Source organism: Reinekea blandensis MED297 (assembly GCF_000153185.1).
In the GTDB taxonomy this organism is placed as follows: Bacteria; Pseudomonadota; Gammaproteobacteria; order Pseudomonadales; family Natronospirillaceae; genus Reinekea; species Reinekea blandensis.
Genome location: NZ_CH724149.1, coordinates 257,672 through 315,342, shown reverse-complemented (window position 1 = coordinate 315,342; position 57,671 = coordinate 257,672). Strand labels below are relative to the sequence as shown.

44 protein-coding genes (2 of these 44 running past the window's edge) are annotated in these 57,671 nt (G+C 52.8%); 10 read left to right on the top strand and 34 right to left on the bottom strand.

Going from position 1 to position 57,671, the window contains the following annotated elements; all coding sequences use genetic code 11:
- The 4 genes from MED297_RS01515 to MED297_RS01500 all read left to right on the top strand — a co-directional run.
- Positions 1-320, top strand: partial view of a tandem-95 repeat protein gene (locus MED297_RS01515; protein ID WP_008041703.1) — the end only. It extends 4,570 nt beyond the left edge of the window; the window shows 320 of its 4,890 coding nt (coding positions 4,571-4,890); the start codon falls outside the window, past its left edge; it ends in the stop codon at positions 318-320.
- A 93-nt stretch (positions 321-413) separates the two neighbouring features.
- Positions 414-2,657, top strand: a complete 2,244-nt coding sequence (gene ptsP, locus MED297_RS01510; protein ID WP_008041701.1) for a phosphoenolpyruvate--protein phosphotransferase — start codon at positions 414-416, stop codon at positions 2,655-2,657.
- Positions 2,658-2,671: 14 nt separating this feature from the next.
- Complete coding sequence (locus MED297_RS01505; protein WP_008041700.1) at positions 2,672-3,469, top strand: hypothetical protein; 798 nt, start codon at positions 2,672-2,674, stop codon at positions 3,467-3,469.
- The gene (locus tag MED297_RS01500) at positions 3,466-4,320 is read left to right on the top strand and encodes a hypothetical protein (protein ID WP_008041698.1); all 855 of its coding nucleotides are present in this window, start codon (positions 3,466-3,468) and stop codon (positions 4,318-4,320) included. The genes MED297_RS01505 and MED297_RS01500 overlap by 4 nt, the downstream gene beginning before the upstream one ends.
- A gap of 204 nt (positions 4,321-4,524) precedes the next feature.
- On the opposite strand, the gene MED297_RS01495 is transcribed toward MED297_RS01500, so the two are convergent.
- The 8 genes from MED297_RS01495 to MED297_RS01460 all read right to left on the bottom strand — a co-directional run bounded on the left by MED297_RS01495 (position 4,525) and on the right by MED297_RS01460 (position 12,849).
- On the bottom strand, positions 4,525-5,547 hold the full coding sequence (locus MED297_RS01495) for a hypothetical protein (protein WP_154650808.1): 1,023 nt from the start codon (positions 5,545-5,547) through the stop codon (positions 4,525-4,527).
- Positions 5,548-5,723: 176 nt separating this feature from the next.
- A complete protein-coding gene (locus tag MED297_RS01490; protein ID WP_008041695.1) occupies positions 5,724-6,200 on the bottom strand; it encodes a phosphatidylglycerophosphatase A family protein in 477 nt (158 codons plus the stop codon).
- Positions 6,201-6,213: 13 nt separating this feature from the next.
- Positions 6,214-7,155, bottom strand: a complete 942-nt coding sequence (thiL, locus tag MED297_RS01485; protein WP_008041693.1) for a thiamine-phosphate kinase — start codon at positions 7,153-7,155, stop codon at positions 6,214-6,216.
- 101 nt (positions 7,156-7,256) lie between these two features.
- On the bottom strand, positions 7,257-8,813 hold the full coding sequence (locus MED297_RS01480) for a phosphoenolpyruvate carboxykinase (protein WP_008041691.1): 1,557 nt from the start codon (positions 8,811-8,813) through the stop codon (positions 7,257-7,259).
- Between the two features lie 593 nt (positions 8,814-9,406).
- Positions 9,407-10,684, bottom strand: a complete 1,278-nt coding sequence (locus tag MED297_RS01475) for a cyclic di-GMP phosphodiesterase (RefSeq protein ID WP_008041689.1) — start codon at positions 10,682-10,684, stop codon at positions 9,407-9,409.
- A gap of 78 nt (positions 10,685-10,762) precedes the next feature.
- Positions 10,763-10,969 (bottom strand): hypothetical protein, encoded by a 207-nt coding sequence (locus tag MED297_RS01470; RefSeq protein ID WP_008041687.1) that lies wholly within the window; start codon positions 10,967-10,969, stop codon positions 10,763-10,765.
- A gap of 153 nt (positions 10,970-11,122) precedes the next feature.
- Positions 11,123-11,839, bottom strand: coding sequence for a LytR/AlgR family response regulator transcription factor (locus tag MED297_RS01465; RefSeq protein WP_008041685.1), 717 nt, complete (start codon positions 11,837-11,839; stop codon positions 11,123-11,125).
- Positions 11,836-12,849 (bottom strand): sensor histidine kinase, encoded by a 1,014-nt coding sequence (locus tag MED297_RS01460; RefSeq protein ID WP_008041683.1) that lies wholly within the window; start codon positions 12,847-12,849, stop codon positions 11,836-11,838. The genes MED297_RS01465 and MED297_RS01460 overlap by 4 nt, the downstream gene beginning before the upstream one ends.
- 181 nt (positions 12,850-13,030) lie before the next feature.
- Here MED297_RS01460 and argH point away from each other — a divergent pair, with 181 nt between their 5' ends.
- A complete protein-coding gene (gene argH / locus MED297_RS01455; protein ID WP_008041682.1) occupies positions 13,031-14,425 on the top strand; it encodes an argininosuccinate lyase in 1,395 nt (464 codons plus the stop codon).
- Positions 14,426-14,617: 192 nt separating this feature from the next.
- A complete protein-coding gene (locus tag MED297_RS01450; RefSeq protein WP_008041680.1) occupies positions 14,618-15,511 on the top strand; it encodes a hypothetical protein in 894 nt (297 codons plus the stop codon).
- On the opposite strand, the gene MED297_RS01445 is transcribed toward MED297_RS01450, so the two are convergent.
- From MED297_RS01445 to hemC, 11 genes are all read right to left on the bottom strand, one after another.
- Complete coding sequence (locus MED297_RS01445) at positions 15,498-17,582, bottom strand: sensor domain-containing diguanylate cyclase (RefSeq protein WP_008041679.1); 2,085 nt, start codon at positions 17,580-17,582, stop codon at positions 15,498-15,500. The two genes, MED297_RS01450 and MED297_RS01445, sit on opposite strands and share 14 nt — an antisense overlap.
- 49 nt (positions 17,583-17,631) lie before the next feature.
- Positions 17,632-20,559 (bottom strand): GGDEF domain-containing phosphodiesterase, encoded by a 2,928-nt coding sequence (locus MED297_RS20945; RefSeq protein ID WP_008041677.1) that lies wholly within the window; start codon positions 20,557-20,559, stop codon positions 17,632-17,634.
- 231 nt (positions 20,560-20,790) lie between these two features.
- Positions 20,791-21,900, bottom strand: coding sequence for an ABC transporter ATP-binding protein (locus MED297_RS01435; protein WP_008041675.1), 1,110 nt, complete (start codon positions 21,898-21,900; stop codon positions 20,791-20,793).
- Positions 21,901-21,914: 14 nt separating this feature from the next.
- The gene (locus MED297_RS01430; protein WP_008041674.1) at positions 21,915-22,796 is read right to left on the bottom strand and encodes a carbohydrate ABC transporter permease; all 882 of its coding nucleotides are present in this window, start codon (positions 22,794-22,796) and stop codon (positions 21,915-21,917) included.
- The gene (locus MED297_RS01425; RefSeq protein WP_008041673.1) at positions 22,793-23,713 is read right to left on the bottom strand and encodes a carbohydrate ABC transporter permease; all 921 of its coding nucleotides are present in this window, start codon (positions 23,711-23,713) and stop codon (positions 22,793-22,795) included. Before MED297_RS01425 ends, MED297_RS01430 begins: the two co-directional genes overlap by 4 nt.
- A 223-nt stretch (positions 23,714-23,936) precedes the next feature.
- Complete coding sequence (locus MED297_RS01420) at positions 23,937-25,184, bottom strand: ABC transporter substrate-binding protein (RefSeq protein ID WP_008041672.1); 1,248 nt, start codon at positions 25,182-25,184, stop codon at positions 23,937-23,939.
- 379 nt (positions 25,185-25,563) lie between these two features.
- Positions 25,564-26,049: a GAF domain-containing protein gene (locus MED297_RS01415; RefSeq protein WP_008041671.1), complete on the bottom strand. Its 486-nt coding sequence runs from the start codon at positions 26,047-26,049 to the stop codon at positions 25,564-25,566.
- The gene (locus tag MED297_RS01410) at positions 26,042-27,220 is read right to left on the bottom strand and encodes a heme biosynthesis protein HemY (RefSeq protein WP_008041670.1); all 1,179 of its coding nucleotides are present in this window, start codon (positions 27,218-27,220) and stop codon (positions 26,042-26,044) included. Before MED297_RS01410 ends, MED297_RS01415 begins: the two co-directional genes overlap by 8 nt.
- On the bottom strand, positions 27,217-28,338 hold the full coding sequence (locus MED297_RS01405; RefSeq protein ID WP_008041668.1) for a uroporphyrinogen-III C-methyltransferase: 1,122 nt from the start codon (positions 28,336-28,338) through the stop codon (positions 27,217-27,219). The genes MED297_RS01410 and MED297_RS01405 overlap by 4 nt, the downstream gene beginning before the upstream one ends.
- A 20-nt stretch (positions 28,339-28,358) precedes the next feature.
- On the bottom strand, positions 28,359-29,099 hold the full coding sequence (locus MED297_RS01400) for a uroporphyrinogen-III synthase (RefSeq protein WP_008041666.1): 741 nt from the start codon (positions 29,097-29,099) through the stop codon (positions 28,359-28,361).
- Positions 29,099-30,040, bottom strand: a complete 942-nt coding sequence (hemC, locus tag MED297_RS01395; RefSeq protein WP_008041664.1) for a hydroxymethylbilane synthase — start codon at positions 30,038-30,040, stop codon at positions 29,099-29,101. The genes MED297_RS01400 and hemC overlap by 1 nt, the downstream gene beginning before the upstream one ends.
- A gap of 258 nt (positions 30,041-30,298) precedes the next feature.
- Between hemC and MED297_RS01390 the strand changes: the two genes are divergently transcribed.
- Entirely contained in the window at positions 30,299-31,558 is a 1,260-nt protein-coding gene (locus MED297_RS01390) for an ABC transporter substrate-binding protein (protein ID WP_008041661.1), read from the top strand.
- Between the two features lie 21 nt (positions 31,559-31,579).
- Here the strand turns inward: MED297_RS01390 and MED297_RS01385 are convergent, their stop codons facing one another.
- Positions 31,580-31,849, bottom strand: a complete 270-nt coding sequence (locus MED297_RS01385) for a late competence development ComFB family protein (protein ID WP_040556380.1) — start codon at positions 31,847-31,849, stop codon at positions 31,580-31,582.
- A 120-nt stretch (positions 31,850-31,969) separates the two neighbouring features.
- Positions 31,970-34,213, bottom strand: a complete 2,244-nt coding sequence (gene parC / locus MED297_RS01380; protein ID WP_008041657.1) for a DNA topoisomerase IV subunit A — start codon at positions 34,211-34,213, stop codon at positions 31,970-31,972.
- Between the two features lie 306 nt (positions 34,214-34,519).
- Here parC and MED297_RS01375 point away from each other — a divergent pair, with 306 nt between their 5' ends.
- Complete coding sequence (locus tag MED297_RS01375) at positions 34,520-36,856, top strand: penicillin acylase family protein (RefSeq protein ID WP_237613399.1); 2,337 nt, start codon at positions 34,520-34,522, stop codon at positions 36,854-36,856.
- 85 nt (positions 36,857-36,941) lie between these two features.
- Here MED297_RS01375 and hemE read toward each other — a convergent pair whose 3' ends face one another.
- Positions 36,942-38,006, bottom strand: a complete 1,065-nt coding sequence (gene hemE, locus MED297_RS01370) for a uroporphyrinogen decarboxylase (protein ID WP_008041653.1) — start codon at positions 38,004-38,006, stop codon at positions 36,942-36,944.
- Positions 38,007-38,131: 125 nt separating this feature from the next.
- Here hemE and MED297_RS01365 point away from each other — a divergent pair, with 125 nt between their 5' ends.
- Positions 38,132-38,719, top strand: a complete 588-nt coding sequence (locus MED297_RS01365; RefSeq protein WP_008041650.1) for an acyl carrier protein phosphodiesterase — start codon at positions 38,132-38,134, stop codon at positions 38,717-38,719.
- A 16-nt stretch (positions 38,720-38,735) separates the two neighbouring features.
- Here MED297_RS01365 and MED297_RS01360 read toward each other — a convergent pair whose 3' ends face one another.
- The 11 genes from MED297_RS01360 to MED297_RS01310 all read right to left on the bottom strand — a co-directional run bounded on the left by MED297_RS01360 (position 38,736) and on the right by MED297_RS01310 (position 54,317).
- On the bottom strand, positions 38,736-39,683 hold the full coding sequence (locus MED297_RS01360) for a TRM11 family SAM-dependent methyltransferase (RefSeq protein ID WP_008041649.1): 948 nt from the start codon (positions 39,681-39,683) through the stop codon (positions 38,736-38,738).
- A 390-nt stretch (positions 39,684-40,073) separates the two neighbouring features.
- Complete coding sequence (locus tag MED297_RS01355) at positions 40,074-41,492, bottom strand: FAD-dependent oxidoreductase (RefSeq protein ID WP_008041647.1); 1,419 nt, start codon at positions 41,490-41,492, stop codon at positions 40,074-40,076.
- Positions 41,493-41,510: 18 nt separating this feature from the next.
- Entirely contained in the window at positions 41,511-45,956 is a 4,446-nt protein-coding gene (gene gltB, locus MED297_RS01350; RefSeq protein ID WP_008041645.1) for a glutamate synthase large subunit, read from the bottom strand.
- Between the two features lie 229 nt (positions 45,957-46,185).
- A complete protein-coding gene (locus tag MED297_RS01345) occupies positions 46,186-47,601 on the bottom strand; it encodes an SPOR domain-containing protein (protein WP_040556379.1) in 1,416 nt (471 codons plus the stop codon).
- A gap of 128 nt (positions 47,602-47,729) precedes the next feature.
- Positions 47,730-48,812, bottom strand: a complete 1,083-nt coding sequence (gene aroB / locus MED297_RS01340) for a 3-dehydroquinate synthase (protein WP_008041641.1) — start codon at positions 48,810-48,812, stop codon at positions 47,730-47,732.
- Positions 48,813-49,331 (bottom strand): shikimate kinase AroK, encoded by a 519-nt coding sequence (aroK, locus tag MED297_RS01335; RefSeq protein WP_040556378.1) that lies wholly within the window; start codon positions 49,329-49,331, stop codon positions 48,813-48,815.
- On the bottom strand, positions 49,331-51,460 hold the full coding sequence (locus MED297_RS01330) for a type IV pilus secretin PilQ (protein ID WP_008041632.1): 2,130 nt from the start codon (positions 51,458-51,460) through the stop codon (positions 49,331-49,333). Before MED297_RS01330 ends, aroK begins: the two co-directional genes overlap by 1 nt.
- Positions 51,461-51,501: 41 nt before the next feature.
- Positions 51,502-52,050, bottom strand: coding sequence for a pilus assembly protein PilP (locus MED297_RS01325; RefSeq protein ID WP_008041630.1), 549 nt, complete (start codon positions 52,048-52,050; stop codon positions 51,502-51,504).
- Positions 52,050-52,685 carry a type IV pilus inner membrane component PilO gene (locus MED297_RS01320; RefSeq protein ID WP_008041628.1) on the bottom strand — a complete coding sequence of 212 codons (636 nt, stop codon included), beginning with the start codon at positions 52,683-52,685 and terminating at the stop codon, positions 52,050-52,052. Before MED297_RS01320 ends, MED297_RS01325 begins: the two co-directional genes overlap by 1 nt.
- Entirely contained in the window at positions 52,682-53,254 is a 573-nt protein-coding gene (locus MED297_RS01315; protein ID WP_008041627.1) for a PilN domain-containing protein, read from the bottom strand. Before MED297_RS01315 ends, MED297_RS01320 begins: the two co-directional genes overlap by 4 nt.
- Positions 53,241-54,317 (bottom strand): pilus assembly protein PilM, encoded by a 1,077-nt coding sequence (locus tag MED297_RS01310; protein WP_040556376.1) that lies wholly within the window; start codon positions 54,315-54,317, stop codon positions 53,241-53,243. The genes MED297_RS01315 and MED297_RS01310 overlap by 14 nt, the downstream gene beginning before the upstream one ends.
- 168 nt (positions 54,318-54,485) lie before the next feature.
- On the opposite strand from MED297_RS01310, the gene MED297_RS01305 reads away from it, so the two are divergent.
- A complete protein-coding gene (locus tag MED297_RS01305) occupies positions 54,486-57,017 on the top strand; it encodes a penicillin-binding protein 1A (RefSeq protein ID WP_008041623.1) in 2,532 nt (843 codons plus the stop codon).
- Positions 57,018-57,101: 84 nt separating this feature from the next.
- Here the strand turns inward: MED297_RS01305 and pnp are convergent, their stop codons facing one another.
- Positions 57,102-57,671: the 3' portion of a polyribonucleotide nucleotidyltransferase gene (gene pnp / locus MED297_RS01300; protein WP_008041621.1), read on the bottom strand. It continues 1,551 nt past the right edge of the window; the window shows 570 of its 2,121 coding nt (coding positions 1,552-2,121); the start codon falls outside the window, past its right edge; the stop codon is at positions 57,102-57,104.

Below are 57,671 nucleotides of genomic sequence, written 5' to 3'. Positions count from 1 at the left end.
GCGCCCTGGAAATCATGAGTCAGCGTCAGGGACAGCTAGCCGTTATTGATGTGATGGATACCGACGGCGCCGACACCATTTTAATGGTTGATGTTGACGGCAGCGGGGAAGCCGACGTCATCAGCGCTAACAATAACAGCAACAGCAGTCGTCTCGACTTTGCCGGTGACGTGCGCGACAGTGAAAGCGCCGTTGATGGCGGCAGCGACTCAACGCCACTGCCCGACGCCAAATCAAGCGGTGGTCGTGGTGGCGCGGGTCTGCCATGGCTGTTACTGCCACTGCTGTTGTTCGGCAAGCGCACCTTTAAACGCTCCTGATCCTAAAAGCGGTCAAATCCGCGCCAGTCTCACGACTGGCGCAATTCATCAAACAGAGTACAATCTGAGAGGAACTCCGACTGTATTCTGCCCATGCTCAGCCCGCTTATTGTTGCTAAGAAAATCCTCATCGACGCCGGCCAGGTCACCGATCAGCGAGCATTGGTATCTTTGATTGTGCGTCGCATCAGACAGGCATTGAAAGTCGACGTCTGCAGTCTCTACCTGATGAACGAACGGCAGCAACTGGTGCTTTCCGCAACCGAAGGGTTGTCGCAGGAGGCCATCGGCCGCATCCGTATGAATCTGGGTGAAGGTCTGGTCGGTACCATTGCCCAGCGCCAACACCTGCTGAACCTGACCCATGCCGACCAGTACCCGTCGTTCAAATACTTTGCCGAGTCCGGCGAGGAAATCTATCAGGGTTTCCTTGGCGTTCCGATGATTCACCATGGCGAAGTCCTCGGGGTTCTGGTGGTTCAGGTCACCGAGACCCGACGCTTCAGTGAAGAAGAAGAAGCCTTCCTGATTACCATGGGCGCGCACCTGGTCGCCAGCCAATCGATTCAACTCATGGAAACCACGCCGGACGGTCAGGACGATCAGGTTCGTCGTATGCGCGGGATCTCCGGGTCACCGGGCACCACCATTGCCCGCGCCTGGGTGGTTCGCGATGACATTCATCTGGAAGACATTGAAGAACGCGAAGGCTCGGGTCTTGAGTTCGAGCGCAAACGCATTAAAGATGCGGTCAATAACACCCTCGAAGAACTTGATGCTGACGAGTCCACACATGTGAACTCCGAGACACTGTCGTCACTACTGGAAGTGTATCGCCTATTGCTTGGCTCGCCGGAACTGCAGATGGCCATTGAAGCCGAGTTGGCACTGAACGTCAGCGCCAGCACGGCTCTGAAGCGGGCGATGCTCAATCAGATTGCCGTCTTCGATGCCATTGAAGACCCCTACTTAAAAGCCCGAGCCGATGACCTGCGAGTACTCGCGGTTCGGGTTTATCGTGCTTTGCAAAACCTCGAACCGGAAGTCATCGATACCGATGAGCCGGTTATCCTGGTCGGTGAAAACATCACGGTCGAACATTTCACCAAGCTCGATGCCCGCTTAATCGCCGGGGTCGTCAGCAATCAGGGCTCCAAGCTCTCGCACACTTCCGTGTTGGCAAACGCACTGGGCATTCCGGCGGTGGTCGGTTTAAAAGAAAGCCGCCTGAAAACCCTACACGGCAATGAACTGATTCTGGATGGACACCGCGGGCATGTCATCGCCAACCCGCCGGAGCAGATTCGTCAGGAGTTTGAACGACTCATCCGACAGGAAGCGGCCCGCCAGGCCGATTTGGCACACCTGAAAAACCTGCCAGCGGAAACCACCGACGGTGAACGCATCCGGCTGTTTTCCAACACCGGTCTGCTGGCCGATATCACACCAGGGCTGGATCGTGGCTCCGAAGGCGTCGGACTGTATCGCTCTGAAATTCCGTTTATGGTGCACAACACCTTCCCCACCGAAGAGGAACAGGTTCGGATTTACCGGGGCGTGCTGGAAGCCTATGCACCAAAGCCGGTGGTCATGCGCACACTCGATGTCGGCGGCGACAAAGCTCTGCCCTACTTCCCGATTCAGGAAGAAAACCCGTTTCTGGGCTGGCGCGGCATCCGCTTCACACTCGATTATCGCAACATACAACTGGATCAGATTCGCGCTATGCTGCTGGCCAACATCGGACACGACAATCTACAGATTATGGTGCCGATGCTCAGCCACGAAGACGAACTGCTGCGCGTCCACGCGTTGATCGACGAAGCCATCCGGCAACTGAAAGAAGAAGGCCACCCAGTGCACAAGCCACCGGTTGGCATCATGGCCGAAGTACCGGCGGTCATCTGGATGTTGCCGCGCCTGCGGGACAACATCGACTTTGTTTCCATCGGCTCTAACGACCTGACACAGTACTTACTGGCGGTCGATCGCAACAATCCTCGCGTTGCGCACCTGTACTCACATTTTCATCCGGCCGTGCTCAGTGCCATGCATGACATTGTGCGTGAATGCCGACGGCTGAACCTGACGGTCAGCGTTTGTGGCGAAATGGCAGCCGACCCCAAGGCCGTTCTGTTGCTGCTGGGCATGGGTGTGAAAACGCTCAGCATGAGTGCCTTTAAACTGCCTCAGGTAAAATGGTTAGTTCGACGAGTCAGTATTCCGCAATGCCGGCAGATCCTCGATGAAGCGCGCGACCTTGGCCGCGACGCCGACATTCAGGCCATGTTATCCCGGGAACTAAAAGAACTGGGCTACAACGGTCAGTTTGAGTAACGACGGAGTCTGTTATGTCGAAGCTGCTCCCCATCACATTGGCGGTTCTGGGGTTTGCATTCGGCATTATGGCGGCGAACTCGTTACTGGAACGGCTGGCCATCACCCACAATACTGAACGCGAGTTTCTGATCTCTCAGGTCTCGCAATCGTTGAAGCCTCAAAACGAAACCAGCAGGGCACTGCAACAGGCCATTTATCAGCAACGCATCGACAGCCTGGAAAGCCGCATTCAGGAAGTGGAGCAGAAAAACCGGGCCGTCGGACAATACGTGGCGCCTCTGGAAAGCGAACTACAAACCTACCGTGCAGCCTTTGCCGACAAAGCTCGCGCCAGTCAGGATGAACGTCTGCAGCTCTACATCGATCTGGTCAACAAATACCGCGATTATCATCAGGCCATGACAGCGCTTGATTCCTTCGTAACGCTCGAGCAGAGCGACAGCTTACTCAGCCTGCCTTCGGTACAGCTCGACCTGGTTTACGATGCCGGCGGTCAACTGGCAAACACGCACAACCAGTTCATCAATGAACCCCGGGATGCCTCCTTTGCGGCCCGCTATGAGTTACCACTGCGGCGTTTTCTGGCTCAGCAGGAACTGAATGTATCTCTGGCTGAGTGCCATCAGTCGTTGTGTGCGGTGCATCTTGGCCATGTCTGGTCGGAGCCCTTTTACGAGGGGTTTGATGTCCTTTGGGATCAGTTATCGCAACAACCCTGGATGGATCTGCAACGCGTTGGAAAGGCGCATCAGTATCGGGGCAAGGGTCATCAGGTTGAGGTCTGGTACCTGCAGGGAGCCACGCCATGATTCAGAAGTTGTTGATTAATTCGGCACTGTTCATTGCGCTGTTTGTGGCCGGCTTCCTGGGAAGTTTAGGCATCCATTGGAGCATTCGTCCCAGCCTCGAAACGACCGATCGCAGTACCGTTGCGAGCAGCGTCACCATCAACCCTGAGACCAACGAGAACGCGATTGAGGTTCCCACCTCCTTAAGTCCGAGGGTTTTGGAGCTGGAACAAAAGCTGGCGCAGGTGCAGACGGAATACCGTATTGACGAGGGGCACGCCCGTGCCTTGATTCAGGAACTGCAGACGTATCGGGATGAACGGGACCGGCTGTTTAACGACCTGGAAGCCCGCAAACAAAAAGTGATTGATAAAATTGAAGAGCTGGATGACAAAATTCAGACTCAGCTCGCACAACGGGATGAACAACTCAGCCAGGTACCAGACTACGAACTGGAAAACGAACTGCTTGGCTTACTCAGTTACCCGCACAGCCTGAACGATAACCCCACTCTCTACCAACACATGACGGCCGATGTGACCCGCCATCAGGAATTTATTGAGCGTCGCTTCTCACTGTTGCTGCAGACGGTCGATTATGCCTTTACCGATCAACTCTACGAACGCCTGACGCCGGTGACCGAACAGCTGACGGCGACGCACAACAACGATACCCGCCTGTTGGTCATCCATTGCAGCGACCGCTACTGCGAGATTCAGGTCTCACTGCAACAGATTGAACCCTATTTCGATTATTGGCAGCAGTGGTTAACAGCTCTACGGGATGTGAACGACACTAAGTTGATCGAGCATCAGGTCAGCGTCAGTGAAGGCGATCAACTGACCGGCGCAGTCATCATTAAACGTCTGTGACCTGGCCGCTATAGCATGAATTGGAAAGAAAGTATGGTTTGTTCGCTTCAACCAAGTAGCGGGTATTGGACTCATTGAAATCCGATTCTGGCTTGTGTTCGAAGCTGTCATTGATCCAAACCCAGAGAACAGAATAATTAACCAAGAGCTGAATTTAAAATTCTAAATGTAATCGCTGTTAATCCAACCTGCTTCCCCTTTCAACTAGTCAAACCACCAGTCTAGAAAAACAAGAGCTCTAGATGCGGACGATGGCGACAATCCTACGTAAGCATTGTCAGCATCCGAATCTTCCAATGTAATGGTGCCACCAGGAACAATCAAAAAGTCTTCGGGCATGAGCTCAGAATCATCAATACCGAGGTAATCGTCCAGATAGATATAGCTTTCAGAGAGAATGTAACCTTCGGTATCCATGAACCACACTCGCTGGGCATCGTCGTCGATTCTTATGGTTTCGGATTCTGTATTGGTCCATGTGACTTGCAGAGTTGGTATGTTTGAATTTCCATTGCCCGGGTTCAGCCATAGCATTTCAGCCGAAATAGACGGAGCAATGTCAAAAAGATATTTGACTTCGTCCAGTTCGATTTCCGGGATAACTGCGCTTGATATTCTGTTGAACTGGCTCTCTTGCACTAATGCCGCATCAGCTATAAAAACATGGGTTTCTCCAGCAGGTAAGCATCTTCGTCGAGTATCGTTGATTCCATTAATTAGTGCACCTGAGCGCCCATCATTCAAATTGGTAGTCGTATCGATAGCAATGCCATCTGAGTCTAGAAGCTCTATATTTTCGGCGTCGAAACAATAATCAGATGTGGAGTTGTTCGTAAAATTCAACGTCGCATAGAGATCAAACCCGCCCACGTTAATCCCGGACTTACGCAACGTTAGCCTAATCTCAGATTCGTACTCGAACTCAGGTGATCCTGGAATACTGTTGTCGACATCAAGGATTCTTATAGTTAACGGCACCGACTTTTTTAGAGACGTGGTTTCTTGAACGCCAATACAATCTGTCGGTTCAGCTTCGAAGACATAGACATTGCCAGTTGTAGATATTGCAGATGGATAGTTTTCAACGCAGGAGGTTAGGGTTGTCTCTCCAGCTCCTCCAGTTCCAGTGTCATTGTCTTCCGGAGGTGTCGATGTCGGCCCGCACGAAAGTAAGATCAAGTTCATGAGCGCTAGTGCTGCGAGATTTCTAGTTCGTGGGCGTAACATCTTCATCTCCTTGAATTGCCATCCTCACATCATCCTTGATCAATGGTTGATCAATTTGAATAGCAATCCGACTCTATCACACGAAAATCTCACAGACCAAAGCCCAACATAAGTCTATTCGTATTTGTGATTGCGATCACAGACCGGGCAGGTTAGGGTTCCGTAACCAGATAAGCCTACAGCAGAAACAGTATTAACTGCAGAATCGCCAGCGCAAACAGGCCGGCGATGACGTCGTCAATCATGATCCCTAAACCGCCATGAACGCGCTTATCCAACCAGCCGATCGGAAAGGGTTTGATGATGTCGAAAAACCGGAAGAGCAGGAAACCGACCACAATCAATGTCCAATGCACCGGCACAGCAATCATGGTTATCCAGAAACCGACAAACTCATCCCAGACAATGCCGCCGTGATCATGCACACCCATGTCTTTCGAAGCCTGTCCACACAAATACACGCCGAGCGCAAACGCCAGCACCAGCACGACCAGATAGGCCACTAACGGCAGCTGCGCTAACAGCAGATAAACCGGAATGGCGGCAACAGTACCAAAGGTTCCGGGGGCTTTCGGGGCCGCACCACTGCCAAAACCAAAGGCCAGGAAATGCACCCAATGGTTGTTCCAGCGGCGCTCAGAGGGTTGTGTCATGCTGTGTTCTCGTTCAGAAATGGGTAAAACTCTGCCAGGGCAACTGACGTTCAAGGCCGCTATCATACCAGCGAATGTCACCCTTGCCTGCCTGAACCTCGCCGATTTTTGTCACGCTTACCTGAGCTTGCGCGGCCAGCGCAACTATTTCACGCTCGGCGACCGGGTCGGCGGTAAACAACAACTGGTAATCATCGCCACCGGCGAGGGCCAGTTTTAAGCCCTCGTCCTCACGCTGTTTCAGGTCATTCTCCAGAGGTAAGCGATCGAGATGAATGGCCAGATCGCACTCACTGGCACGAGCCAGATGGGCTGCATCGCCTATCAAGCCATCCGACAAGTCGATGGCACTGTGAATACAGCCTTGTAACTGACTGGCAAACAACACCGGAGGCTGTGGGTTCCAATAAGCCTCGGACCACGACCTTGGCGCGTCCGCTTCCCGTTTCTCAAGAATGTAAGGCAAGGCGGCAGCGGACTGGCCCAATTGACCGGTCACCCAAATCTGATCGCCACTGCGAGCCCCGGAACGCAGTACCGGATGCGGACAGGTCCCATGCACACTGAGCGTTAACGTCAACGTTGCACCCGCTGTGGTGTCGCCACCGGCCAGCATGATGCCATAGGTTTCTGCCAATGCCCGCAGTCGCAGTGCAAATCGTGTCAACCAGTCTTCGCTGGTGGCAGGCGGTAACGTCAGAGCCAGCGTAAAAAATGCGGGGGTTGCTGTCATTGCGGCTAAATCGCTGACGGCTGGCAAAAACGCACGTTGAGCCACCTGCTCCGGCGATGCCCATTCAGGGAAGTGTCGGCCGGCGACGGCGGTATCCGCAGAAACCACCAGCGGCTGAGAGCCGGACCAAACCAGACAATCGTCACCGATGCTCTGCAACACATTGGGATGAGTAATGTCCCAACCCTGAAAACAGCGCTGGATAAGAGTGAATTCATTCATAGGCTGGATTGTGCGCGATGGGCCCCATGAATGAAAGCCGGACCGAAAAAGAAAAGCCCGCCAGTGGCGGGCTCTAAACAGTGCTTACGTTGAGGGGAGGATCAATCGTCAGCGCTGTGCAATTTAGGACCGGCTTTCACAATGCTGTCGTCCACATCGTATTTAGCGAAGTTAGCCGCAAACTCCCGAGCTAATTCCTGCGCCCGTTTGTGGAAGGCAGCTTGACTGGACCAGGTCAGTCGAGGATTCAATACTTTTGAATCGACGCCGTGTACTTCGACCGGTACATCCAGATTCAGTTCTTCAATGTGTTGCGTCGGCGTATGATGCAACGACCCATTGGTAATGGCTGTGATCACGGCACGCGTCGTCGGAATATCGAAACGCTGACCTTCACCGTACGGGCCACCGGTCCACCCGGTATTGACCATGTACACACTGGCTCCGCTCTCGGCGACACGCTGCATCAACAGTTCGGCATAGACACCCGCAGGCCGTGGGAAGAATGGCGCACCAAAACAGGTTGAGAACGTCGATTTAATACCACTGCCGGCCCCCATCTCAGTCGAGCCAACCAACGCGGTGTAACCACTGAGGAAGTAGTACGCCGCCGCCTCTTTAGACAGCTTGGCCACCGGAGGCAGCACGCCGTTAAGGTCGCAGGTTAAGAACACCACGGCATTCGGTTCACTGCCCTGATTACTGACCTGACGTTTTTCGATATGACTTAACGGATACGCCACACGACCATTCTGTGTCAGAGAGACATCGTGATAGTCTGGCACGCGGTTTTTATCCAGAACCACATTTTCCAGAACGGCACCAAAGTGAATGGCATCCCAGATCATCGGTTCGTTTTTGCGGGTTAAATCGATGGTTTTAGCGTAACAACCGCCTTCAAAATTAAACACAACGCCCGGTCCCCAACCGTGCTCATCATCGCCGATCAGGTAGCGATCAGGGTCGGCGGACAAAGTGGTTTTACCGGTGCCTGACAAGCCGAAAAACAAGGTGGTGTTGCCATCTTCGCCGACATTCGCCGAGCAGTGCATGGGCAGCACACCCTTTTCCGGAAGCAGGAAGTTCTGAACGGCGAACAGCGACTTTTTCATTTCGCCGGCATAGTAAAGGCCCGCCACCAGGACCTTACGCTGCTCAAAACTGACGACAACGACACCGTCGCTGTGTGTGCCGTCTCGATCGGGATCACACACAAAGCTCGGCACATTCAGAACTTCCCAAACCGGTTTATCCGGTGTGTTCCATTGTTCAGGAACAATAAACAAATTACGGGCAAACACCTGATGCCAGGCCAACTCTGTGGTCACCCGGGCCGGCAACATATGCTCTTCAGCTGAGCCGATTTCCAGGTGGCCAACAAACCGCTCCTTTTCTGCGACATACTGACTGACTCGGTCCCAGAGCGCGTTGAATTTTTCGACTGGAAATGGCTGGTTCACTTTACCCCAGTCGACCAGATGCGACATGGAGGGTTCGTCTACAATAAAACGGTCTTTCGGTGAGCGTCCCGTCCGGGTGCCGGTGGTCGCCACAAAAGCGCCATTGGCGGCAAACTCACCTTCTTCCCGGCGCACCGCCAACTCAAGCAGTTTGGCATTGGGCAGGTCAACGTGAACAAATTGTGTGGTGGCGTTCATGCTCGATCTCCTTGATTGGATAACAAATCGTCAGTCAGGTTGTGTTGGCGTGGCTGTGATTGTCCGTTGATTCAGTCTTATTTTTTAAAGGCCGTTCCGGCTCATATACCGGAAAGCATTAACTGGCAGTCTAATCAGTAACCGCATTAACTCAATCACCACATCGTCAACTTTTTACTGACAAACTTCCGACCTCACAATTTTCTCTGAAACTAAACTACAGAACGTCCTTTTAACGGATCCACAGCCCGCTTACGCTTTCAACCCGGACTATTTCTCCATTATACGCCGATAGGCAGCGCCGTCCGGGGGTCTTGTTTGACCCTTATCAAGAATATGACCGCTGTTAATTCCAAAAAAAGCTATCAGAAAAATTGGATATAAGATTTCCTGACAAGGCGTCCTGACGTCAAAATACAGGCCGATTTGTCAATTTTTTCAGGGCATTTTGCAAAATGAGATTGTAGTGATATTACGAACATATCGTCCGTTTCAAAGCTTTTCGGTAAGTTCACAACATCGCTATACAGAATACCGATAGTCACTATCCTGTAAGCTTATGTGCAAGATTATAAAGGTAGATTAGAGTCCGATTACCCGGAGGCAGACGGACTGATGAAGTAACCGAGACGATCTTCCAGACCCAGGTATTCCTGAACTTCCTGTGGATACTCGCCGGGCTTCAGCGCGTGCCGGATCGATAAGTCCTGATTATCCGTCAAATCGATCATCAGGGCCTGCTTGGCGGGAATGTCCGGATTATAGATCAGCACCCGGGGCGACAGCAGGGCTTCACTGCGAACCGAGATAACCACAGCAATGGAGTCATCGTTCATCTGCACAACGGTACCCGGCGGGTAGACGCCGAAATGACGAACAAACTGATGAATCAACTGGCTGTCGAGTTTGGTTTCAAAATCGGAAAACAGCTTCGCCATGGCGGCTTTCGGTGACAACGGCGTAAGCGGCACCGACGGGTTACACATGTTGTCGTAATGGTTGGCAATCTGCAGGATCCGGCACAGCGATGAAATGTCGTCAGCATCGCTGGTCGGGGGGTGCCCTGACCCATCCAGATACGCATGATGGTGGGCCACCATTTCCTGCACCTGATCGCTGACAATGTCCAGCCGGGTCAGCATTTTCAGGCCGTGACCGACGTGCGTCAGAACGACCTGTTTTTCCTGCTCTGACAGATGGGTTTTCTGCAACAACGGGGCCGGCAACATGATCTTGCCGATATCATGCAACATGCACCCCACACCAAGGTCGTGCAGTTGAGCTTCGGACAAGTTCAGCTGCTTACCAAGGGCCAGTGCCAATACCGTCACGTTCAGTGCATGATGTTGACTGGAGAACTCATCCGAACTGAGATTCACCATACTGATGACAATGTTTCCGGTCTCGGCCAACATGGCCGTGATGTCGGTAATCACTTCGTCGGCGTCCCGGATGGCATTTGCCGGAGCCAGTTTCAGATTACGGATCACATTGCCGATCCGCTTTTGAGTTTCCCGGTAAGCTTTGGTGGTGCGTCGATGCTCTTTCTTAAACCCTTCTGCTTCGGCCAAACTGTCTTTTTTCTGCTGCCACAGGGTGTTCAGGTCGGCATCGCTGTCAGGCACGTCATTGCCTTCGGGGACTAATGGCGGCGGGGATTTCAGAGTTTGTAAGGCGTCGGCCTGAGATTTTTTGGTGATAATGCGAACCCGGGACAACCCGAGCTCACGAATCTGCCGAACCTCACGGGTATTTTTAATGCGGAATCTGGGGAACAGGAAGGGGTGTTGAGACCAAGCCAGTTCCAGATCAACAAACAACCCCGGAACCAGACGTTCAATTTCAATGTAGAACGATTCTTTTTTCAACACTCATACCTGCGGTGCCTGATGCATGCATCAACTAAGATAGTGGGGTTCGGGTAACACGCAAGCGCGTGTCAGAAATGATCAGATTGGGCGCGAGCCGTATTTATTTTCCGGTTTCTTCGGAATATCGACTCGGCGACCTTTTTCAATCTTCTCGACAGAACCACCCTGCGCCAGAAAGGCTTCAACTTCGCTGGCCATCTGGGTGCGCAGTTCTTCATTGGTTTTCGGGGTTCTTGCCAGCTCGGCTGTGGTGATTGGTGCATCACTCTTCTTAGTCGATGTCATCTTTTTAACTCCCAATACGCTTATTATCGTGCCACTTTTGACACTTTAACAGTTCGACCACTGAGTTATAGACCAAAACGGGAAAAACGCCAGTAATTTGTCTGCCCGGAACGTCATCAAACCCGAGAGCGGCACTAAGTATCAACCGATGATTCAATCGAAAAGTGCGCGAACTTCCCGGGCATGTCGTCGGCTGACGGCAATGGGTTCCTCAACCCCCCGAACCCGAACCCAGTAACCCCCTTCGTGATCCCGGTAAAGCTTCTCAACGCGGGCCCGGGCAATCAGTGTGTTGCGGTGCACACGAACGAAACTGCTGGCAAAGCGTTGTTCAAGCGCTTTCAGGCTTTCATCCACCACCCGCTCACCATGCAGGCCGAACAGCATGACGTATTTTTGCTCGGCTCGGAAAAAATAGACGTCTGACAGCGGCCAGATCTCTTTTTCACGACCATGCTGTACGCTGAGGCTGTCCACCTGCTGCTGCGTGTCGAGCGCCTGGACCTGCGCCCGGTTCAAGCGGCGACAGGTATGTAGGGCATCGGTTAATGCCTGCCGCTGAATCGGTTTTAACAGGTAGGACTGAGCCCGCACCTGAAACGCCTCCATGGCGTGGTCATCGTAGGCTGTACAGAAGATGATGGCCGGAGGCTGTTCCTGCTGCTGCACGCGATCAGCCACAGAGAGGCCATTCAGACCGGGCATACGAATGTCCAGCAGTAACACATCGGCCCGAAAATCGTTGAGCTTACTCAACGCCTCTTCACCACTGCTGGCCGTTGCAATGTTTTCCACATCATCTATGTCCTGCAGAAACCTCACCAGTCGCTCACGAGCCAGAGGCTCATCATCGACCACCAATACTCTCATGTACCCTCCTGTACCGATGAGCGCGGCAGTACCACGGTCACCTTATATAGTCGATCGCTTTGTTCTACCTGGCAACGCGCCGCGTCCCCGTACAGCACACTGAGCCGATGCCGGACATTATCTAAACCCACGCCGTGTCCGGTGTGTCCCGGTCGGGTTGGATCTATCGGATTTTCCACCATCAGAGTGGTCACCCGGGGCGACTGCAACACCGATACCCGGATGCACCCACCAGACGGTTGCGGTGCAATACCGTGCACAATGGCATTTTCAACCAGAGGTTGCAGACACAGCACCGGCACCGCCGCTGACGGATCATCAAGCGATTCCTGCCAGTCTACGCTTAGGCGCTCCCCTAATCGCCACTGCTCCAGCTCGAGATAGCCCTTCACCAGATCAATTTCCTGCTGCAGAGCACAAAAGCTGGAGGTTTGGCGAAGATTGGCCCGGAACAGGGTCGACAGATTTTCAACGGCGTCTTCGGCGGCCTGCGGTCGCGTGGCGATCAACTCAGAAATGGTGTTCAGGCTGTTAAACAGGAAATGAGGCTTGATTCGAGCCTGCAAGGCGTCAAGCCGGGAACTGACTTCGGCCTGATTGTTCTCAATCACCTGCTGAAGTATCTGGAAGTAACGCAACACCATGGCCGCCAGTATCGAGACCGCCAGCCCGAGCCGGAAAAAATGGCCGACGCTAAAGGCCTGCGGGCGGACCAACCAATAGCCTAATCCAATCACGGTTAACCCGGTCACCAGTATGACCACAAAACATAGAAGCCAACCGGTGCGCAGACTGAAGCGGGACAACAGTGGGCGCAGCTGACACAGCGCGGCGGCGCTGAGCAGCACAATCCATTGAACGGTGATGCTGCGTAGTCCCAGCTGAGCCCAGCTGAACGGTAGCTCCGTCAGCGTCCAGACCAGAACACACAGTTCAGAGACCAGGATCAACAGCAGTAACGGAACCGTCTGGCAAAGATTGGGGATAACAAAGGCGTTTTTTGTACTCAATGGGCACGCACTGTCAAAATCTGGTTTCTTCAACTGTATTACAGTTACGTCAGTTGACCAATCATTTCAACCACCGGTCACAGAACGCTCGATACAGTGTTGCCGTATCTACAGGTGATGTTTACGGCCATTTCCCTATAATGAGCGCTGTTTTTAATCCAATAACTGTCAGGTGAGTCTTATGAGTCAAACCAATTCGGCCTGGGGTGGCCGATTTTCCGAAGCAACGGATGCCTTTGTGGCGGAATTCACAGCCTCCATCGGTTTTGATCAGCGACTCTACCGGCAGGACATTGAAGGGTCCATTGCCCACGCCACTATGTTGGCTGAGTGCGGTGTCCTGACCGACGAAGAAAAAAACGCCATTGTTCAGGGGCTGAACGAGGTCAAAGATGACATCGAACAAGGCCGCCAGCAATGGTCGGTCGCGCTGGAAGATGTGCACATGAACGTCGAAGCCGCACTGACCGCTAAGATCGGCAGTGTTGGCAAAAAACTGCACACAGGGCGCTCCCGTAATGACCAGATTGCCACCGATATCCGCCTGTATCTGCGCGATAACATTGACCATCTCAGTGCCGAGCTGACACGTTTGCAACTGGCCCTGATTGAACTGGCCAAAGGCGAAGCCGACACCATCATGCCCGGCTTCACGCATTTGCAAACGGCGCAGCCGGTGACCTTTGGGCATCACCTGCTGGCGTGGAACGAGATGCTGCAACGCGACTATGAACGTCTGCAGGACTGTCGCAAACGGGTCAACATTATGCCACTGGGGGCGGCTGCTTTGGCCGGCACCACCTATCCGATTAACCGGGCCCGCACCGCTGAGCTGCTGGGTTTTGATCGCCCCAGCACAAACTCGCTGGACTCGGTTTCGGATCGCGACTTTGGCATTGAGTTTACCCACGCCGGCGCGCTGATCATGATGCACCTGTCACGCATGTCGGAAGAACTGGTGCTCTGGGCGTCCGCTCAGTTTGACTTCATCGACCTGCCAGATCGTTTCTGCACCGGTTCGTCGATCATGCCGCAGAAGAAGAATCCGGACGTTCCGGAACTGGTACGCGGTAAATCCGGTCGGGTGTATGGCCATCTGATCAGTCTGTTAACGCTGATGAAGTCACAACCCCTCGCTTATAACAAAGACAACCAGGAAGACAAAGAGCCACTGTTTGACACCATCGATACGCTGGCGGGCAGCCTGCGCGCGTTTGCGGACATGGTGCCCCACATTCAGGCGAAGAAAGACTCCATGCGCGTTGCAGCAGCCAAAGGCTACTCCACGGCAACGGACCTGGCAGACTATCTGGTGAAGAAAGGCTTGCCGTTCCGCGATGCGCACGAAGTGGTCGGGGCGTCGGTAGCGTTTGGCATTGAACAGAAAAAGGATCTCGCTGAACTCAGTCTGACCGAACTGCAGAACTTCTCTGACCTGATCAGCGAGGATGTCTTTGATGTCCTGACGCTCGAAGGCTCCGTTGCAGCGCGCGATCATATTGGCGGTACCGCACCGTCACAGGTACGCAAAGCCTGCGAAACAGCGTTGACCCTGGTTAAGAGCCGAACGGCGTAAGTATTCGTTATTGTGCATCGCGTCCGTTGGCGTAAAATAGCGACGCATTTTGACAGACACCCGAGACGCCAGCCTTCACAGTCAGGGCTGGTGTCACATTGACTCAGGTGCGCACTGTCATCCAAACCCGTCGTTGATGCGTTCTGCCTGCGCCAACCGCCGCAAAACGCACTGTGAAGAGAAGCCCCATCCATGCGAAGCCTAAACCGATTTGTCCACCGACTCTGGATCGGAGATTTCAGTCAGGGACAGGCGTTCTGGGCCATTTTGATTCCAGCCCTGCTCCTGCTCAAGTTCAGCATTGCCATGCTGTCGCTGATGAACGTCATCGCCGATCCGGTTGTATCCACGCGCATCTGGCTACCCATAGGCTTGGTTTGTTTCATCATCCTGCTGCCACTGCTGTTCGCCGCGACACTGAAGTCCATTTGGATTGCTGCACAGCAGTTTAAAGGCGGATACCAAAGCCTGTTGTTAGCAGCCGCGTCCGCTGGGTTGATGTTTCTGGTGGTGTCCGATCTGTACGAACATCGTAGCGTCGTACAATCGATGTGGCAGATCGCCCTGAAGCAGGACGATTTTTCGCTTCAGCTGAAGACGACAGAAAACCGGTTACAACTCAGTGGCGCCCTGACCTACGACAGTACTCAACGCGTCCGCACGGTGCTCAATCAATCTCCACAGATCGACACGGTTGAACTCGACTTAAGCGGTGGTCACCTGCACGAAGCCCGTCAACTGTCCGCGTTGATAACCCAGCGGCAACTCAACACGGCAGTGCGAAACGAGTGCTCCGGTACCTGCATGTTGGTGTTGGTGGGCGGTCTGAAGCGAACTGCCTGGCCGGAATCGACCTTGCGTTTTCATCGGACGATAGGCTACGACAATGGCTATCGCAGTGAATGGACCATAGAGCGGGAGCGACGAGCCGATCAGCAACTGTATGCACGACGCGGTGTTTCTGAATCTTATTTATTCCCAATATTCTATCCGCAGAAAAACGATGCCTACCTGGAACCGGGCCTCGACGTTTTAAAGAATACCGGCGTACTGACACACCTGGCCGACGCAACTACTCCAGCGTAAATACGTTGGTCTCGTCAGACAACGCATGATCCGTGGCAATGGTAAGCATCGACAAAACTTCTTCCAGCGTTTCGCCGTGTTCCGGATAAGTCACAATGCCAATGGCCGGTTTAGCATCAACTGTCTGTTCGCGCGCACGCAGTGGCTGAACCGTCAGTTCCGATAGCTGGCGGGCGAAATCAATCAGCGATTCCCGGGTTTCCATCTGCCCCACCAGCAAAAGAAACTCATCGTTGCTCATTCGAATCAGTAAATCGTCCGGTCGCAATCGATTACGCAACCGTTGACCGAGAATCTTGACGACATCTTCATCAGAGCCATAGCCCAAACCCTTGTTAATGTCGGCAAGGTTGGCGATTCGGATCAACAGACAATGGAATGGCGCCTGAGATATCCAACGTTCAAAATGTGCCGGCAAACTTGTCCGATTGGGTAATCCGGTTAGTTCGTCGTGATCCACCATGTGCGCCATCAGTTGTCGGACATCATGCAGCTCCTGCTTGTGCCGACTGACCTGGCCACTCAGTTCAATGGTGCGCCGGAAATTGATTTGGTTGGCAAAGGCAATGCCGATGACCGGGGCAATATATTCAAGCAGACTGATGCATCGGTTGTCGAACGCCTGTGATTGACGAGACTGCAGCGTCAGCAGTCCAATCACCCGATTTTCACACTTCAATGGAACAAACGCGACCGAACGCGCGACGTTCGGTGCCTCCTCCATCAGGATTTCATCTTTAAAGACAAAATCGTTATCAAAGAGTATTCGCCCTTGTTGAATCGCTTTGACAGACCAGGCCCGAGTCTCTGACATCGACAACCGATTACTGGGAATGCGGCGTTCCCCGTCCAGCAGGCAGTCAAAAATCAGTTCTTCATCACGTAACTCACCGATACCAATGATCTCGGCACTGACCCATCCTTCCAATTGTTCGCGCAGACGCGTCAACAGACTGTGTTGATCGAGCGCGGCATTCACCGCCATCGCGATACGGTTAACGGCCTGTAACAAGGCATTACTCTGCGCGAGAATCTGATTGTTCTTTTTGTGCTGCGCCAGTTGCGAGCGCAGTTCATGAAACATGTCATCGGCGCGGTAACGTGCCCATTGTTGGTTGATCTCGGACTCCCGGATGGTGTTGGTCAACCTGGCGGCGGATTGGAAGTGCTCATTGGCCAGTTCATGGCTCAGATGCGCGACAAAAAAGTTAGCCAGGGCCAGGTGAATCTGTTGTTTAAGGCTGAGCGGTAAAGCCGTTTGCGTCAGCAGCTCCGTCAACCAGAAGATACCGCGTTGAGGGTAATCCGATTGCAGCAGATCGACCGCGGCCTCATAAGCCAGATAAAGAATTTGAATGTCACTTTTATTTGCATCTTGCCATAACCGGGTCAATTCTTTTTCACCCTGGCGTACCTTTTGGTATTTACAGACGTAACGGGCACTGTAGTAATCCAATGGCATTCGAAAACGGTCATTGTCCAGACTTAAAATCATTTCACGGCACAACTGCAGCTGTTCCCGGACGGCTCGTTGATCGCCGCGGAAGAACACCAACCGCAACAGCGCGAGTTGGTATTCAGCCAACTGTTGATCCGACACATCCAACCCTTCGCCCAGGGACAGAAGCTCCTGTTCAGCATCGGACCAATAGCCCAGATTCATCAGCGTCTGTGACAACTGCATGCGTACAACAGCGACCAGACTGTGTTCCTCTTCCAGCCGGTTTAGCCAGGTTAAGGCTTTTCGTAGTTGTTCCAGAGCCAACGAAAACTCGCCTTTACGCAGATAGACGGCGGACAGGCCATGAAAGCTTTCAGCAACGCGCTGAATGTCATCAACATCTTTAAACAGGGTGCTGGCTCGCTGATAACACTCGACGGCCGAATCAAAGGCAGACTGGCTGGCATGAGCGCGACCGGCAACCAGATTAGCCAGGGCCATGATGTTGACCCAGCCGTTTCGCCCGGCCCATAGAATGGCTTTTTCAGCCGTCAGGCGCGCCTGCGTTGGGTCCAGATGAGTCTGTTCTATTAGCCCGATAAGGTCTCGTTGCAACCGATCTTGGTTCATACTGTTTTCTGTGGTTCCTGTACTTATTTACTCAGAGTAGACAGCCTGATCAGCGATTTCGCTTCAGCCACTCTTCCACTTCATCCCCCGGGATGGGCTTGGAAAAATAATAGCCCTGGATCATATCGCACCCCAAGCGCATCATTTTTAACAAGGTCGCTTCATCTTCGACGCCTTCCGCAACGACCTGTAACCCCAGATTGTGGGCCATCTGCACGGTCGACTGAACGATGACTTCATTATGGCTGTCGCTGCTGATATCGGCGACAAACGAACGATCAATTTTCAGCGCACTGAGCGGCAAACGTTTCAGATACGACAACGACGAATAGCCGGTGCCAAAATCATCAATTTCCACTTTGACACCCAATGCACTTAACGAATGTATGATCTCAACGGCCCGGACCGGGTCGACCAGAAGCGTCGATTCGGTCAGCTCCATTACAACGGATTCACCTGGTAAGTTATAGGCTTCCAATAAAGCCTGAACCCGATTGGGAAAGTCGTGATCCAGCAGTACTCGCGGTGAAATATTCACAGCCACGTGCATCTGAGGCAGCAATCGTCGCCAGACAACCAGATATTCCAGGGTCGAGCGCAAGACAAAATCGGTGATTTTACGAATACCCTCCCCCACTTCCGCCAATGGAATAAACTCTGACGGCGACAGTTCACCAAACTCAGGGTGACTCCATCGAACCAGAGCTTCAAAACCCGCCACCTGTCCGGTACTGGTCTGCATGAGCGGTTGGTAAGCCACCGATAACTGGTGTTCGGCAATCGCCTGATCCAGACCAGATAACACCGCGATACGCATCGGCGTCGAGTTATCCAGTTGCGGATCAAATAAGACCACTGAACGATTGGTGTGTTTGGCAGCATACATGGCAACATCAGCACAACGCAGCAACTCATGGCCATCGTCACCATGCTGTGGGAACTGAGCCACGCCGATACTGGCTTCTACCTGAAACCGCAGGCCGTCGATGGTGTAGCTTTTGGCCAGCGCTTTATGGAGTTTCCCTGCCAACTCTGATGAGGTTTCGGTGTCGGTATCCGGCAAAAAGAGTGCAAACTCATCCCCACCCAGCCGGGAGAGATAATGCTCACGATCCCCCAACGTTGATGAGATACGGGGACCGATCTCACACAGTAACCGATCGCCAAACTGATGACCGAAGCTGTCATTAATTTCTTTAAACCGGTTCAGGTCAAAAAGCAGCAAACTGGCCCGCTCTTTAACCGGCAAAGCCACCTTAATCCAAGCATGCAGCTGACTGCGATTACCAAGCCCGGTGAGGGAATCGTACATGGCTTGCCGGCGCAGGTTTTCGCGTTGCACCAACCCCTGATGAGCCAACGTCAGTGAGTTTTGCGCAAACTCAAGCAGTTCCCGGTCGGGAAGACTCTTGCGAAAGGTTTGCACCAGTACCAGAAACCCATCTAACGCGGAACCGACCGGCCAGAATACCCGCAGCCGCCCTCGGTAGACGACCATTTCGGACTGCCGGCGTACCTGTTCAAGAAACTCGATCCAGTTGGGTTTGACTATGCGGGTTGCATCCGATGCCGGGCGTCGGTTCATGAGCACGTCTTCCAGCGTCAATCGATGCCACTCCCCTGACACCCATAAAACCCAATCGAGACACTGTAGATTAAAGGTCTGCCGTAACTGGTCTTCGGTTATGCGCATAAAACTGAACTCATCGGCGACGGTGTCGAGATCCCCCAACAGAGTCACCATGCGAGTCAGCTGTTGCTTTTGCTGTTGCAGTTGCAGGTTTTGCTCCCACTGAGCCTCGGCAATGCGCACCTGACGAATTTCCCGAAGCACTCGGATACCCAACAAACGAACCAGCTGCACCACCTGGTCAGAGTTCGACAGCGGTTTCACCGAGCCGAGTATCAGGCACGCCACAACCGATTCGCCATCGTGTTTTAGCGGCAAAACCGATTGATATGGCATCTGATCGTAGAGCGCCTGACTGGCATCGTCGTCGCGACCGAACAGGGAAGTCAGATTCCAGGCCGCCTCATCGAGGCGGTGACCGTGATTCAGTTGAATATGAAAATCCGGAAGCTGCGAGGCTCGACGATACAACGCCCAGCTTTCCCACCAGTCTCCACGGGTGTGGGCAATCAGCGCCAGCGAATCCACATCATCCAGCGCCTCCAGACGACGGCAAAAATGATGCAGAAACTCGCGACCGGACAACAGACTGAGATCGGCCGTCGTCGTTTGGATATCATGAAAGAGCTGATACTGGGTTTGACTGTCCATCTGATCCAGTTCCCGATGCCAGATGGTTGAGATGCATCGCCGTGGCGGGTCATCACTGATGTACAGAACCCTTTCCGTCACGGGGTAATAAACCCCATCTGCAGCTAACAGGCGATACTGCAATGTCATTTGCCGGGAGGTTGTCCGCGTCATGTCGTAGCTGGTCATCAGCATGCGTACATCGTCTGGATGAATGAAATCGATCATCACTTTGCGTGCACCGCGCCCTTCCAGTTCCGCCGGATCGACCCCCAGAAAATCCCCCAGAGCCGGGTTTGCTTGAATCAAGACCCAGCGACCGTCCAATTCGGCCGCTTCATATTGAATGATTGGTGAAAACCGGAAAATCTGAGCACTGACCAGCTGCTGCTGGAACACCACCAGCTGAGCTATTCTTGCAGCGAGCCCTTCCGGTAACTCAACGATATCCTCCAAAGGAGATTGTGTATAGAGGACGATTTCAGTCTGACCATCAGGCCCAGGCAAGCGTTGTACGAGGTCGCTGACGTCACCAAGCGCACACAGGGTTCGTGATTCACCCAACTGAACGTCGTCAATACTCACGCTCAGCCCGATAAGCTCAGACTGCCGGGCAAGCCAAGGCTGCAACAATGGCACTATGATCTCTTGTGCCAGTTCAGATACGGATCGCCAGGCGTCGTCCAGGCCCGGTGCTCTGGAATTGTCAACTAACAACAGGTTTCAACTCTGTAAACATTCTTAACTCTTTGAGTTTAGGGAAGTTTCACAGAAATTCACGCATTCTCTGGGAAAAAGCCCGGATTTGGTCGAGCCAGGCGCAGCGACCACGAAGAAAGCGTGTTTCCCCTTAAAAAAAACGCGGCTTTCGCCGCGTATAAGGCCTGATTTGAGCACTAAGTCAGGCATCTGGCTCACTACCAGCACACAAGAATCGAGGTCAATCCGTTAGATTCGATCTTCTGTTTCGATATCGAAAAACACGGCTTTATCCATGTTAAAGAGAATGTCCATCATCTCACCCGGCTGTCCGGCTTCGGCGGGATGTACACGACACTCACACTCTTCGTCATTAATGCGAGTCAGTACCAGGGTGTCGGCACCGGTCGGCTCAGTCACTTCAATTTTCACCGGTACTTTGGTTACGAACTCGCCTTCCTCAACATGAGGCATCACATGGGTCAGCTGCTCAGGTCGAATACCCAAAATTACGTCTTTTCCAACGTAACCGCTCAGGTCGCCTTGCGCCTTAGGACACGGCAACTGATAAGTGTGACCTTCCGATGCAATCAACACGTGATAATCATCGCCATTCTGTCCCACTTCCACACGCAGGAAGTTCATCGATGGTGAGCCCATAAAGCCGGCGACAAACATATTCGCCGGATCATCATAAACCTGCTGAGGCGTGCCGAACTGCTGGACGTGTCCCGCTTTCATGACCGCGATTCGATCGGCCAACGTCATGGCTTCGATCTGATCGTGCGTCACGTAAACGATGGTGGTCCCCAGACGTTGGTGCAGCTTTTTAATCTCGGTACGCATTTCCACACGCAGTTTCGCATCCAGGTTGGACAGTGGTTCGTCAAACAGGAAGACCTCCGGCTGACGAGCCAGCGACCGCCCCATGGCAACACGCTGACGCTGACCACCGGACAATTGCGATGGTTTGCGATCCAACAGGTTCTCAATCTGCAGCAACTTGGCGACGTTGTTTACAATCTCGTCAATTTCAGCCTTCGGCATCTTGCGGATTTCCAGACCGAACGCGATGTTTTTACGTACGTTCATGTTCGGATAGAGGGCATAACTCTGAAACACCATCGCGATGTCGCGATCTTTTGGTGCCGCATGTGTCATATCGGTGTCGCCCATCAGGATACGACCACTGGTCACCTCTTCGAGGCCTGCGATACAGTTCAACAGTGTCGACTTACCACAACCAGACGGCCCGACCAGGATGACAAACTCGCCATCCGGGATTTCCAGGTCAATCCCTTTCAGAATATGGGTTTGGCCAAAGCTTTTCTGTACGTTATCAATGATTAAACCAGCCATGAAAAAACTCCTAATTAACCTTTTACAGAACCGGCCGTCAGGCCGCGAACGAAATATTTTCCTGCTACGACATAGACAATGACCGTAGGCAATGCAGCGATGATGGCGCCCGCCATATCGACGTTGTAGCGTTTTTCACCGGTGGTGGAGTTCACCATGTTGTTCAGACCCACGGTGACCGGCTGCGAATCCGGATCGGAGAAGACCACACCAAACAGGAAGTCGTTCCAGATCTGCGTGAACTGCCAAATGACGGAAACCACAATAATGGGCGTCGACAGCGGCAGAATGATTCGATAAAAAATCATCCAGAAGCCGGCACCATCCAGCTTCGCGGCTTTGATCAGCTCTCCTGGCAGATTGACGTAATAGTTACGGAAAAACAGCGTGGTAAAGGCGACCCCGTAAATCACGTGGGTCATCACCAAACCAGAAACGGTTCCCGTCAATTGCAATTTACCCAGCACAATCGAATGAGGTAACAAAATGGCCTGGAACGGCAAGAAGCAACCCGCCAGCAACAGGGCAAAAAATATTTCACTGCCGCGGAACTTCCAGAAGCTCAACACATAGCCGTTCAACGCACCCAGCAGCGTTGAAATGGCCACCGACGGAATCACCATTTTAATGGAGTTGATAAAGTAAGGCTTCAGCCCCAGCTCTTCACGAGCACCAATCTGGACCTGATTCCAGGCCGCAGCCCAGGCATCCAGACTGAAGGATTTCGGCCACTCAATGAGCTGGCCAACACGAATTTCATCCATTGAACGGAACGATGTGATGATCATCAGAAACAAAGGCGCCAGGTAGTAAATGGCGGCAATCACCAGTACCGCGTACAGAATCGAGCGAGCGGTGATGTCTTTATAACGGGTATCCTGAACTTTAATACTCATTGTTTTTCACCCCGAAGTTCTGAATAGAGGTAAGGAATCAGAATAGCGGCCACACCCATCAACATGATCATGGCGGATGTCGCACCCATGTCGTACTGACTGCGGGTAAAGCTGAACTGATACATGAAAATGGCCGGTACATCGGTTGCATTACCCGGTCCGCCACCCGTCAACGCCATGATCAGGTCGAAACTCTTAATGGCGATGTGGGCCAGCATGACAAAGGCCGAGAAAAACACCGGACGCATGGACGGGATGATGATGCGGGTATAAACCGAAAACAGACTGGCACCATCCAACTGCGCCGCTTTGATGATCGACGTATCAATACCCCGCAAACCGGCCAGGAAAATAGCCATGACAAACCCGGACGATTGCCAGATCCCGGCAATCACGACGGTGTAGATTGCCATTTGCGGATCGACGATCCAATCAAAGGTAAAACTGGTAAAACCGATGTCCTGCATGAATTTTTCGATACCCACGGTCGGGTTCAGGATCCACTTCCAGACGGTACCGGTCACGATAAACGACAGAGCCATCGGGTACAGGTAAATGGTTCTCAGCGCGCCTTCTGCACGGATGTTCTGATCCAGCAGAATGGCAAAAATAAGTCCGACGATCATACAGATGCCAATGAAAAGCACACCGAAGATACCGAGGTTAAGCAAGGCTCCGTTCCAACGGTCGTTTTCAAAGAGTTTGACGTAATGATCCAGCCCGACGAAATCAAAGGTAAAATCGATGTTTGGGTTCGTCAGTGAAAAGATGGTCATCAATGGCTCGTCCGTCACCGATAACGCGGCAGTCAGGAAAATAAAGCCATAAATAAACACGGTCGTAATTGCGATAGTTGGCGATAGCACCAGTTTGGGCAACCAGTAGTCTATCCCCTTTGAGCGGTTGGATTTCGTCATGCGATTACCGTCTTGTTTGTTATTGTTCAATGACTGAAGTGACGCTTTCCGGGATATCGTCAGCGTAACCTCGGTTCAGTGTAGTCCTACTTTTGCCAAAAACAGACGTACCCGTCGCAGGACCGTCACGTGCCGGCCTGACTGTATTTCAGTTTGGGAGTTCGGAAGCAGGGTTCCGGAGTTTTGATCACCGGACCCCAGGGTCCGGTGATCAGACTGCAACTTACTGCGCTGCGCGTACCGCGCGAGACAGTTTCAGTACAGCTTCATCTGCTGACATGTCAGAGTTGAAGAAGTCTGTTGCTACGTCATAGATGGCACCCTGGATAGCCGATGTAGTCGACATACCGTGCGCCATTGAAGGCACCAGCCCTTCGCCAGAAGCGGAGGTGGCTTTAAAGGTGTCCATAGACGCTTGAGCACAGCTATCAAAGCCGCTCATGTCTTGGTCCAGACGTACTGGAATGGAACCTTTGTTCATGTTGAAGACATCCTGGAACTCAGGAGACAGAATCAGCTCAGCCATTTTCATCTGGGCTTCTTCGTTTTCTGAGCTGCGCTGTTTGAACATCGCCAGAGAGTCGATGTTAAAGGTGAACTCACCTTCAGTTCCTGGGAATGGCAGGCAGTAGTAGTCGGCACCCGGCTGCTTACCGGCCGCAGAGAACTCACCTTTCGCCCAGTCACCCATGAACTGGAAGGCGGCCTCGCCTTTAATGACCATACCCGTGGCTACGTTCCAGTCACGACCTGGTGCGCCCTTGTCGATGTACTGTTTAACCTTGCCGAACTCTTCAAACGCCGTCTTCATGGTGTCGCTTTCCAGCGCCGCCTGATCGTGATCAACGAAAACCTGCGAGAAGAAGTCAGCACCACCAACGGCAAGCACAATGCTTTCGAAGGTAGTCGCGTCTTGCCATGGTTGACCACCATGCGCAATCGGAGTGATACCCGCAGCTTTCAACTTGTCAGAAGCAGCCCACAGTTCATCAAGACTCGTTGGCGCTTTCACACCATGCTCTTCCAAAACGGCTTTGTTGGCCCACATCCAGTTAACGCGGTGTACGTTGACTGGCGCTGCAACAAACTTACCGTCATGTTTCATAACATCAGAAACGACGGCAGGAAGGATTGAATCCCAGTTGTTGTCTTCTGCGACATCAGACAAGTCTGCCAGGAATCCGAGATCACCCCATTCCTGAATTTCCAAACCTTTGATTTGTGCAGAAGCTGGGGCGTTACCAGAAACAGCTCGTGAACGCAGTACGGTATAGGCGTTCTCACCGCCACCACCAGCCACAGCAAAATCTTTCCAGCTGTGACCCGCGTCGTTTACCATTTCTTTCAATACTGCGATCGACTTCGCTTCGCCACCGGATGTCCACCAGTGCAGTACTTCAACTTCGCCAGCTTGTGCTGTCGCTGCGATTGTGCCGCCGAGGGCCATTGCAAGCAGTGTCTTTTTAAACATCTTTGCTTCCTTCTTTCTTGTTGTTGTAAACAGGTCAGAGCCTGATTTTTTGGGATTGCTAAGGTCAGACAGCAGAACCGCTTGCTTGGACAGTGTCCGAGTGCAGTACTCTGCTATCAGGTTAGACTCTTTCACTGTAGCCCTGAGGATGACAGGAGTAACGTCTCTTAGCGCAACGTAACGTAACAAAGTATGACAAGATTGATTTTTGTACGGATTTCAGTCATTTCAGCCTCCGAAGCCGAAACAACAAAAAACCCAAAACCCCTGAATATCAAAGGCTTTCGGCTATAGCGGAGCGCGTTAGTTACGTAAATTAGAAGCAATGCTATGTAACAAGAATGTTACATAGCATTGCAAAAAGAAGAGAAAACAAGGCTCAGAACTGGGACGTTCCAAGCCAGGCGGAGATTTCAGATAAGCCGGCCACATCAGCTTCAGTGAAGTCATTCAATCGATCACTGTCAACATCCAGTACGGCAACGACTTCGTCGTCTTTAAGGATCGGGACGACCACTTCGGACCGGGACTCACTGCTGCAGGCAATGTGCCCGGGAAACGCGTCGACATCAGGGACCCATTGGGGTGTCGCTTCTTGCCAGGCCGTGCCACAGACACCTCGCCCATAGGCTATACGCGTGCAGGCGATATCCCCCTGAAACGGTCCCAGGACCAATTCTTCACCTTCAACGCAATAAAAACCTACCCAAAAGAAGCCAAAGGTCTGACGTAACGCCGCGGCCACATTGGCCAGGTTCGCTACCCGGTTTGGCTCGCCATCGGTCAGTCCCTTCAACTGTAAGAGTAAGTCCCGATATTGGGTTAACCGGTCATCGGATGTTGAAGTTGTCAGTTGTTCAGCCAACGTTGATCTCCTGTGCTTTTTTGGCTTGGAGCTGAGCCAGCTCCCGATAAAGTTTGGCGGCCTGAGCCGTCATCTGCCGAGCATCATAAAGCTCCGCCAAGGCCAGTCCAGCCCCGAGATCGCCCTGCTTCCAGCCCTGTTCCAACCAGCTTTGCGCATTACCCCACAACTGTTGACGATGGTTCAGTATACCGGCCGTACGACAATAGACCGGACCCGGTTGCGCTGGCGGGTTCTGTTCCAGAAACCCGAGCTTTTCGCCATTATCGACCTGCATGTCCAACAGGATATCGGCTTGCTCATGCTGATCCGGACGCTGCAATAACGATTTCGCCCGGCGAAACGCCAGATTGAACTCACCCACTGAGCAGAGATAATCGATTTCGGCACGAACAATACCCGGGACAGTGCGCTGTTTTCTCGAAAGTGGCTTTAACAGGGACGCTGACCGTCCGGGTTCGCCTGCTGCGTCTTTCAGCGCCACCTGAGCCGCTTCCTGCAACCATTGCTCACGTTTCTCAGGTTGCAGCCCGGCGGCTTCATTAACCACGGTCAACAATCGTTCGGCCTTACCAACAGCCATCAGGGCGCGCCAATAATGTTCGCGTAGCCAGGGCACTTGCCGGAGTCGAAACTGGTCTTCCATCAACTCAATAAACTCTTGGTGTTGAGCCGCTTGCACCAGACGCCATGCCCGGATGGCATCGGCATAGGTTTTCATCTCCGGGTCTTCCGTAATCAACTGGCCATAGCGTTCCGGCCAGTCACTCTGATCCATGCCCAGCACCAGTGAAACCGCCGAGGGAAGACGGTCAGAGCCGCCCGCACGGATGACTTTCTGCAAAGACGCCAGCGCGCGATCGTCAGCCCCATGCAGCCAGTGGTCGATTGCCGACGCCGTTTCTTTTTTGGCGACTTTCTGGTCCCGACGACTGCGCAGTTGATTCAGCAGTCGCGCCGGTGCGAGCTTGCGTAACAAAGCTAACAACACAACGCCAAGAATCACCAGCGTCAACAACAGGCCGAGGCCGGTCCAGAAGGTAGTTTCCACCATCCAGCCATTCCAGGTCAGCATCATCACGCCAGAGTCCCGGACCATCATTTGAGCCAGTACGCCACCCAGCAGAAGGGTAAGAGCAATTAATACTATCCAGAGCATCAGTCGGGTCATTCGCTGCCCTCCTCGGCGGTAGCCGCTTCATCCTGAGCAGAATCGTCTGCCGGACCGGCCAGATAATCCTCAATCGCCTCGATGCTGGCATCAATATCCGGCCACTGCGGGTTCAGTACCGCACCCGTCACCTCAGCGAGGGTTGCTTGAATGCCATTCAGCCTAACCTGACTCTGCATCTGCTCGATCTGCTCAACAGTCTGCTGAAGTGCGGTGTCATAGAGCCGCTGATTCCCCGCCAATAAAGCCAACTGCGTCTGTTCAATGAGCATCAGGGTGTGCTGTCGCCAACGTTCAAAGTCACTTTGCAACGCCGGCGCCGCCATGGGGACATCCAGCCGACTGATCACCACAACGTTTTTCAATCCGTGCCAGAAGCCGGATGCCGGGTCCGCAGAGTCCGGTACTGGTTCCTGAGTTTGAGGCTTAGGTGCCCAGCTCAGCTCACGAACCTGGTCAGAGACGGCATCCAGTTTAAAGAAAATTCCGTTTACATCGGCCGAGACTGTGGATTGCAGCGCCAAGATATCCTGAGCTAACTGTCGGCGCAGCGGTAACACCGCGGCCTGATCCATTTGCGCAAGGATCACGTCAGCCGATTGCAGCATGCGCACAGCGATGCCAGCATCGGCATCCAACTGCAATCGTTGTGCAGCCAAACGGGTCAGGGTTAAGGCTTCTTCCAACGGCCAACGATTTTCGGTGCGGTCACTCTGGGCATTCCAGCGCTGGGCAGACTCAACCACCAGCGTTTCCAGATCGTCAATGGCGGAACGCCACTGGTCATCGGTGCGTTCGGCCATGGATTCAAACTGACGAAGCTGAGCCGTTGCCGTTTCTAACTCACGGGCAAGTTGCTGGTTTTGCTGGTCCAGAGCACTCAATGACTGCTGCAACCATTGCCAACCCCAGTAGCCGCCACCCGCAATCCCTGCCAGTACCACCAACAGCATCAGCGCCAGAATACCGGCCGTTCGTCCGCGCTTGACGGTCGACTTGGCTGGCGCAGGACGTGCCTTCTGAGCCGGCGAAGATTTGGATCCTGTCGTTTCTGTTTTCTCTGGTTGCGAGGCCGGTTTTTCTTTTTTTTCTGTAACTGACGTACTGTTTTCTGCCATAACTCACCTGTTTGCTTCGGCTACTGCGAAGCGGTTTCCCTAATCATTGCCTGCAATGCCTGAACGGTCGCACCGGAGGCGACCCGAACGCGACGACACCCTTGGGCCTGACACCAGTCTTTCAGCCTGGGCGAGGAAACCCACCACTCACCCGTCCAACTCTGCCACAGATCCCGACCCTGGTTTAACAAACTCTCACCTAAGAACTCGGAGCTCAACCAAAGCGCGTCGGCGTCCGCTCGGATTGAGGTCATGTATTGAAGTGCATCATTATCAACTGCCCGTCGATAGACGGGCAACTCTGTTGCTATGGCTCCGCGTTCGGTCAGAGTCTGAGCTAAGGTTACCCGGCCACCCTCGCCTTTCACAATCAGCCATTTGTCACCCTGAGCACATTGGGCTTCAGGCAACGCCAACACCTGCTCGGCCGTATGCCCCTGTTGCGGAAACACCGGCGTTAATCCGGCCTCCGAAAGTACTTCAGCGGTCCTCGGCCCATTACAAAGCCAATGCACTCCGCTGGGAGGCATTGGCCAAAACTCATCGAGTGCGGCAACCAACACCTCGGCAGCGGTTGGACTGACACAAACCACTCCACTGAACAGGTCCAGATTCAGCCACTGATTACGATGCTCCGCCGTTTGCGGTAAACCGCTCATTTGCCAGGGATCAATCCAAAGAGGCTCGATGCTTTCTCCGGCCAGGGCTTGTTGCCAGCGGGCCTGTTCCCGAGAGGCTTTCGGGATCAGAATACGACGCATCACTGCTCCGCCAACAGCGCTTGTGCACCTTGCGATAGCAGATCACGCGCAACCATGTGTCCCAGGTCAGTGGCTTGGCTGATCTGCTGAGAAACCGGTCCGGTCAACGTCATTTCTGCAGATGATTTCAGAAGCTTGGAACCGTCAACTGCACCGACCCTGCCTTCGAGTTTCAGCACCTGATCGTCCAACACCGCATACCCGGCAATCGGGACTTCGCAACCACCATTTAATACCCGGTTCATCGCGCGCTCTGCGCTGACTCTGAGCGTGGTGTTTTCATGACTCAGCGGCTGCAGTCGTTCTTTCAACGCAATATCACCTGCACGGATTTCAATGCCGACCGCCCCTTGCCCTACCGCAGGTAAAGACAGATTTCCCGGTATTTCCTGACGAATACGCGCCTGAAGATCCAGACGAATCAAACCGGCACAAGCCAGCACAATGGCCTGATATTCGCCATCATCCAGCTTACCCAGCCGGGTACCGACGTTACCGCGTAAGAAACGAACGTCCAGATCCGGCCGATGCGCAAGTATCTGAGCTTGTCGGCGAAGACTCGACGTGCCAAGCACGGCGCCCTGGGGCAAATCATCGATGGAATCAAAGTCATTGCTGACAAACGCATCAAAGGGGTTTTCCCGCTCGCAGATCGTGGCCAACTCAAAACCGGCTGGCATCTCCATAGGCACATCTTTCATGCTGTGCACAGCCATATCCGCCTCGCCCGCTTCCATCGCCACTTCCAGTTCCTTGATGAACAGCCCTTTGCCTCCGACCTTTGATAAGGCAACGTCCAGTATCTGATCGCCTTTGGTACTGATTTTAACCAGCTCAACCTGAAGGTCCGGGTGATGTTTTTCCAACTCGGCTTTAACAAACTCCGCCTGCCATAAGGCGAGCGGGCTTTTACGGGTAGCAATTCGGACGATTTGACTCATACCAGACGGTTCTCAATGTAAAACTTTGGGGGCAGTGTATCACGCAAGGTCCGGTCATTAACGTCTTCGCCGGTTTTTCCTGGGCTCTTGTAAGATACCATTCACACTTTGATACATTAGGTTACATAGTCGTAGCGTATCCTTTGACCAGGCTCCATGCAGCCAGAATCTGGCCTATGCTAAGGTTAGTGAGTATGAGCTGTCTGCACGCAGATCTGGTCGATCAGAAAACATCAAACAACAACAAGAGAGCACACTATGCGCACATTATTACGACAGGCGGCCGTTATCGCTGGCCTGGCCCTGCCAGTGGTACATGCTGGAGAGGTCGAAGTACTGCATTATTGGACGTCCGGTGGCGAAGCGGCTGCACTGGATGTTTTGAAGCAGCAGATTTCCGCAGAAGGGCATCAATGGCAGGACTTTGTCATTGCCGGCGGCGGTGGTGGTAATGCCATGGCAGAGCTGCAGTCCCGTGTGCTCAAGGGACGCCCGCCCGCAGCTGCCCAGATCAAAGGTTTGGACATACAACGATGGGCTCGTCTCGGCTTCCTGGAAGATCTCAACAATATTGCTGAACAGCAGCAATGGGATAACAAGCTGCCTCCCGTTGTCGCCGATGTCATGAAGCATGGCGACCAGTATGTTGCGGTCCCGGTCAATGTGCACCGCACCAACTGGCTTTGGGTCAATAAACCACTGCTGGATCGACTTAACATCAGCGCCCCTCAGACCTGGGAAGAATTCGATGTGGCGGCTGAAGCGATCCGTGCTGCGGGCTATCAGGTCATTGCCCAGGGCGACCAGCCATGGCAGCACGCAACGTTGTTTGAGACGATTGCGCTGTCCATTGGTGGTCCGGAATACTACCAGGCCGCCTATGTTGACCACGACTTTTCAGCCCTGAAGAGTTCGACCACAGAAGCGGTATTTGAGCGTTACTTCAAACTGCTGAACTGGATTACATTCGACGATCAGAATGAGTGGAACGAAAACACCGCCAAGGTCATCAATGGCGAAGCCGCTTTTCAGATTATGGGTGACTGGGCCAAGGGTGAGTTTAAAAATGCCGGCCTGACGCCACGGGAAGATTACCTTTGTGTTCCGGTCCCGGGTACGGCCGGTCAGTTCCTGTTTAACATCGACAGTTTTGCCATCTTCCAGTTACGCGATGTTGAGAACAGTCAGATTGAAGCTCAGAACGCGCTGGTACAGAACATCATGAGTGAATCGTTCCAACGCACGTTTAATCAAAACAAAGGCTCTATTCCAGCCAGAACGGACATGTCGATGGCGGATTTTGATGCTTGTGCAAGAAGCTCCATGAATGACTTCCTCGCCGCCAGTGCAAACAATGCGCTGAAACCCAGCATCGCACATGGCCTCGCAACCACCGGCACCGTTCAGCAGTATTTTTACGAAAAAATCGCGGAGCTGACCGCCACACCGACGACACCGGCTGATGCGTCCTCTCAACTGGCAAAAGCCATTCGTTATGGCTTATACGTCATTAAGTAATCAACCCTTCAGCCGCGCCAATCAGGCGCGGCTTTTATGCGCCTGAACAAACGAGATAGCGTGATCCACGGCCGATTTCACATCGGCCTCCATCGCCTGGTTCTCAGACGCTGACAGATAGAACGCCATATCCACCGAATAGCGATAATACCGAGACGGCAACTGGTTCAGCGCGACGCAGGCCATATCAATCAATACGTCATCAGATGTGTCGGCGAGGTCTTCACGACGCCCAAGCTCTTCCACCACCAGTTTTTCGTAATAGTTGGATATCTGTGTTTCAAAACTCATGAAGCCTCCTGCAATGTCATAACCATGACAGTTGGTAACCAGATGTCCTGTCTGAGACAGGACATCTTGAGTATAGAGGAGGTTGGCAAAGGGCAATCGAATGATTGCCCGAACAGAGGATTATTTTTCTTCGATGCCCAAACCCGAGACACTCTGGAAGCCTCTGGGCAGTTTATTACCGCGCCGGCCACGCTCACCCAGATAATGCTCCAGGTCGGAACCGCGCAGTTTCAGCTTGCGCTTGCCGGCATACACCAACAGCGTATCGTCGGCGCCAAGCACCACCGCACCGACCATCAGTTCTTCTCTCGCGGCCGCCCGGGACGACGGAATGTTGATGATCTTGTTTCCCTTACCCTTAGCCAACTCTGGCAGATCCCGAACCGGGAACACCAGTAACCGGCCTTCATTAGAAATCGCAGCCAGATAGTCGGTACTCAACTGTTTAACCGGTTGCGGCGGCATCACTTCAGCGCCCTTAGGCAAACTCAACAACGCCTTCCCGGCTTTGTTTTTGCTGACCATGTCCGACAGTTTGCCGATAAATCCGTAACCCGCATCGGAGGTCAGCAGATACTGATCATCCGGATTACCGAGCAACAGGCCTTTCATGGCAGCCCCCGGCGGCGGGTTAAGGCGAGTGGTTATTGGCTCACCCTGACCGCGTGCGGATGGTAAGGTATGCGTTTGCAAGGAGTACGACCGACCGGTGCTGTCCAGCAGAACCGTTGCCTGATTACTCTTACCCCGGGCTGCAAACGCAAAGCTGTCACCGGACTTATAGTTCAACCCTTCCGGTTCCAGTTCGTGTCCTTTACCCGATCGAATCCAACCGCGTTCAGACAGCACCACGGTGACGGCCTCCGACGGCAGGATTTCGGTTTCACTGAAGGCACTGGCTTCCGCTCGGGATACCAGCAGCGTACGGCGATCATCACCATAGGTTTCAGCATCGGCCAGAATTTCTTTTTTGATCAGCGTGCGCATGCGGGCTTTTGACCCGAGAATTTTCTCGAGCTGATCACGCTCTTTAGACAACTCGTCCTGCTCACCACGGATTTTAATTTCTTCCAGTTTGGCAAGCTGACGTAATTTGATTTCAAGAATGGCTTCGGCTTGAACATCACTCAGACCAAAGCGGGCCATCAGCTCTTCTTTGGGCTTGTCTTCCGTGCGGATGATGTCAATGACTTCATCGATGTTCAGATAGGCGATCAGCAAACCATCGAGGATATGCAGCCGGGCCAGGACTTTATCCAGTCGGTACTGCAGCCGGCGGCGAACGGTTTCGGTACGAAACTCCAGCCATTCGCTCAAAATGTGGTTCAACGGTTTCACCTGCGGTTTGCCGTCGATGCCGATCATATTCAGGTTAACCCGAATGGTTTTTTCCAGATCCGTCGTCGCAAACAGGTGATTCATCAGTGCGTCGGTGTCCACCCGATTGCTGCGCGGCTCAATGACCAGACGGGTCGGATTTTCATGATCCGATTCATCGCGAAGGTCGGCCACCATCGGTAGCTTCTTCGCCTGCATCTGCTGTGCGATCTGTTCGAGAATCTTAGAGCCTGACACCTGGTGCGGCAGCTCAGTGATAACGATGTCCGTGCCTTCCTGAATGTACTTGGAACGTAACCTCAGAGTCCCCCGACCACCTTCGTAGATTTTCCGGATGTCCTCTTTCGGGGAAATCAGTTCAGCTCCGGTCGGAAAGTCCGGACCACGAACATGCATCATCAGATCGGTCACTGAAGCATCAGGTTGATCAATCAGGTGAACACAGGCCGCCGCCAACTCTTTAAGGTTATGCGGTGGTATATCCGTTGCCATACCGACGGCAATACCGGTCGTACCGTTCAGCAATACATGAGGCAAACGAGCCGGTAACACGGACGGTTCATCCATGGTCCCATCAAAATTTGGCACCCAGTCAACGGTTCCCTGCCCAAGTTCTTCAAGCAGTAAATGAGCATTTTTGTGCAATCGGGATTCGGTGTATCGCATGGCGGCGAAGGACTTCGGATCATCCGGAGAGCCCCAGTTGCCCTGGCCGTCCACCAGCGGATAACGATAGGAAAAAGACTGCGCCATCAGCACCATGGCCTCGTAACAGGCGCTGTCCCCGTGCGGATGATACTTACCGAGCACATCACCAACCGTTCGAGCCGATTTCTTATACTTGGCGGTGTTGCGTAAACCCAGTTCACTCATTGCGTACACAATGCGGCGCTGTACCGGTTTCAGCCCATCGCCGACATGCGGCAGAGCCCGGTCGAGAATGACGTACATGGAATAATCCAGATACGCCTTCTCGGTAAACTGACCCAGCGAGATGGTTTCGCTGTAATTCTGTTGATCGGTCATGGTGATAATCCGTCGGAAAAAATCAATGAAATCAAACTGTTGAGCTGGCTAGGCCCGTCATCCTCTTAGTGTCGCAGGTACGGCCGATGAACTCAAACAGTCTCTGCGCCACCCTCAGGTAACAGGCTCTGAATCGCCAGCCATGAACCGTGGATGCCCCGGAAATGCCAGCCGGGTGACACTGAGTTAGCCTCGCCCCAGTCTTTATGACAAACTCCTGAGGGATAAACCATAACAAAAAGAACTATTTGAGAGCGTTTAAACACCCCTATGATTCGATTCGCAAAATTTTCCCTGTATACCCTCTTGTCCTTACTATTGCTGGTGCTGATTTTAGCCTCTGGCCTCTGGTGGCTGCTAGACGGCAGCCTGGCCCGGCTCGATGGCACCCTGAGCAGCCAGCAGGTCACCCATGAAACCCTCATTGCGCGCGATGCTCAGGGCCTGGTTACCCTGCACGGAGAGTCCCGGAACGACATCGCCTATGCCCTGGGTTTTGTTCACGCCCAGGAACGGCTGTTCCAGATGGATCTGCTACGTCGCAACTCCGCCGGCGAGCTCTCGGTCCTCTTCGGTGAACGGGCGGCGGACTTCGATGCCCGCATCCGAACGCATCAGTTTCGCAAACGCGGCGCAGTTGCTCTGGCACAAATGCCGGCCGAGCATCAGGCCTTGCTGCAAGCCTACGCTGATGGCGTCAATGCGGGCGTTGCGGATCTGCGCAGCGCCCCATTTGAGTACCTGTTGCTACAAGCCGACATTGAGCCGTGGACACCGGCCGATACCATGCTGGTGGTCTACAGCATGTACATGGATTTACAGGATGAATGGGGTGAGACCGAACGATCTCTGACCGCGATGGTGGACCTGCTGCCAGCCGACTGGGTCGAGTTTCTGACCCCAACGGGTGGTGAATGGGACGCAACTATCGACGGTGGTGATCTGACGTTGACACCGACACTGCCTGAGGAACCGTTAAGCAGCTTTCAACGTTCTCAGCAGGCGTCGGCTTATCGCTATCAGGATCAGATCGAAATCGGCTCTAACAACTGGTCCGTCAGCGGCAACCTGACCCCCAGCGGGGCCGCCCTGGTGGCCGATGATATGCACCTCGGTCTGGATGTGCCGAACATCTGGTTCCGGTCTTCGTGGATACTGCCAGGCTCTGGGCAGCGCATTACCGGAGCCACCTTACCCGGCGCGCCCATTATGGTCATCGGTTCCAATGAATACGTCGCCTGGGGTTTCACCAATGCCTACGGTGACTTTATGGATCTCATCCGGTTACAGACCAATGCAGAAGAAACCGAGTATCTGACCCCAAGCGGCTGGAAAGCGTTTGAAAACGAGCAGGAGATCATCGGGATTAAAGACAGTCCTGATCGGACCATTCAGGTAAGACGCACGCAATGGGGTCCGGTTATTGGTGAAGATCACTATGGCAACCTACTGGCCATGCGCTGGGTGGCTCACGATGCAGACAGTGTGAACCTCGGTTTGCTTGAGTTGGAGTCCGCCCATACGGTTGAAGACGCGCTGACCATCGCCGCTAATACCAGCGTTCCCGGTCAAAACTTCAATGTCGGGGACCGTCAGGGCAACATCGGATGGACCATCATGGGTGCCCTGCCGCAACGGCAAGGGTATTCAACGGCGTTACAAGAGCGGTTAACCCAGGACTGGTCCGATGGTCGCTTCGGCTGGCAGGGCCGCCTGCCCGCCGATCAATACCCGCGTTATGTTAACCCTGAGAATGACCGGATCTGGACGGCTAATGCACGCATTGTCAGTGGCGAGGCGTATCGCAAGGTAGGTGACGGCCTCGGCGCCATCGGAGCCCGACAACAGCAAATCCGCGATCGCCTGCTCGAGAAAACAAGCTTTACCCCATCAGACTTTCTCAGCATCCATCTCGACGACGAAGCCCGCTTTCTGGCGCGATGGCAATCACTGCTGAATGACGTACTGTCGAGCGACGCACTGGCTGACCCGCTGTTCAATGATTATCGGGAGCAGGTATCGAACTGGCAGGGGCGCGCCGCGGCCAGTTCAGTCGGCTATCGCCTGGTTAAGGAGTATCGCGAGCGGGTCATTGATGACACCGTCGGACACGTTCTGGATTATGTCGCGGCCAAAACGTCAGACTTCTGGCCGGGCTATGTCGATAATCGGCTTGAATATGCAACCTGGACGCTCGTCACTGAACAGCCGGAGCAACATCTGCCCTCGGGATACCGTTCCTGGGATGCGCTGCTGACCGGCATCGCCATTGACGTCTTTCAGTCACTCAATGATCCGGAAAGCGGGCTGAAGAATGCCACCTGGGGTGCAAGCAATACCCTGAACATTCGCCATCCCATGAGTTCTGCCCTGCCGGTACTCGGTTCATTCCTCGACATGCCAGCAGAACCAATGTCCGGTGATACCTATATGCCCCGGGTGCAGGGAACCGACTTTGGCGCCAGTCAGCGAATGGCGGTTTCGCCTGGCCAGGAATCGGAAGGTTACTTCCACATGGCGACCGGTCAGAGCGGCCATCCGCTGTCTCCATTTTACGGAGCCGGCCATGAAGACTGGGTAGAGGGCAATGAGTCACCCTTCCTGCCCGGAGCGACCGAGTATGAGCTTATTTTGACACCTTGAATAAAAAAACCGGGGCATTTGCCCCGGTTATTTCAACAGCCCGAAATCAATCGGTGGCCCGGCAAAAAACCATCCTTTCGAGAAGTTATCGATGGTACTTCGGCGACAGCTCAACCACCGCTTCGACGAAAGCGCCAGCATGGTCAGGATCAACAAACTGTTGGATGCCATGACCCAGGTTAAACACGTGGCCAGTCCCAGACCCATACTCGGCCAGGATGCGCTCGACTTCGTCACGGATTCGGTCCGGGCTGGCGTACAGAACGCACGGATCCATATTCCCCTGCAGTGCCACCTTATCGCCCACTCGCTGACGTGCATCAGTCAGTGAGGTGGTCCAATCCAGTCCCAGAGCATCAGCGCCGCTGTCCGCCATGGCTTCCAACCATTGACCACCACCCTTGGTGAACAGGATGACCGGCACTTTACGCCCGTCATGTTCCCGTTTGAGCCCGGCAATAATCCGGTTCATGTAAGCCAGGGAAAAATCCAGATAGGCTTGATGACCCAGGGCACCGCCCCAGGAGTCAAAGATCTGTACCGCCTGAGCACCGGCATCAATCTGAGCATTCAGATAGTCCGTCACCGTATCGGCCAACCGGGACAAGAGCTCGTGCAGAACATCCGGCTGGCTATACATCATGGCCTTGATGTGACGAAAATCTTTGCTGCTGCCACCTTCAACCATATAGGTTGCCAGCGTCCAGGGGCTACCTGTGAAACCAATTAACGGGACTCGGCCATTCAACTCAGAACGAATGGTGCTGACGGCGTTCATGACGTATTTCAGTTCGTCGTCCATTTTCGGAGTCTGTAAACGACTCAGATCCTGTTCGCTACGGACGGTGTGTTTAAACTTCGGCCCTTCACCCGCCTCAAAATACAACCCAAGCCCCATCGCATCCGGCACCGTCAGAATGTCGGAAAACAGAATGGCTGCGTCCAGCGGATATCGATCCAGCGGTTGCAAAGTCACCTCACAGGCCAGGTCCGCGTTTTTGCACAAACTCAGAAAGTCGCCTGCCTGAGAACGGGTTTCGCGATATTCTGGCAGATAACGTCCAGCCTGACGCATCATCCAGACAGGGGTCCGGTCAACAGGTTCTTTCAGCAAGGCCTTTAGAAAACGGTCATTCTGCAATTCGCTCACGATTAAATCTCACTTCTTCTGGACGAGTGTGCCATGCTGTCGTGCATAAACCGGCTCAACCGTCTGTTGGTTTTGGGGCCATTATACGCATTGTAGCAACCTCTGACTAAGGTCTTGATCTTCGGATGAATTTTCTCGGACACTGTCTGTTTTCTGACCTGACACCGGACGCACTCAATGGCGGCCTGTGGCCAGACTTTGGCCGCCGGCCAGACGCCGCCTTTTTGAGTGAATCATTTTATCGTCATTTTGATCGACATCAGGTCATCGATCAGCTCACAGACCATCACGATCTGTTGGAGCCCATACGCGCTGCACTGCGCCCGACGTTTCGTAAAACCACCCCGGTCGTCATTGATATGATGCTCGATCACCATTTGGCCACCAATTGGGAGCGGTATCACTCCCAACCGCTGGAGGACTTTGCTCAGGCCTGCTATCAAAACTTACGTGCGTTTGATGGCCTGGAGCAGCCAAAGCGCATGAGCCAAACCCTGCATTGGATGCAGAGCCATGATTGGTTTGTCAGTTATCGGGATCCGATGGGCATGGTCCGCGCGCTGGAAGGCATGTCTCGCCGACTCAGGTTTGATAACCCGATGCACCAACACCGGCACCAGGCTGTCGATGACACCGTGCGTTACGCCGATGGCCTGTCAGACTTTGTGCGGTGGCTGCAGCAAGAGCTGCCGACACCGGATCACAATGATTAAGATCTGTTAAAAGGCCCTAAGAAGCCGACGCAATCATCACGTCGCGCACAATCGACTCGCTCATACGGTGAGGCGCAGAAAAGTCCGCGACCGTCAGGCCGGCATCACCTAAAACCTGAATCAGCGCATCGCGCTGAGGTAAGTAACTGTTAAAAGCCAGCACCAGTTGACTGTGCTTTTTCATCACCGCTTTCCAGGCAGGCAATGCCTGTTCGATCAGCGACAACGGGTTTCGGGTTCCATCCCCGGCGAAATGCTGCACACCATAAGGCACGTCGCTGATCAGCAGATCAAACTTCTCCTTTGGAAACAGCTGATCCGCTTGTCGGGCATCGCCCTGTGCCAGACGAAATTTCACAGGCTCCACGGCAAATTCGATAAACTGCCCATCTTTCTTTCGACCGGTATTACCCAGAACACCGTCTCGAAGCCGATGGCTCTGTCGGCGGACTTTGCACCATTTTTTCACCAGTTGACGAACATCGTCCTGGGCTTTGCCATCGGGCTCGATCCCCCAGGCATTCAACCCGTAACGCATGGCCCAAAGTAATGACGTGGCTCGCCCCGCGAGCGGGTCCAGTACTTTCGCGTGCGCTTTGGCATGATCGGGTAAGGCCGCCAGGCCCACATTCAGCAACAGTTGGGTCAGGCGTTCGTTGGTTTTGCCTTTAAACTTACTGCCGAAAACAAAGTCTTCGTGCAGTGCGAACTCGGGCTCCAGGTTTATCGGTTGAAACCGGTCTCCTTCGCACACAAACAAGCCCTGGCAGAATGACAGACGCAGCAATAATGGGTAATGCTCAGCATCCGCCTGAGTGAATAAAAAATTAAACGGACCGCGTTGCTCCAGGCGACAGTCGAACCCTGGCATGACCCAGCGAAACTCCTGCTCAGCGACTGAAACAGCTTCCTGAAAATAAGCCGATTTCGTCTCCGGGGAAATCAGCAGAGCAATTTCCGACATGGTCGGGCTCCAGACTAGTGAAATGCAGGGGATTATAGCGGGCAACGCCAGTCGATTGAACACAGCGTCACGCCAGCCTTTAGATACTAGGGCCTGTTAACACTGACTTCGAGAATTCTGTTGGTTGTGAGCCGGTTCAGGGCGAGGCGAGAGGAGAGAAATGTGGTGGTCCCACCTGAACGACGAACAACGAAGATCCTGGATCGGCTCACCGCCAACCCTTCGGGCCGGATCAAAGCTTCACACAGCGTTGTTATCGCTTGCTCAGGTCGATTCACGACATCACGCGCGCTCTGCCTGGCTGGGAAAATCTTTGATCTCGGCAGAATCCATGAAATCAATGTTAACAGGCCCTAAGCTCCGGCCGGTTCCGACCGGAGCTTGGACAGATCAGACGTCCAGATAATCCATAATGCCTTCAGCGGCCTGACGCCCTTCATAAATGGCGGTCACTACCAAATCGGAACCCCGGACCATATCCCCACCGGCGAAGACTTTTTCATTACTGGTTTGGAACCGATATTGTTGCTGCTCTGCAGCCACCACACCTTGCCAGTCGTTCAGCTTAATGCCGTATTGTTCAAACCACGGTGCCGGACTCGGTTTAAATCCAAACGCCACCAGTACTGCATCGGCCGGCAGAATTTCTTCACTGCCTTCGATGATCTGTGGTCGGCGACGACCGTTTTCGTCGGGCTCTCCCAGTTCGGTGCTGACCACTTTGACACCTTCGACTTTACCGTCGCCGACAATCTCAACCGGCTGTCGGTTAAAAAGGAACTGAACCCCTTCCTCCCGAGCGTTCGCCACTTCTTTGCGAGACCCTGGCATGTTTTCTTCATCCCGTCGGTAAGCACAGGTCACTGAGGCTGCCTGCTGGCGGATAGACGTGCGGTTACAGTCCATAGCGGTATCGCCACCACCGAGAACAACAACCCGCTTACCTTCCATGCTGATAAAATCGTCGTCTGCTTTGGCCCAGCCGTTATTGTTGTTCACATTGGAAATCAGGAACGGCAGCGCGTCGTAAACGCCCGGCAGATCTTCGCCCGGGAAACCGCCCTTCATATACGTATAGGTACCCATTCCCAGGAACACGGCATCGTACTCATTGATGATGTCCTCAAACGCGATGTCGGTACCCACTTCAGTGTTCAGACGAAACTCAATTCCCATGTCGGTAAACACTTCACGACGACGGGTCATGACGGTTTTTTCCAGCTTAAACTCGGGAATACCGAACGTCAGCAAACCACCGATTTCCGGGTTCCGGTCAAAGACCACCGGTTTGACACCATTACGGATTAAAACATCAGCCGCGCCGAGCCCGGCAGGACCCGCGCCAATGATGGCGACTTTTTTGTCAGTCATCGTCACGTGTGACATGTCCGGCTTCCAGCCCATCGCGAAGGCAGTATCAGTAATGTACTTTTCTGTATTACCGATGGTCACGGCACCGAACTCATCGTTCAGAGTGCAGGCCCCTTCACAAAGCCGGTCCTGCGGACAGACCCGACCACAGACTTCCGGCAGTGAGTTGGTCTGGTGGCTCAGTTCAACCGCTTCCAGAATGTTCCCTTCGCTGACCAGCTTCAGCCAGTTTGGAATGTAGTTATGAACCGGGCATTTCCACTCGCAGTAGGGGTTGCCACACTCCAGGCATCGATGCGACTGCTCAGCGGCCTGGCGCTGACCCATTGGTTCATAAATCTCGCCGAACTCAGTCCGGCGGGTTGTCAGGTCTTTTTTGGCGGGCTCTCGACGGCCGACATCCAAAAACTGAAAATCGTTATTTAAACGTTGTGTCATGGTGTTGGTCTCCGTCTTTTATTCTGGACGTGCACGGGTACTGGACAGCAAATCGGACAGGCTGGCGGCCTTAGGTTTCACCAACCAGAACTTACCAACATAGTCATCGAAGTTATCCAGCAGTTCGGCGCCCCAGGCACTGTGCGTTTCATTAACAAAGCGTTCGATCACCCGGAACAGGTGATCGCGATAGCCTTCCATCGACTCGATTCCGATCCGATGAATGTCCACCAACTCCCGGTTGTACTTGTCAGCAAAGGTGTTTTCGAGGTCAAGAACGTAGGCAAAGCCCCCTGTCATCCCGGCACCGAAATTACCTCCGACTTTACCCAAGACAGCAACCATACCGCCGGTCATGTACTCACAGCAGTGATCACCGGCGCCTTCAATCACCGCGTGAGCACCTGAGTTACGAACAGCAAATCGTTCACCTGCTGCACCGGCCGCAAACACAGCACCGCCGGTCGCACCGTATAAACAGGTGTTCCCCATGATCGACGTTTTCTGTGTTTCGAAGGCACTGCCCTTCGGCGGACGGATGACAATTTTTCCACCCGTCATGCCTTTGCCAACGTAATCGTTCGCATCGCCATTGAGAATCAGGTTTAAGCCACCAGCATTCCAGACACCAAAGGATTGCCCGGCAATGCCCGACAGGTTCAAAGTAATCGGCATATCCGCCATGCCTTGGTTGCCGTACTTATCGGCAATGGCACCGGAGAGTAATGCACCGATTGAGCGATCACAGTTGCCAATGTGGAACGCAAACTCACCGCCGGTTCGGTTTTCAATCGCGTCTTTGACTTCCGCAAAAATCGCCCGTTGCTTACTGCCTTTATCAAACGGTTCGTTACGCTCAACCTGACAGGTCTGTGGTTTATTCGCCGGCACAGCGTCGCTGCCCAGAATCGGAGTCAGGTCGAGTGCCCTCTGTCTACCGGTCAGATCATCACGAACCTGAAACAGGTCGGTTTGTCCAATCACTTCTTCCAAAGTGCGATAGCCCAGCTGGGCCAGAATTTCCCGCACTTCTTCGGCTACGAAACGGAAATAGTGCTTCACCATCTCCACCGTTCCACGGAAGTACTGCTCTCGCAGGGTTTCATCCTGTGTGGCAACGCCAGTGGCGCAATTGTTCAAGTGACAGATGCGCAGAATCTTACAGCCCAGCGCGACCATCGGTGCTGTACCAAACCCGTAACTTTCGGCGCCGAGGATTGCGGCTTTGACAACATCCAGACCGGTTTTTAAACCGCCATCCGTCTGCAACCGAACCTTGTCACGAAGGTCATTACCGCGCAAAGTCTGTTGCACTTCAGCTAAACCTAACTCCCATGGGGAACCGGCGTGTTTGATGGACGTTAACGGGCTTGCCGCCGTCCCGCCATCGTATCCGGAAATGGTAATCAGATCGGCATAAGCTTTTGCAACACCCGCGGCGATGGTCCCCACACCTGGCTCGGAGACGAGTTTCACAGATATGAGCGCTTCCGGGTTAATTTCTTTCAGGTCAAAGATCAACTGCGCCAGATCTTCGATCGAATAAATGTCATGATGCGGAGGCGGTGAAATCAACGTCACACCTGGCACCGAGTAGCGCAACTCAGCAATCAGTTTGTTCACCTTTCCGCCGGGTAACTGCCCGCCTTCACCGGGTTTTGCACCCTGCGCGACTTTAATCTGAATCACGTCCGCGCTGCGCAGATAGGCTGGCGTTACGCCGAATCGACCCGACGCAACCTGTTTAATCTTGGAGCGACGATTGGTACCGTAACGTTTTGGATCTTCGCCACCTTCTCCGGAGTTGGAGCGACCACCCAGTTCGTTCATCGCCACGGCGAGCGCTTCGTGTGCCTCGGGTGACAGCGCCCCTAATGACATCGCGGCCGAATCGAATCGTGGGTAGATGGATTCAACCGGCTCAACGTCATCCAATGGAATGGCCGGACGGTCACTGGTCAAACGGAACAGGTCTCGAATGGTGGCAGGAGTACGCTCATTCACTAACGCCGCAAAATCGCGATAAGCCGCATGATCACCATTCTGTACCGCCTTCTGAATGGTGGTGACCACGTCAGGATTATAGGTGTGGTACTCGCCGCCATGAACAAACTTCAGTTTACCGCCCTGGTCGAGTTTTTTGCGGGGTTTCCAGGCATCATTAGCCAACTTTCGAACTTCGGCTTCGATATGCTCGAAGCCGGCACCCTGAATCCGGCTCATCACTCCGGTAAAGCACAGATCGACCACTTCATCGGCCAGGCCAACGGCTTCAAACAACTGCGCCCCACGATACGATGCAATGGTCGAGATGCCCATCTTGGACATGATTTTCAACAGTCCTTTGTTGATGCCTTTACGATAATTTTTGTGCAGCAGATGGTGATCGCCAACCAGTTCTCCGGTGCGGATCATATCGTCGATCACTTCGTAAACCAGATACGGATAGACGGCAGTGGCACCAAAACCAATCGCCACCGCGAACTGATGCGGATCGCGAATGGCGCCGCTGTCGAGCACGATATTGGTATCGCAGCGCAACCCTTTGTTCACTAAGCGGTGATGCACGGCCCCGGTAGCCATGACGGCCGGTATGGCTTGCTGACCGGGTTCAAGTAACCGATCGGACAAGACCAAAATTTTCACACCATCACGGCTTGCCCGTTCCGCTTCATCAATCAGCGCTTCAATTGCGGACTTCAGATCCTGATCGGCGTGATAACCCAAATGCAGTATCTGATGACGGAACTGAGGCTTTTCCTGGTGCAACATACTCTGAAACTTCAGCGGCGAGAGCACCGGCGAAGCCAGAATCAATCGCGTTGCATGCTCAGGTTCCGGATTAAACAGGTTCGCTTCCGGCCCTAAACAGGTTTCAAGCGACATCACAATGGATTCACGCAACGGGTCAATCGGCGGATTGGTGACCTGCGCAAACTGCTGACGGAAGTAGTCAGTAATGGGGCGTATTTTATGGGACAGAACGGCCATGGGCGTGTCATCCCCCATGGAACCCACGGCCTCCTGCCCGGTTTCAGCAAGCGGCCGGATCACCTGATCACGCTCCTCGTAGCTGACCTGAAACAGCTTCTGATAAGCGTCAACCTGGCCTTCATTCAGGGTTGAGCCGTCACCTTCTTCCGCCAGCTCCAAACGAGAACGCAACCGCACCGCATTCTCTTTGAGCCAGTCTTTATAGGGATGCGCTTTTTTCAAGCGACCATCAATGGTTTCGGTTTCCAGGAACTCACCGGTCTGGGTATCCACGGCCACGATACGACCGGGACCAACGCGACCTTTGGCAATAACATCTTCCGGCGCATAGTCAAACGTACCAATCTCTGAGGCCAACGTAATGTAACCGTTCTTGGTAATAACCCAACGCGAGGGACGCAGCCCGTTCCGGTCGAGCATACAGACGGCATACCGCCCATCGGTCAGAACGATGCCGGCCGGTCCATCCCAAGGTTCCATGTGCATGGAATTGAACTCATAAAAAGCCTTCAGTTCAGAATCCATGTGTTCGACATTATGCCAGGCGGGTGGAATCATGGTCCGACAAGCCCGGAACATGTCCATGCCGCCCAGCAACATTAACTCCAGCATGTTATCCATACTGGAAGAGTCTGAACCGGTGGTGTTCACCACTGGCTGTAAATCTTCCAGATGGGGGATGCGATCATTAGCAAATTTACTGGCACGCGCACGCGCCCAATTACGATTGCCGGCAATGGTATTGATCTCACCGTTATGGGCAAGCAACCGAAACGGCTGAGCCAGAGGCCACTTGGGCATGGTGTTCGTGGAAAATCGTTGGTGGAAGACACAGATACCGGTTTCGAGCGCCTCATTACCCAGGTCTTTATAAAACTTAGGAAGGTCGACGGGCATGACCAATCCTTTATATGACACGACCTTTTCGGACAACGAACAGATATAAAATTCGTCGTCGTGCGCCATCGCCTGTTCCGCTTTTCGACGAGCCGTATAGAGTTTGACGGCCAAATCATCATCCGGCGACGCTGTGACAAAGACCTGCTGAATATCGGGCAGGCAATCGAGCGCCATCGGTCCGCAGTATTGCGTATCAATCGGTACCGGACGCCAGCCTATGACGTCCAGTCCCTGATCAGCCAATGTCGCTTCAAGGACCTGACGACCTTCACGACCCTTTTCCGGATCGGCATTCAGAAAGATCATCCCAATCGCGAAATGCTCTCCGATGTCAGCATTGAAATGTTGGCGGGCTTCATTCTGAAAGAAGCCTGTCGGCATCTGCAGCAATAAACCGCAGCCATCACCGGTTTTACCATCTGCGGCAATACCGCCTCTGTGGGTCATGCAGGTTAACGACTCGATCGCCGTCAGAAGCAGGTTGTGGCTGGCCTTTCCTTCCATGTGGGCAATCAGACCAAAGCCACAGTTATCCCGGAACTCACCGGGGTTATACAACCCTGTGCTCATATCAATGCTCTCTCAGTAGTGTCGTTGGCATTCGCCGGTCGCGAGGCCAACGTCTGTTCTTTATCTTTGTTGAGGAGAGAGTCTATGCCTGATGGCCAAATTAACAATTAATAACGGTATAATATCCGGTTAAATATTGCATTGCCCGTCCAAACACGCAAAAAACGGGGATCACCCGCCATGGATGCGCCGAATGGTTTTCTCGCCGCACCATCAACACATTAAACGGTTAGAGCGAGCTACGAAGTGACTGGAATGAACGAATCCAGGGATCCCCGGAAAAAAGCCCTTCTGGCAAGGCTTCAAACGCTGACTGAGCTTCATCACGAGTATCAAACTGCCCATATATCAGCACAAACCACGGATCGCCCTGATAGGTGGTTTCCACGATGTCCACATCCAGAGGGCTATTAAACTCAGCAAGCAGTGAGGCCAGCTGCGCTTGGTCGCGCACACCAATCAGCTGAACAGTGTACTGGGCATCATCACCCCGATCTAACAGGGATGGCACTTCGGCGTTCTGTGTCGGACGAGATTCTTCTGCTGTTGGGCTTCCTTCAGTCGATGACGGCAAAGCAACCGATTCTGAGGGTTCTGATTCAGAGCCCGTGCTATCCGAACTGACCGTTGATGCTTCCGTTGCTTCCACTTCAGCGGTCACTGATTCGCTGCCGCTTTGCCGGGCTTCCACCTGCGCCACCGCATCAGCCAAGCGCTGCTCAACCGACGTAAGCGGACGGTCCGTCTCAGTCGACCCTGAATCGGCCTGCCTGACGGGTTGGTTATCGCCAGATTCACCGGTTTGATACAAAAACGCCACGGTTACCAGAGTCAGAGCGGCGACACCAGCAATCACGTGAGTCAGAGGAAACGCTTGTTTTTTCTCTGTAGTACGAAAGGTCGATGAGATCAGGTAATCACGAACCATGTCGTTGAGTTGCAAGGGAATGCCGCCAGACAGTTGATTAAGACGGGCAATATCCGTAAACGGAATGGGCAGATCATCCACATAGCCCGACGCAATCATCCGGTCTCGAATGTATTGCTCGGCGTCAGCGTCAGTAAACGGCTCCAACGGGTGTCGATACCAGTCGGTATCGCCCTCGTCGCTCACAGCGTCTGCGTTTTCGACCAACCAAAGTTGACGGATTCGATGGTCTGCATCTTCTGCTTGCACTCGCAGTGCGTCCAGAAGTTGTTCCACTTCAGGTCGCGCCTGATCGGCTCGCTGAACGACCAGCAAAAACGACTCCTCATCGGCATATCGTTGCGCAATGACGGCATTGATTCGCTTTAAGAGAGTTGCTGTATCGTCTTCGACTTTGAGACCAAGCCCCAACTGACCGATGATTTCTTTTTCCAGAGCTTTCGGTGAATCAAGATCGGCAGCATCGACCCAGGCCACACGCCAAGACTCATCAAGCATCTTGATGACCTGTTGCGCGAGCATTCGCTTCCCGGACCCGGCCGGGCCTTCTAGCTGACTGTCCTGCTGTGAATAGGCCAGCAGATGTCGCAGAGTTTCCGCTGTCTCGTACCTTCCTCCGGCACCACTGAACACCATCGCGTCAACGATCGCACCAAATGGATCGTGGGCCAGGTTGTAGTAAGACTGCATGCGTTCAGACTGTTCTGATAGATCCACCGGGGGCGCTCCAGACAAACAATACGTCTCATTTAAACGACTAACGGGCGCCCTGTCCAGAGTGAACAAGGAGGAACCAGGAAAACTCTGTCCGTAATCAATGAGACGATTAGCTGGTGATCGTTAGATTAATCCCGGCAAAACTCAGCGAGCGTCTCATCCAGTGAAGACTGGGGATAATCCGCAGTCACCAAAGCCTTTCCAAGCGATTGGAGCAAAACGAGCCGAAGGGCACCCGCATCTACTTTTTTATCCCGCTTCATGGCCGTCGAAAACTGGTTTTGAGTCATTCCTGACGGCGCCTCAATGGGCAACCCGGCAACAGCCAACAAGTTTTTTACCCGCTCAACCAGTAAGTTATCGATCATACCCAGCCGGACTGACAAATCAGCGGCCATCACCATGCCGACCGCAACCGCCTCGCCATGCAACCATTGTCCGTAACCCAATGTGGTTTCAATCGCGTGTCCAAAAGTATGCCCGAAATTTAAAGTCGCCCGGACACCCTGTTCGGTTTCATCCTTGGCAACAACACCCGCTTTAATTTCACAAGACCGACCAATGACCTGAACGAGCGCATCGGACTCTAACGCAAGTATTGATTCGACATTCGCTTCCAAATGCTCAAAGTAGGTGGCATCGGCAATGACACCGTGTTTGACAACTTCGGCAAACCCTGCGGACAGTTCCCGATTCGGTAGGGTTTTCAGCGTTTCTGGATCAATAAAGACGGCCTTTGGCTGCTTAAAAGCACCAATCATGTTTTTCCCCAACACATGATTAACGCCCGTTTTCCCTCCGACCGATGAATCGACCTGAGACAACAAAGTCGTAGGAATCTGGTAAAAGTCGACACCACGTTGGTAGCAGGCCGCGGCATAACCGGTCATGTCTCCGACAACACCACCACCAAGTGCGACTAATGCCACTTTGCGACTGAAGTTTCCTTCAAGAAGGTAAGTAAAAATACGGTTCACCGTATCCAGCGTTTTATAGGCCTCGCCATCCGGTAAAACAACCTGGCCGAGTCGCCGCCCATCACGCTTCAACGATGCCAGTACCTGATCCGCATATAACGGGGCGACCGTTTCGTTCGTAACAACGACGACTTCAGTATTAGGAATGCTGCGAATCAGAGCATCATCGCTGAAACAGGAACCGATATGGATGGGGTAGCTTCGATCGCCAAGATCAACCTGGATGGTTTTCATTTAATCAACCTGAATTTGACTTATTATTTCCTGCACGACCAACTTGGGAGATTGACCATTGGTCACAATGACACTGTCAGCAACGGCCTCATACAGCGGATTTCTTTTTTCTGCCATGGTACGCAGAACCGATTCCGGATCTTCTGTTTGCAGTAAGGGACGATTCTTGTCTTTGGCGGTACGCTGTAGTTGCTGTTCCACAGATGTCTTCAAATAAACCACATGCCCTTGCGTCGACAACAGTTGACGATTCTCATCCAACAGCACGCAACCACCACCCGTTGCCAAAATAAGATCGGGTCGCTGAAAAACTTCAACCAAGGCCGCGCACTCACGCTCTCGAAAGCCGGCCTCACCTTCTATATCGAATATCCAGGGAATGGATGCCCCTGCCCGATCTTCGATCTCGCGATCGAGATCGACAAACGGCAGATTTAGTTGCTCAGACAGCAAACGGCCAATGGTGCTTTTTCCAGCGCCCATTGGCCCGATAAGTATTATTTTGGAACCACTGATCATTAGTTGGAGATAAGTCCGTTCTGTATCAGCTTCGGTGTAATGAAGATCAACAACTCGGATCGCTCGTCACTGGTCGTCGTTCGCTTGAACAGATTCCCAACGACTGGCAAATCCCCGAGTATTGGAGCTTTTTCTACTAACTGTGTCTTCTCGGTACGATACACACCACCCAGTACGAGCGTCACTCCATTCTCAACCAACACCTGAGTTGACACGGTATTGGTGTCGATTGCACCGCCACCTGCTGCCAATGAATCCTGATTAACCGTCAAGGTCAGAATGACTTTGTCGTCCGGCGTCACCTGGGGTGTTACATTGAGATTCAAACCTGCCTCAATAAACTGGGTACCACCATCTTCTGCCGGGAACGCGACGTTCTGCCCTGAGAAAATGCTGGCGGCTTGTCCATCCGACGTAACAATCTTAGGCTGCGAGACCACTTCCGCCTCACCCAGGCTTTCGAGCGCTGATATCTCTAAATCGAGATCCAACAGGTTATCGGCAATCAACCCTACTGCGAACGAACTTGCATTCCCTGTGGCAGGAAGGTTTACAGCAAAAGCATCCGGGAAGGTTAAATCAGGGTTAGGTGATCCACCATAAATATCAGACTCGATACTTGCGCTGGATTCTACTGTACCGGTCGCAAACACATTCTGGGAAGGGAAAATTGCCCCGCCCCATCTCACACCTAACTGATCACCCACGGACGTTCGTGCGGAAACAATTCGAGCCTCAATCAGCACCTGCTCAACCGGAACGTCGAAGAAGCTGATAGCACTGCGGATACCGTCTAAGTTGACCGATGTATCGGTAATAATCAGTGTGTTGGTCCGTTCATCGACAGACACCGAACCACGACTCGACAGGAAACCGCCTGACGAAGGCAACGAGTTAACGCCGCCAGACTCATCACCGACATTCGCCGCCGCAGCTGCAGCAGAGCTAGATGATCGTAGAATTGACGCGATATCCGCGGCACGGGCGTAGTTAACCTGAACATATTCGGTACGCAGCGGGGCCAGTTTTTCTGCCTGCTCGCGGGCTTCGAGTTCCAGCCGCTCCTGTTCTGCCAACTCAGCAGCAGGGGCCACTAATAACACATTACCCGTTTGCCGCTTATCCAAACCGTTCGTCTTTAAGACAAGCTCCAGAGCCTGGTCCCATGGAACATTATTCAGGCGCAACGTAATTGTCCCGGAAATGGAGTCAGAAGCCACCAGGTTAAACCCGATATAGTTGGCGATGATCTGGAGAACGTCTCGAACTTCAATATCCTGGAAATTAAGCGACAGTTTCTCGCCGGTATAAGGGAACTTTTCTTTAATACGAGCTTCGGCTTCGTCTTCTGTCAGCTGGTTCACTTCGACAATCATCTGGCGGTCAGATTGATAGGCCAGATAGTCGTAGGCGCCATCGACATCCAGACGTATCAGCGCATGTTCATCTTCGTTGTAGACGGAGATGTAATGTACCGCGGTCGCAAAATCAATCACGTCTAACTTACGGCGAAGTTCAGAGGGGACGTTATAGTCATCCACCTGAATGACAATATCACCGCCTTCTTCGTAGACAGAAGCACTGGCATTGGGTCGGTCAAAACCAACAACAACCTGCCCTGCACCTGATTCTGTTCGACGAAAATCAACATCGCTGATCTCTTTTGCACCACTCACTGGCGTAGAAGACGATTGAGCCGAAGCAACAGGCTGCGCCTGAGCGGAGTTACTGGCTGCACGACCGCTAGATGCAATATCTTCGACACCATCGCCAAGATATACTGAAACAACGTTACCATCCATCTGAACCGCATAATTCACCAGAGTGGCAAGACTGAATACAATTCTCGTACGATCACCGGCGTCTAGAATGGCCGCATTTCGCGTATTGCCACTGCCAATCTGAATATACTTCTCTGCGAGTAAGCTGGAGACTCCATCGAAATCGAGAGAAATACGTGCAGGCTCTTCGATACTGTACCCAACCGGCTCGCTCACCGGCGCATCGAAAGACAGAACAATTTGTGTCCGGTCGCCAGACAGGGACATTACTTCAAAATCGGTCAGGTTCGCAGCATGAACAACACCAAACAAAACTGTTACACTGAGGACCGCAATTAATCGGTTCATTTTATATTGCACCCTTGGGTAGAAATTTCGCTTTTTCATCATTACTGCTCCAATCCATCAAGCACAATCACTCTCGGTCTCTCGACCCAGTTATCCTTACCTGACGGCACAATCTCTATCAGATCAATTTGTGTTTCTGTTATGTCTATAATTCGGCCAAAGTTCCTACCCAGGTAATTTCCTTCCCGAACCCGGTGAACTTCACCATCACCGTCACGTACCAGAGCCCACAACAAATCATTACCCTCCAAACCTTGGAGAGTCCCGACCATGGAGAGGTTTTCAACGCGGAAAGACTCCAGATACTCTTTTACTCGGGTTAAATCAGGCTTCACATTACTCTTAGGTGCTTCTTTTTGCTCTTCGACCAGCTCGATTGGACGAGGCACCTGGAACGGTGAACGACGACTGCTAGCGGTGTAAGACACAAAATCGGGCGACACAAACTCAGGCGGTGGTGGAATTTCACCGGTTGGGCGTGAATCTTGTTCTTGGACGTAAGCTTTCAGATCCACCAGCGGATCTTGCTGAACACAAGCCTGCAGAACTATTAAAGAAACAAAAACCAATGGGAGTTTAAGAATTCGCATCACTCCTCTCCTTTATATCGGTAGGTTTTTGCTTGAATAGACATCTGCAAAGGTGCTTCAGAATCGTTGTTAGCGCCAGCGCCACCTGCCCTCCTTACCGAAAAATCATGTAAGGTGACGATTCTGGGAATCGCAGCCATTGCACTGACAAAATTGCCCATCTCATGATACGACCCGCGAACGGATATGCTGATTGGCGTTTCAATATAAAACTCTTGAACGACATCTGCTTGCGGTGTGATGGTATCAATCTCCAAACCACTTTGAGTGCCGGTTGTACTGATATCATCAAGAAGACTTGGCAAATCAATATCATTGGGCAACTGATCCAACAGGGCACTGAAGTCCTCTTCCATTTTTCTCAGCTGCTCTTTAAAAGCGTCTAGGTTAGCGACCTGAAAAGACTTCGCCCGATACTGCTGCTTAAGCGTTGGTTCTTTAGCCAAGGCTGAATCGTAGCGAACATTAGAATCTTTGACCTGAAACCAGAAAAAACCAAAAACAATCAAAGCTGATACAAATATCAGTGTTGATATTTTTATCGCAAGCGGCCATGACCCCATGTTATTAAAGTCAGGGTTTTGGTAGTCAAAGTTCTCCGGTCGGAAACCATCAAAAAATTCTTTAAACGTCATGACTCATTTTCCTCACCAGCAGCCACAGGATTAATTCGGTTAATCCTCAGTTTAAAGTTATGTCCGACCACCTCAGAACCCTCTTTTACAGACACCATCTCGGTCATGAACGCATTATCGAACCACTCCGACCGGTCAATGTTCCGGAGAAAATCTGAAATGGTTAGCGCCTTGTCTGCCCGGGCGGAGACCTGAATAGTATTTCCTGACGACGACAGGTCGGTAAAATAGACGCCATCTGGTGTTGCATTTACCAGCTCTTCAAAAACATGCACGATGATCGGACGATCGCCCTGAAGACTCTGAATCACATTCATTCGGTCAATTAGCTCTTCACGCTGCTGCCGTAGCGTCTGAATCTCACGGATTTTCGTATCCAGTTCTGCAATTTTGTTTTCTAAATAGGTGTTCCGCGTATTCTGGAAATCAATCTTGTTTTGAACCGATTGATTCCACATCCAACCACTCCCGGCGGCCATTGCGGCAACGATGGCAAGAATGGTTACAAACTGGTTTTGCCTCGCTTTCCGACGCTCTTCACGCCAGGGGCGTAAATCAATATTTGCCATCTTCGAAGCTCCTCAAAGCCAGACCACAGGCAATCATCATCGCAGGGGCATCGTTTGTGAGATTTGCCGCATTAACTTTATTGGACAAAGTCATGTTTGCGAATGGATTGGCGATAATCGTATTGGTGCCGATTTTCTCCTGAACGCGCTGAGCCAATCCAGGAATCGAGGCGGTCCCACCAGCAAGCACAATGTGATCAACATCGTTGTATTGAGAAGCTGCAAAAAAGAACTGCAACGATCGACTGACCTGCTGTACTACCGCTTCTTTAAATGGTTCAAGCACTTCGCTTGGGTAATCGTCCGGCAAACCGCCCTGCTTCTTGGCAAGACCTGCTTCCGACTGAGTCATACCATAGCGACGCATAATCTCTTCAGTCAGTTGCTTACCGCCAAAGAGTTGCTCACGGGTATAGATGGTCTTCCCCTCATTAAGTACACTGAGCGTCGTCATCGTATGACCGACATCGACAATCGCTACCGTCAAACCATCATCATTGGATTCGAGCTGCTCTTCGAGCAGTCGATAGGCACGTTCAAGCGCAAATGCTTCTACGTCAACTGCTCGGCAGTTAAGGCTGGCAATGCCCAGTGCCGTTTCGCGGTACTCAACGTTTTCTTTTCGACAGGCTGCTAACAGCACCTCGACCAGGTTCTCACCTTTCGGTGAAGGTCGCTGCACTTCAAAATCGATGGCCACTTCGTCCAGGGGGTAGGGAATGTACTGATCAGCCTGAACCTGAATGTCGGTTTCCATCTGGTCATCAGTCAGGCCGGCATTCATTTCAATTGTCTTGGTAATCACCGATGAGCCTGCAACCGCAACCGCCGCATCTGCCAACTTGGTTCGCGATTTAGCTTTCAGCTTTTCAATCGCTTCTCCGACACTGGTCTCATCATTGATATTTTTTTCAACGACGGCATTGTCTGGCAGGGGTTCGACCGCGTAAGCTTCCACGCGATAGCCGTCACCGGAACGACTCAATTCCATCAACTTAACGGATGTAGAACTGATATCGATACCGAGCAACCTTTTTTGCTTCTTTTTGAATAAGGAGGCCACCGATGTTTCCCTTCAACAACACGCACTTACGTGCGATATTTAGTATTTACATTAACTATTACATAACACAATAGACCAATCCGCAATGTATAAAAAGAGCTATTTCAGCTTATAATCGGGCCTTTAATTCAAAAACGTGACGTAACTCCTTAATTTCCTTGGAAAAACATGAAATTCGCAGCTAAAACAATTCGATTCCTGTTATGGAGCGCCTTTGCCGGGATTTGTGGCTTGGTTCTCATTTCAGCCAGCCTCTATCTTTACCTTTCTCCCGCCCTCCCTGATGTGCAGACATTAAAGGACTTTAAACTGCAGACGCCCATGCGAATTATCAGTGCCGATAACAAGCTTATCGCTGAGTACGGGGAAAAGCGTAGAGCACCGTTACGATATGAACAAATCCCAACTCAGTTTGTTCAAGCACTTGTGGCAATTGAAGATAAACGGTTTGAACATCACCATGGTGTCGACCCGATTCGACTGACCCGGGTTATCATCGATACCATCGTAACCGGCGATAAAGAAGGCCCAGGTGGATCCACCCTGACACAGCAGGTTGCTCGGAACTACTTCCTGACCCAACAGAAGACCTTTACCCGGAAGTTCACCGAAATCCTGTTGGCGCTTAAGATGGAAAGTGAGCTATCCAAGCCGGAAATTTTCGAGCTCTACGTCAACAAACACTTTTTGGGTTATCGATCCTATGGTATCCAGGCGGCCGCCACAGTTTATTATGGTCGGGATCTGAACGATCTGACGCTACCTGAACTGGCCATGATTGCAGGGCTACACCAGGCCCCTTCCGGCGCCAACCCGATCTCAAACCCTTCCAGAGCCCTGAAACGCCGCAATACCGTACTGTGGTTCATGCGTGACAATGGGTTCATCACAGACGTCGAATACCAGGCCGCCATCGCGACGCCGTTAACGGCCTCTTACCACGGCAACAATCCGGACATTGAAGCTTATTACCTTGCAGAAATGGTACGAGCGCAAATGATCGATCAATTTGGCGAAGGCGCTTATAACGACGGGTACACGGTTTACACAACCATAAACAGTGAGTTACAGGCTGCTGCTACCCGAGGTGTGCGTAAAACATTGATTGAATACTCGCAGCGTCATGGCTATCTCGGCGCCGAACAGCACCTTGTGGGCGAAGGCCACGACCCCCACAGCCAACTGATGTCACAACTTGAACAACTGAATGACATCCCGGAGTTTGGCGGGTTGCCACCGGCCCTGGTCGTTCAGGGAAACCAAGACGGCTTAACAATTATTGTTAAGGGCGAACGTGATCCAATCACCCTACCAATAGACTCTATTGCCTGGGCGAGAGAACGCATAACCGTCGATGATCTCGGTCCGGAAATATCCCACGCTTACCAGGTAGCCGTACCCGGCGATGTCGTACGAGTACAGAAAAGTAGCGACAACCAGTGGCAACTTGCGCAGATACCCAGGGCTCAGGGGGCACTGGTCGCACTGTCCCCTAACGACGGCGGAGTTCAGGCGCTGGTTGGCGGGTTTGATTTCATTCTCAACAAGTACAACCGTGCCGTCCAATCGAGCCGTCAACCCGGCTCAGTCTTCAAACCCTTCATTTATAGTGCCGCGCTCGATAAGGGGTTTACGCCAGCCACCATCGTCAACGACGCCCCTATCGTTCGGGGAGACTCTGCTCTGGAAGATGTCTGGCGACCTAAGAACTCCGGTGACCGTTATCTGGGTCCGATACCGTTGCGCCAGGCCCTTTACCAATCCCGTAACTTGTCTGGCATCCGAGTGCTGGACAGTATCGGAATTAACTACACCCGGGATTATTTACAGCGGTTCGGGTTTGAACGGGACAAGCTGGCCAACGACATGACACTGGTACTCGGCAGTACCGTCATGCCACCTATCCAGATCGCGCAAGGTTACGCCATCTTTGCGAATGGCGGTTATCAGGTCGAACCCTATTTCATTGATCGGATTGAAGACAAAGATGGGAACATTCTGTTCGAAGCCGATCCGGCCGTTGTATGTAAAGGATGCCCGGACGTTCCGAGCCTGTTTGATAACCCGGACGCCGTGGAAACCACCGCGATTGACATTCAACCGCTGGCTTTAAATATCGAAAACGGTCTAGACGACGGAACCAGTCAGCCGAGTGCACCTCGTTACGCAAAACAGGTTCTGTCTCCTCAAACCGCGTTTCTGATGGATTCAATGCTTCGTGATGTGGTGCAGAGAGGTACCGGACGGGCCGCCGCCAACGCCATTAACCGAAATGACTTGGCGGGCAAAACAGGGACGACGAACGATGCTGTAGATGCCTGGTTCAGTGGCTACAACGGCGACATTGTTGCCTCGACCTGGGTCGGTTTTGACTCGAACGCCTCTTTGGGTGCTCGGGAGTTCGGTGGTAAAGCCGCACTGCCTGCCTGGATTGAGTTTATGCGCACCGCTCTCGCGGGTAAACCAGAGAACACTCAGTCTCAACCCGTCGGTATTGTTCAGGTCCGAATCGACCCTGAAACAGGATTACTAGCCTCTCAAAGCACGAGCAATGCCCGCTTTGAGTACTTCCGGGAAGAAAACGTCCCGAGTGAATTCAGCAGTGAAACGACGACTATCGACTTCAGTGCTGACCCATCACTGTCAGCAACACCGGAAAATACCGGGGGCGGAGATACCACACTGGAGTCTTTGTTTTAACCGGACTGTAGCCAGCAAATAAAATGTCATTCATAAAAAAGCCCGGCAATGCCGGGCTTTCTATTTTACTGAACGACTGAGCGGTTAGACTTCAAGCTTTGCTCTGTCTTCATCAGTCACTTCCTTAATGGACAGTTTGACCCGGCCACGTGCATCTACGTCCAAGACCTTCACAACGACCGCTTCGCCTTCACTTAGCTTATCGGCGACTTTTTCAATGCGCTCCTGAGCAATTTGTGAAATATGAACTAAACCATCTTTGCCTGGCAGGAAGGTAACGAAAGCTCCGAAGTCAGCCAGACGGGCGACGGTACCTTTGTACACCTCACCAATTTCAGGCTCGGCGGTAATAGCAAGAATCATATTGCGAGCAGCTTCAGCACCTTCTTTCGCAGCGGCATAAATCCGTACAGTACCATCATCAGAAATATCCACTTCTGCACCGGTCTGATCGATGATTGAACGAATAGTCGCACCGCCTTTACCAATAACGTCACGGATCTTATCCTGATCGACTTTCATCACATCCATGGTCGGTGCATTGTCTGGTAACTCAGGACGGGCGTAGCCGATAACCTGCGCCATTTCACGCAGAATATGCAAACGCGCATCCATCGCCTGACCCAGTGCGATTTCCATGATTTCTTCAGTAAT

What these genes read in the sequence shown, in the direction of transcription:
- MED297_RS01420 (WP_008041672.1), bottom strand. Translation starts at nt 25,184, where the DNA reads ATGTTTAAAAAGACACTGCTTGCAATGGCCCTCGGCGGCACAATCGCA.
- argH (WP_008041682.1), top strand. Translation starts at nt 13,031, where the DNA reads ATGAGTCAAACCAATTCGGCCTGGGGTGGCCGATTTTCCGAAGCAACG.
- MED297_RS01305 (WP_008041623.1), top strand. Translation starts at nt 54,486, where the DNA reads ATGAAATTCGCAGCTAAAACAATTCGATTCCTGTTATGGAGCGCCTTT.
- parC (WP_008041657.1), bottom strand. Translation starts at nt 34,213, where the DNA reads ATGACCGATCAACAGAATTACAGCGAAACCATCTCGCTGGGTCAGTTT.
- MED297_RS01470 (WP_008041687.1), bottom strand. Translation starts at nt 10,969, where the DNA reads ATGACATCGACTAAGAAGAGTGATGCACCAATCACCACAGCCGAGCTG.
- MED297_RS01490 (WP_008041695.1), bottom strand. Translation starts at nt 6,200, where the DNA reads ATGACACAACCCTCTGAGCGCCGCTGGAACAACCATTGGGTGCATTTC.
- MED297_RS01325 (WP_008041630.1), bottom strand. Translation starts at nt 52,050, where the DNA reads ATGCGAATTCTTAAACTCCCATTGGTTTTTGTTTCTTTAATAGTTCTG.
- MED297_RS01355 (WP_008041647.1), bottom strand. Translation starts at nt 41,492, where the DNA reads ATGACACAACGTTTAAATAACGATTTTCAGTTTTTGGATGTCGGCCGT.
- MED297_RS01315 (WP_008041627.1), bottom strand. Translation starts at nt 53,254, where the DNA reads ATGGCAAATATTGATTTACGCCCCTGGCGTGAAGAGCGTCGGAAAGCG.
- MED297_RS01425 (WP_008041673.1), bottom strand. Translation starts at nt 23,713, where the DNA reads ATGACGAAATCCAACCGCTCAAAGGGGATAGACTACTGGTTGCCCAAA.
- MED297_RS01505 (WP_008041700.1), top strand. Translation starts at nt 2,672, where the DNA reads ATGTCGAAGCTGCTCCCCATCACATTGGCGGTTCTGGGGTTTGCATTC.
- aroB (WP_008041641.1), bottom strand. Translation starts at nt 48,812, where the DNA reads ATGAAAACCATCCAGGTTGATCTTGGCGATCGAAGCTACCCCATCCAT.
- MED297_RS01480 (WP_008041691.1), bottom strand. Translation starts at nt 8,813, where the DNA reads ATGAACGCCACCACACAATTTGTTCACGTTGACCTGCCCAATGCCAAA.
- aroK (WP_040556378.1), bottom strand. Translation starts at nt 49,331, where the DNA reads ATGATCAGTGGTTCCAAAATAATACTTATCGGGCCAATGGGCGCTGGA.
- gltB (WP_008041645.1), bottom strand. Translation starts at nt 45,956, where the DNA reads ATGAGCACAGGGTTGTATAACCCCGGTGAGTTCCGGGATAACTGTGGC.
- MED297_RS01465 (WP_008041685.1), bottom strand. Translation starts at nt 11,839, where the DNA reads ATGAGAGTATTGGTGGTCGATGATGAGCCTCTGGCTCGTGAGCGACTG.
- ptsP (WP_008041701.1), top strand. Translation starts at nt 414, where the DNA reads ATGCTCAGCCCGCTTATTGTTGCTAAGAAAATCCTCATCGACGCCGGC.
- MED297_RS01450 (WP_008041680.1), top strand. Translation starts at nt 14,618, where the DNA reads ATGCGAAGCCTAAACCGATTTGTCCACCGACTCTGGATCGGAGATTTC.
- MED297_RS01320 (WP_008041628.1), bottom strand. Translation starts at nt 52,685, where the DNA reads ATGACGTTTAAAGAATTTTTTGATGGTTTCCGACCGGAGAACTTTGAC.
- MED297_RS01360 (WP_008041649.1), bottom strand. Translation starts at nt 39,683, where the DNA reads ATGTCGGAAATTGCTCTGCTGATTTCCCCGGAGACGAAATCGGCTTAT.
- MED297_RS01390 (WP_008041661.1), top strand. Translation starts at nt 30,299, where the DNA reads ATGCGCACATTATTACGACAGGCGGCCGTTATCGCTGGCCTGGCCCTG.
- MED297_RS01500 (WP_008041698.1), top strand. Translation starts at nt 3,466, where the DNA reads ATGATTCAGAAGTTGTTGATTAATTCGGCACTGTTCATTGCGCTGTTT.
- hemC (WP_008041664.1), bottom strand. Translation starts at nt 30,040, where the DNA reads ATGAGTCAAATCGTCCGAATTGCTACCCGTAAAAGCCCGCTCGCCTTA.
- MED297_RS01435 (WP_008041675.1), bottom strand. Translation starts at nt 21,900, where the DNA reads ATGGCTGGTTTAATCATTGATAACGTACAGAAAAGCTTTGGCCAAACC.
- MED297_RS01405 (WP_008041668.1), bottom strand. Translation starts at nt 28,338, where the DNA reads ATGGCAGAAAACAGTACGTCAGTTACAGAAAAAAAAGAAAAACCGGCC.
- MED297_RS01330 (WP_008041632.1), bottom strand. Translation starts at nt 51,460, where the DNA reads ATGAACCGATTAATTGCGGTCCTCAGTGTAACAGTTTTGTTTGGTGTT.
- MED297_RS01400 (WP_008041666.1), bottom strand. Translation starts at nt 29,099, where the DNA reads ATGCGTCGTATTCTGATCCCGAAAGCCTCTCGGGAACAGGCCCGCTGG.
- MED297_RS01445 (WP_008041679.1), bottom strand. Translation starts at nt 17,582, where the DNA reads ATGAACCAAGATCGGTTGCAACGAGACCTTATCGGGCTAATAGAACAG.
- MED297_RS01410 (WP_008041670.1), bottom strand. Translation starts at nt 27,220, where the DNA reads ATGACCCGACTGATGCTCTGGATAGTATTAATTGCTCTTACCCTTCTG.
- MED297_RS01495 (WP_154650808.1), bottom strand. Translation starts at nt 5,547, where the DNA reads ATGTTACGCCCACGAACTAGAAATCTCGCAGCACTAGCGCTCATGAAC.
- MED297_RS01430 (WP_008041674.1), bottom strand. Translation starts at nt 22,796, where the DNA reads ATGAGTATTAAAGTTCAGGATACCCGTTATAAAGACATCACCGCTCGC.
- MED297_RS01365 (WP_008041650.1), top strand. Translation starts at nt 38,132, where the DNA reads ATGAATTTTCTCGGACACTGTCTGTTTTCTGACCTGACACCGGACGCA.
- MED297_RS01385 (WP_040556380.1), bottom strand. Translation starts at nt 31,849, where the DNA reads ATGAGTTTTGAAACACAGATATCCAACTATTACGAAAAACTGGTGGTG.
- thiL (WP_008041693.1), bottom strand. Translation starts at nt 7,155, where the DNA reads ATGAATGAATTCACTCTTATCCAGCGCTGTTTTCAGGGTTGGGACATT.